The 57,671-nt window shown below is 38.1% G+C and carries 50 protein-coding genes and 2 riboswitches (1 of these 52 running past the window's edge); of the genes, 9 read left to right on the top strand and 41 right to left on the bottom strand.

The genetic code is table 11. The features are described from left to right. Both ACE198_RS15510 and ACE198_RS15505 read left to right on the top strand, forming a co-directional pair. On the top strand, positions 1 to 778 hold the 3' portion of the coding sequence (locus ACE198_RS15510) for a hypothetical protein (RefSeq protein WP_375376159.1). It extends 143 nt beyond the left edge of the window; 778 of the gene's 921 nt are visible here — the last part of the coding sequence; its start codon lies off the left edge, out of view; the stop codon is at positions 776 to 778. A 5-nt stretch (positions 779 to 783) separates the two neighbouring features. Continuing rightward, the gene (locus ACE198_RS15505) at positions 784 to 1,518 is read left to right on the top strand and encodes an SH3 domain-containing protein (protein ID WP_375376158.1); all 735 of its coding nucleotides are present in this window, start codon (positions 784 to 786) and stop codon (positions 1,516 to 1,518) included. Between the two features lie 184 nt (positions 1,519 to 1,702). On the opposite strand, the gene ACE198_RS15500 is transcribed toward ACE198_RS15505, so the two are convergent. The 20 genes from ACE198_RS15500 to ACE198_RS15405 form a co-directional block, all read right to left on the bottom strand. Further along, complete coding sequence (locus tag ACE198_RS15500) at positions 1,703 to 2,908, bottom strand: iron-containing alcohol dehydrogenase (protein WP_375376157.1); 1,206 nt, start codon at positions 2,906 to 2,908, stop codon at positions 1,703 to 1,705. Between the two features lie 13 nt (positions 2,909 to 2,921). Then, a complete protein-coding gene (locus ACE198_RS15495) occupies positions 2,922 to 4,343 on the bottom strand; it encodes an aldehyde dehydrogenase family protein (RefSeq protein ID WP_375376156.1) in 1,422 nt (473 codons plus the stop codon). Further along, entirely contained in the window at positions 4,344 to 5,753 is a 1,410-nt protein-coding gene (locus tag ACE198_RS15490) for a hypothetical protein (protein ID WP_375376155.1), read from the bottom strand. 217 nt (positions 5,754 to 5,970) lie between these two features. After that, positions 5,971 to 6,975 carry a LacI family DNA-binding transcriptional regulator gene (locus ACE198_RS15485; RefSeq protein ID WP_375376154.1) on the bottom strand — a complete coding sequence of 335 codons (1,005 nt, stop codon included), beginning with the start codon at positions 6,973 to 6,975 and terminating at the stop codon, positions 5,971 to 5,973. 492 nt (positions 6,976 to 7,467) lie between these two features. Continuing rightward, positions 7,468 to 8,334, bottom strand: a complete 867-nt coding sequence (gene purU, locus ACE198_RS15480) for a formyltetrahydrofolate deformylase (RefSeq protein ID WP_375376199.1) — start codon at positions 8,332 to 8,334, stop codon at positions 7,468 to 7,470. 69 nt (positions 8,335 to 8,403) lie between these two features. Beyond that, positions 8,404 to 9,804: a dihydrolipoyl dehydrogenase gene (gene lpdA, locus ACE198_RS15475; protein WP_375376153.1), complete on the bottom strand. Its 1,401-nt coding sequence runs from the start codon at positions 9,802 to 9,804 to the stop codon at positions 8,404 to 8,406. A gap of 80 nt (positions 9,805 to 9,884) precedes the next feature. Next, complete coding sequence (locus ACE198_RS15470) at positions 9,885 to 10,190, bottom strand: HesB/IscA family protein (RefSeq protein WP_375376152.1); 306 nt, start codon at positions 10,188 to 10,190, stop codon at positions 9,885 to 9,887. A gap of 28 nt (positions 10,191 to 10,218) precedes the next feature. After that, positions 10,219 to 11,097: a lipoyl synthase gene (gene lipA, locus ACE198_RS15465; RefSeq protein WP_375376151.1), complete on the bottom strand. Its 879-nt coding sequence runs from the start codon at positions 11,095 to 11,097 to the stop codon at positions 10,219 to 10,221. A gap of 120 nt (positions 11,098 to 11,217) precedes the next feature. Beyond that, positions 11,218 to 12,702: an aminomethyl-transferring glycine dehydrogenase subunit GcvPB gene (gene gcvPB, locus ACE198_RS15460; RefSeq protein WP_375376150.1), complete on the bottom strand. Its 1,485-nt coding sequence runs from the start codon at positions 12,700 to 12,702 to the stop codon at positions 11,218 to 11,220. After that, the gene (gene gcvPA, locus ACE198_RS15455) at positions 12,695 to 14,047 is read right to left on the bottom strand and encodes an aminomethyl-transferring glycine dehydrogenase subunit GcvPA (RefSeq protein ID WP_375376149.1); all 1,353 of its coding nucleotides are present in this window, start codon (positions 14,045 to 14,047) and stop codon (positions 12,695 to 12,697) included. Before gcvPA ends, gcvPB begins: the two co-directional genes overlap by 8 nt. A gap of 1 nt (position 14,048) precedes the next feature. Further along, a complete protein-coding gene (gene gcvH, locus ACE198_RS15450) occupies positions 14,049 to 14,441 on the bottom strand; it encodes a glycine cleavage system protein GcvH (RefSeq protein ID WP_375376148.1) in 393 nt (130 codons plus the stop codon). Between the two features lie 85 nt (positions 14,442 to 14,526). After that, positions 14,527 to 15,639: a glycine cleavage system aminomethyltransferase GcvT gene (gene gcvT / locus ACE198_RS15445; protein ID WP_375376147.1), complete on the bottom strand. Its 1,113-nt coding sequence runs from the start codon at positions 15,637 to 15,639 to the stop codon at positions 14,527 to 14,529. Further along, a complete protein-coding gene (gene sdaAA, locus ACE198_RS15440) occupies positions 15,636 to 16,535 on the bottom strand; it encodes an L-serine ammonia-lyase, iron-sulfur-dependent, subunit alpha (protein WP_375376146.1) in 900 nt (299 codons plus the stop codon). Before sdaAA ends, gcvT begins: the two co-directional genes overlap by 4 nt. Next, positions 16,535 to 17,047, bottom strand: a complete 513-nt coding sequence (locus ACE198_RS15435; RefSeq protein WP_251456023.1) for a serine dehydratase beta chain — start codon at positions 17,045 to 17,047, stop codon at positions 16,535 to 16,537. Before ACE198_RS15435 ends, sdaAA begins: the two co-directional genes overlap by 1 nt. A gap of 14 nt (positions 17,048 to 17,061) precedes the next feature. Continuing rightward, entirely contained in the window at positions 17,062 to 18,312 is a 1,251-nt protein-coding gene (gene glyA / locus ACE198_RS15430; RefSeq protein ID WP_375376145.1) for a serine hydroxymethyltransferase, read from the bottom strand. Between the two features lie 104 nt (positions 18,313 to 18,416). Next, positions 18,417 to 18,512, bottom strand: a riboswitch (glycine riboswitch). A 208-nt stretch (positions 18,513 to 18,720) separates the two neighbouring features. Then, positions 18,721 to 20,109 carry an amino acid permease gene (locus tag ACE198_RS15425; protein WP_375376144.1) on the bottom strand — a complete coding sequence of 463 codons (1,389 nt, stop codon included), beginning with the start codon at positions 20,107 to 20,109 and terminating at the stop codon, positions 18,721 to 18,723. A 341-nt stretch (positions 20,110 to 20,450) separates the two neighbouring features. Next, positions 20,451 to 20,552, bottom strand: a riboswitch (glycine riboswitch). 176 nt (positions 20,553 to 20,728) lie between these two features. Further along, a complete protein-coding gene (locus ACE198_RS15420) occupies positions 20,729 to 21,907 on the bottom strand; it encodes a GNAT family N-acetyltransferase (protein ID WP_375376143.1) in 1,179 nt (392 codons plus the stop codon). 198 nt (positions 21,908 to 22,105) lie between these two features. After that, entirely contained in the window at positions 22,106 to 23,140 is a 1,035-nt protein-coding gene (locus ACE198_RS15415; RefSeq protein ID WP_375376142.1) for an electron transfer flavoprotein subunit alpha/FixB family protein, read from the bottom strand. Further along, positions 23,141 to 23,968: an electron transfer flavoprotein subunit beta/FixA family protein gene (locus ACE198_RS15410; protein WP_375376141.1), complete on the bottom strand. Its 828-nt coding sequence runs from the start codon at positions 23,966 to 23,968 to the stop codon at positions 23,141 to 23,143. Positions 23,969 to 24,198: 230 nt separating this feature from the next. Next, positions 24,199 to 25,464 (bottom strand): MFS transporter, encoded by a 1,266-nt coding sequence (locus ACE198_RS15405; RefSeq protein WP_375376140.1) that lies wholly within the window; start codon positions 25,462 to 25,464, stop codon positions 24,199 to 24,201. 156 nt (positions 25,465 to 25,620) lie between these two features. Between ACE198_RS15405 and ACE198_RS15400 the strand changes: the two genes are divergently transcribed. The 3 genes from ACE198_RS15400 to ystJ all read left to right on the top strand — a co-directional run bounded on the left by ACE198_RS15400 (position 25,621) and on the right by ystJ (position 28,585). Then, positions 25,621 to 26,151, top strand: coding sequence for an ECF transporter S component (locus ACE198_RS15400; RefSeq protein ID WP_375376139.1), 531 nt, complete (start codon positions 25,621 to 25,623; stop codon positions 26,149 to 26,151). A 312-nt stretch (positions 26,152 to 26,463) separates the two neighbouring features. Next, positions 26,464 to 27,078, top strand: coding sequence for an RraA family protein (locus ACE198_RS15395; RefSeq protein WP_375376138.1), 615 nt, complete (start codon positions 26,464 to 26,466; stop codon positions 27,076 to 27,078). Between the two features lie 280 nt (positions 27,079 to 27,358). Then, the gene (ystJ, locus tag ACE198_RS15390; RefSeq protein WP_375376137.1) at positions 27,359 to 28,585 is read left to right on the top strand and encodes an NADP-dependent malic enzyme; all 1,227 of its coding nucleotides are present in this window, start codon (positions 27,359 to 27,361) and stop codon (positions 28,583 to 28,585) included. A gap of 167 nt (positions 28,586 to 28,752) precedes the next feature. Here ystJ and fbp read toward each other — a convergent pair whose 3' ends face one another. From fbp to ACE198_RS15360, 6 genes are all read right to left on the bottom strand, one after another. Further along, the gene (gene fbp / locus ACE198_RS15385; RefSeq protein ID WP_375376136.1) at positions 28,753 to 30,684 is read right to left on the bottom strand and encodes a fructose-1,6-bisphosphatase; all 1,932 of its coding nucleotides are present in this window, start codon (positions 30,682 to 30,684) and stop codon (positions 28,753 to 28,755) included. Positions 30,685 to 30,966: 282 nt separating this feature from the next. After that, positions 30,967 to 31,155: a hypothetical protein gene (locus ACE198_RS15380; RefSeq protein ID WP_375376135.1), complete on the bottom strand. Its 189-nt coding sequence runs from the start codon at positions 31,153 to 31,155 to the stop codon at positions 30,967 to 30,969. Between the two features lie 259 nt (positions 31,156 to 31,414). Continuing rightward, positions 31,415 to 32,122 (bottom strand): hypothetical protein, encoded by a 708-nt coding sequence (locus ACE198_RS15375; protein WP_375376134.1) that lies wholly within the window; start codon positions 32,120 to 32,122, stop codon positions 31,415 to 31,417. Positions 32,123 to 32,139: 17 nt separating this feature from the next. Next, a complete protein-coding gene (locus tag ACE198_RS15370) occupies positions 32,140 to 33,294 on the bottom strand; it encodes an Alp7A family actin-like protein (protein WP_375376133.1) in 1,155 nt (384 codons plus the stop codon). Between the two features lie 220 nt (positions 33,295 to 33,514). Continuing rightward, positions 33,515 to 33,697 carry a Fur-regulated basic protein FbpA gene (locus tag ACE198_RS15365; RefSeq protein WP_375376132.1) on the bottom strand — a complete coding sequence of 61 codons (183 nt, stop codon included), beginning with the start codon at positions 33,695 to 33,697 and terminating at the stop codon, positions 33,515 to 33,517. 227 nt (positions 33,698 to 33,924) lie between these two features. Continuing rightward, positions 33,925 to 34,674 (bottom strand): DeoR/GlpR family DNA-binding transcription regulator, encoded by a 750-nt coding sequence (locus tag ACE198_RS15360; RefSeq protein WP_375376131.1) that lies wholly within the window; start codon positions 34,672 to 34,674, stop codon positions 33,925 to 33,927. Positions 34,675 to 34,911: 237 nt separating this feature from the next. Between ACE198_RS15360 and tkt the strand changes: the two genes are divergently transcribed. Beyond that, positions 34,912 to 36,900 carry a transketolase gene (gene tkt, locus ACE198_RS15355; RefSeq protein ID WP_375376130.1) on the top strand — a complete coding sequence of 663 codons (1,989 nt, stop codon included), beginning with the start codon at positions 34,912 to 34,914 and terminating at the stop codon, positions 36,898 to 36,900. 23 nt (positions 36,901 to 36,923) lie between these two features. Continuing rightward, entirely contained in the window at positions 36,924 to 37,592 is a 669-nt protein-coding gene (fsa, locus tag ACE198_RS15350) for a fructose-6-phosphate aldolase (protein ID WP_375376129.1), read from the top strand. 259 nt (positions 37,593 to 37,851) lie between these two features. On the opposite strand, the gene ACE198_RS15345 is transcribed toward fsa, so the two are convergent. The 12 genes from ACE198_RS15345 to ACE198_RS15290 all read right to left on the bottom strand — a co-directional run bounded on the left by ACE198_RS15345 (position 37,852) and on the right by ACE198_RS15290 (position 50,895). Continuing rightward, on the bottom strand, positions 37,852 to 39,195 hold the full coding sequence (locus ACE198_RS15345) for a gluconate:H+ symporter (RefSeq protein WP_375376198.1): 1,344 nt from the start codon (positions 39,193 to 39,195) through the stop codon (positions 37,852 to 37,854). 139 nt (positions 39,196 to 39,334) lie between these two features. Continuing rightward, positions 39,335 to 39,985, bottom strand: coding sequence for a CoA transferase subunit B (locus tag ACE198_RS15340; protein ID WP_375376128.1), 651 nt, complete (start codon positions 39,983 to 39,985; stop codon positions 39,335 to 39,337). A 14-nt stretch (positions 39,986 to 39,999) separates the two neighbouring features. Further along, complete coding sequence (locus ACE198_RS15335) at positions 40,000 to 40,704, bottom strand: CoA transferase subunit A (RefSeq protein ID WP_375376127.1); 705 nt, start codon at positions 40,702 to 40,704, stop codon at positions 40,000 to 40,002. Between the two features lie 48 nt (positions 40,705 to 40,752). After that, complete coding sequence (locus ACE198_RS15330; RefSeq protein WP_375376126.1) at positions 40,753 to 41,730, bottom strand: 3-hydroxyacyl-CoA dehydrogenase family protein; 978 nt, start codon at positions 41,728 to 41,730, stop codon at positions 40,753 to 40,755. Then, on the bottom strand, positions 41,723 to 42,769 hold the full coding sequence (locus tag ACE198_RS15325) for a ketopantoate reductase family protein (protein WP_375376125.1): 1,047 nt from the start codon (positions 42,767 to 42,769) through the stop codon (positions 41,723 to 41,725). The genes ACE198_RS15330 and ACE198_RS15325 overlap by 8 nt, the downstream gene beginning before the upstream one ends. A gap of 57 nt (positions 42,770 to 42,826) precedes the next feature. Continuing rightward, positions 42,827 to 43,687 carry a beta-keto acid cleavage family enzyme gene (locus tag ACE198_RS15320; protein WP_375376124.1) on the bottom strand — a complete coding sequence of 287 codons (861 nt, stop codon included), beginning with the start codon at positions 43,685 to 43,687 and terminating at the stop codon, positions 42,827 to 42,829. 370 nt (positions 43,688 to 44,057) lie between these two features. Then, complete coding sequence (locus ACE198_RS15315) at positions 44,058 to 45,089, bottom strand: LacI family DNA-binding transcriptional regulator (RefSeq protein ID WP_375376123.1); 1,032 nt, start codon at positions 45,087 to 45,089, stop codon at positions 44,058 to 44,060. Positions 45,090 to 45,375: 286 nt separating this feature from the next. Further along, positions 45,376 to 46,137, bottom strand: a complete 762-nt coding sequence (locus ACE198_RS15310; protein WP_375376122.1) for an SDR family NAD(P)-dependent oxidoreductase — start codon at positions 46,135 to 46,137, stop codon at positions 45,376 to 45,378. Positions 46,138 to 46,162: 25 nt separating this feature from the next. Continuing rightward, positions 46,163 to 47,545 carry a dihydrolipoyl dehydrogenase gene (gene lpdA / locus ACE198_RS15305; RefSeq protein WP_375376121.1) on the bottom strand — a complete coding sequence of 461 codons (1,383 nt, stop codon included), beginning with the start codon at positions 47,543 to 47,545 and terminating at the stop codon, positions 46,163 to 46,165. A gap of 12 nt (positions 47,546 to 47,557) precedes the next feature. Beyond that, the gene (locus tag ACE198_RS15300) at positions 47,558 to 48,895 is read right to left on the bottom strand and encodes a dihydrolipoamide acetyltransferase family protein (RefSeq protein ID WP_375376120.1); all 1,338 of its coding nucleotides are present in this window, start codon (positions 48,893 to 48,895) and stop codon (positions 47,558 to 47,560) included. Between the two features lie 12 nt (positions 48,896 to 48,907). Beyond that, positions 48,908 to 49,888: an alpha-ketoacid dehydrogenase subunit beta gene (locus ACE198_RS15295; RefSeq protein ID WP_375376119.1), complete on the bottom strand. Its 981-nt coding sequence runs from the start codon at positions 49,886 to 49,888 to the stop codon at positions 48,908 to 48,910. A 17-nt stretch (positions 49,889 to 49,905) separates the two neighbouring features. After that, positions 49,906 to 50,895: a thiamine pyrophosphate-dependent dehydrogenase E1 component subunit alpha gene (locus ACE198_RS15290; RefSeq protein ID WP_375376118.1), complete on the bottom strand. Its 990-nt coding sequence runs from the start codon at positions 50,893 to 50,895 to the stop codon at positions 49,906 to 49,908. 187 nt (positions 50,896 to 51,082) lie between these two features. Between ACE198_RS15290 and ACE198_RS15285 the strand changes: the two genes are divergently transcribed. After that, on the top strand, positions 51,083 to 52,741 hold the full coding sequence (locus ACE198_RS15285; protein ID WP_375376117.1) for a sigma-54 interaction domain-containing protein: 1,659 nt from the start codon (positions 51,083 to 51,085) through the stop codon (positions 52,739 to 52,741). A 226-nt stretch (positions 52,742 to 52,967) separates the two neighbouring features. Here ACE198_RS15285 and ACE198_RS15280 read toward each other — a convergent pair whose 3' ends face one another. From ACE198_RS15280 to ACE198_RS15270, 3 genes are all read right to left on the bottom strand, one after another. After that, positions 52,968 to 53,780 (bottom strand): VOC family protein, encoded by an 813-nt coding sequence (locus ACE198_RS15280; protein ID WP_375376116.1) that lies wholly within the window; start codon positions 53,778 to 53,780, stop codon positions 52,968 to 52,970. Between the two features lie 80 nt (positions 53,781 to 53,860). Beyond that, positions 53,861 to 55,063 carry an aminotransferase-like domain-containing protein gene (locus ACE198_RS15275; protein ID WP_375376115.1) on the bottom strand — a complete coding sequence of 401 codons (1,203 nt, stop codon included), beginning with the start codon at positions 55,061 to 55,063 and terminating at the stop codon, positions 53,861 to 53,863. A gap of 151 nt (positions 55,064 to 55,214) precedes the next feature. Then, on the bottom strand, positions 55,215 to 56,603 hold the full coding sequence (locus ACE198_RS15270) for an aminotransferase-like domain-containing protein (protein WP_375376114.1): 1,389 nt from the start codon (positions 56,601 to 56,603) through the stop codon (positions 55,215 to 55,217). Positions 56,604 to 56,845: 242 nt separating this feature from the next. Here ACE198_RS15270 and ACE198_RS15265 point away from each other — a divergent pair, with 242 nt between their 5' ends. After that, positions 56,846 to 56,992 carry a hypothetical protein gene (locus ACE198_RS15265; RefSeq protein ID WP_375376113.1) on the top strand — a complete coding sequence of 49 codons (147 nt, stop codon included), beginning with the start codon at positions 56,846 to 56,848 and terminating at the stop codon, positions 56,990 to 56,992. The last annotated feature ends 679 nt before the right edge of the window (positions 56,993 to 57,671 follow it).

Genomic DNA, 57,671 nt, shown 5'->3' with positions numbered 1-57,671 from the left:
TGAATTGCGGATTGGCAAATATAATAGGGTTTATACAGTCAATATGCAGCAGCAAACTATCGCCTACAAGGAGGAAGTCCCTTCGGCAACAAGAGGTAGAAGGTTTTCTGTCAATTTATTTATCGATATTGCTGTTGAACACCCCGATAGGTTAGTTCAACAAAATGCAGGAGAAATTGGCAACATTTTCAACAATAATCTGCCCTTCTGGGTGGAGTCGGAAGCAAGATTTTTTCCTATTGAAGAGGATCTGAGTTTTGCCAGACATATTGAAGAATTTTTTCAAACCTCGCGATTGGTCAAGGTGTTAAGAGAGGCTGGTATTGTGGTTCGAAATGTTCGTGTTTTGATCCGGCAAGGTATTCGGGACCAGCGCCATGATGAGGCGATCGCCGATTTAGACCGGAATGCAGAACTATCAGCCTATCAAGAAGCTCTGGACTTGGAGGAAGCGCGCCGGATTTCGGCCTCGATTAAAGAAGCCCTTCAAGCAGGTGATTTTATCACTGCAGGGAAGCTTGGAGAAAAGAATGAAATGGCAAAGCGGTTAGTAGAATCGGAGTTTAGCCAAAATCAAGCCTTCAAATATGAGGTAAACAAACAACTTTTAAACTTGATCAACGATCACACTATTAACCAGTTTGAGGCAGAACAAAGATTGGCCAAGCTTAAAAAACTATTCCCCTATCTCCCCGTCAATTTGGAAAACATCAATAGAAAAAAACAGATTGAAGGTCCAAGGAGAGAACTTTCATCCTATTTATATAAAGGAGATTAGCGATTGTGGAATCCATTTTAAATCAGCTGTTTTGGATCTGGTCACTTATTTCTGTACTTCCGGAATGGTTGCGTATTTTTTTGGTTCTCTTTGTGTTCCTGCAACTCGCAAGGCTGATTTTGTTGTACATGGTTCCTCCCTTCTTAAACTTGTTGTGCCGTTTGTTGAAAAAAATGCTTTATCCCATTTCTTACCCAATCATGGCACTTCTTTGCACGATGCAAAGAAGCCGGAGAGAAGCAGGAAAAGCTGGCATATCTGTTTGGATTGATATCATTGAAGGAATGTTTGCCTTGTTCGAAAGTTTTTTCAACAAAATCATTCAGCTTTCCATGAAACGGAAAAGGAATAAGACAAGAATTAAAAGATGGACCTTCTATTCTGTCATAACTCTAGTGATCTTGCTTACTGCAGCAATCATCAACAATCCAAATGAGTGGTATACACAAAAATGGAAGAAAGCTGAGGTATGGTTAAACCAAGAACATGTGCACATACAAGCATCCGTGGCTTCACCTGAACGAAAAGAATTAATTTTAAATAAGAAATATGAAGAAGGCGGAAATATTCGTAATGCTCCCACACTAACCTCGCCCCATCTATACACTATTACAAATGGTGAAATAATGCACTTTTTAAATGAAGAACAAGTAGACTCCAAAGGAATAAAGTGGCTAAAAGTTCAAACCCCAAACGGAATTGAAGGCTGGATTTCAGCCCTGATTGTCAGGGAAAAATAAATTGAGTGAGATATTTACCATCTTAGTGTCGGATTGAATGAAAAAATTCCTAAGATTTAATGCACCTTTTTCCAGTTCATAGAACAACCTAAATAGGGTGAGCGGACTCCAATGGGTTAAGTCATAACTGTTTTCATAAAAACTAGCAGTGCGAATTGAACCGCACTGCTAGTTTCATAAAACTTCAATTTTGAACTGCAAACTTACAATCTCTCGATTTTTCTACTACTACTCCGTCGAATGCAGCTTTATAAATGGTGTAGATATCTTCTTTTAATAAAGGCATTGGACTACGTGCTAAAATACGTTTTTGCTTAACCCCATCATTCGTTAAGCTTTCAAGGGCATCCTCTGGAATATTAAATCCTTTTAAAGAAGATGGGATTTTTACATCTTCTACCAATCTTTTTAACTCTGCTACACATTTATATGATGCTTCTTCTTGTGATAAATTTACAGAGCTAAAGCCCATGGCATCATAAATATCTTTCATCCGTTTTTCACAACTTTGGCGAATATAGCCAAATACATATGGAAGCAAGACGGCATTGGAGTCACCGTGTGCAATGTGGAATTGGCCTCCGAGAGGGTAAGCTAGCGCATGAACACCAGCAACTCCGGCGTTAAAAAAGGCAAGTCCAGCAAGGTAACTTCCGTAACTTAAATCAGTACGAGCTTGTTTGTCTTGACCATTCGAAACAGCTGTGCGAATCGAGTTACTGATTAGGCGGATAGCTTGCAATGCTAATGCGTCAGAGACGACACTCGCATTTTTAGAAACATAAGCTTCTACTGCATGTGTAAGTGCATCAACGCCTGTAGCAGCTGTTACTTTTGGAGGTAATGAAATCGTTAACGCAGGATCCACAATCGCAACATCCGCTAATAAGTAGTCATGCGTTACGACATCTTTAGTCGTTTCTAAAGATAGAACGGAAATATTCGTTACCTCTGAACCTGTCCCTGAAGTGGTAGGAATTAAGATTTTAGGAAGACCTTTGTTCGTAATCTTTTTCGTACCGGTTAAGTTTAGGTAGTCCTCTACTTTACCCTCATGTGACGCTAATACCCCTGCAAGCTTTGTTAAATCTAATGCACTTCCCCCCCCCACTCCAATGACCATTTCGAATTGATTATCACGGGTGTAGGCAACCAATTTTTCTCCGATAGCCAGCGGTGGTTCAGGTACAACATCTGTATAAATTTCAGTTACATAACCTGCTTCTTCAAGCGGATCTGTAACTTTATTTGTTAATCCAATATCATATAAGAACGGGTCTGTTATGACTAGAATCTTTTTCACATCAAAGCGGTTTACTTCTTCTAAAAGGTGAGCTAAAGAATCCCATCCGGTATAGCTAAGTGGTGTAAAGGTAATTTTTTCAGACAATTTTGGTCACTCCTTAATTATGATTCCAAACGACAAGTTTTGTTTCTGTCATTTCATGGATTGCATATTTTAATCCTTCTTTACCTGTTCCGCTTTCTTTTACGCCTCCGTACGGCATTTGATCTACACGGTAAGTTGGAATATCGTTAATCATGACACCGCCTACTTCAAACTCTTTTGAAGCTTTGAATGCAGTTTGAATGTCATTTGTAAATATTCCTGCCTGCAGGCCATAATTGGAATCATTAATAGCTGCAATTCCTTCTTCAACAGAAGAAATGCGATTGACAACTACAATAGGGGCAAAAACTTCCTGGCATGATACGTTTAAAGTAGGGGCTACATTCGTTAATATCGTTGGCAAGAAGACTCCATTCTCAATTTTCCCGCCAATCACGATTTCAGCGCCGTTCTGGGCAGCTTCCTGTACCCAGCTAAGAGCCCGGTCTTGTTCTTCAGGATTGATCATGGCAGAAATATCAGTTGTTTCTTCTAGTGGGCTTCCGATGACTAACTGCTTAGTAGCTGCTGCAAATTGTTCGATAAATTCATCAAATAATTCATCCATTACAAAGGTACGTTGTAATGAGATACAAATCTGTCCTTGATTTGAAAAAGCACCAGTAACACATTTAGGAACGATTTGTGATAAATCAACATTCTTGTCAATAATTAAACCAGCGTTCGAACCTAGTTCTAGAGCAACTTTTTTGAGTCCAGCTTTGTTCCTAATACCGATGCCCACAGAAGGACTGCCAGTAAAAGTAATCATTTTGACTTTTTCGCTGGTCACCAATGTATCACCAACGGTTCGGCCACTACCGGTTATCACATTAAATGCACCTTTAGGCAAAGCCGTTTGATCAATTAATTCAGCTAGAAACAGTGCTGAAAGAGGTGTTTGTGATGCCGGCTTAAGAATAATAGTATTTCCGGCCGCAATCGCAGGTCCCACTTTATGTGCGACTAGGTTTTGCGGGAAGTTAAATGGTGTGATTGCCCCAATGACTCCAATTGGCTGCTCAATGGTGTAACCAAAACGATTTGCTCCATTTTTCGCAGCATCCATTGGAATCATTTCTCCCGTTAATCGTTTGGCTTCTTCAGCGGCAAATTTATAGGTTTCAACCGTACGATCGATTTCCCCTAATGCGATTTTCATTGGCTTTGCTGCTTCTAACGAGATAATTTCAGCCGCCTTTTGTCGATTTTCAATGAATAGCTGTGCAATATGTTCTAAAATTGCAGCACGCTCATAGGCAGTCAATTCTTCCATTTGTTTTCTAGTGTTGTAAGCAATGTCAATAACTTGTTTTACTTCCTCACGTTTTGCTTGTGGAATTTGAGCGATTACTTCTTTAGAGTAAGGTGAGTGGAGATCTGCAAATTTCTCTGCAGTCTTCCATTCACCGTTAACGTAATATTGCTTTTTCATTTAACTTACCTCTTTCATTTCTTCATTTTTAGATGATTTCAAGGAATCTTTGACAAATGTATGATCAACTTCTCCTTTGAAGAAGTCTTTACCATAAATTAAGAAGCAAAGCAGGATTCCTACTGCAAATGCCCATGAAGCACCTTTGATGACAAGGAGGGCAGCCACAATTCCAGCTATTCCTAAATCACGCTGGCTCCGTGCCTGCATGATCCCAATCCGGACACTTACGTAACCTTGGACAAGCAATGTCAAAGCTAAAGCGACGCCTAGAATCGGTTGAACTAAGCTTACGATTGGCAATAATAATAGGGCTGTATTTGTACCCCAACGGAAGGATCCAATTCCTCCAAAAAAGGAATTCATCGCTTTTTTTCCTTCTTTAAATCGTTCAATGGTAACAACCTGCATCGCAGCCCACAATGGGCCACACATGGTAATATCAGGACCAATCATACTCATCAGTGTGTTTCTTCCACCAAAAATTAAATGAGCCCGGTTTGGATTGTAATCCACTTTTTCATCGGTTCTTACGGCATCGGATTCAGTAAGCAATGCTTTCGTTTTAAGAACATCACCGAACACAACTAGGTATGTAGCTAACACAGCAGGGATTGCTTTTAGAAAAAAAGCAACAGCCGGAAATCCTAATCCGAATACAGTGTACTCTGCAAACAGGGTCGCAAAATCTGGTTTACTAAATCCCCATTGAATATCTGGCCAGTTTGCTTCTCCAAATATCGGAGCTACAAAAACGGCGAGAAAAATAGCGGGTAGAATGCCAAGATTACCTAATAGAGTAAATAAGAATCCTTTATTATTTTTTCTAATCCGTTCAAATGACTTTGAAAAAGTAAGGAAAAAAGCAAATCCAATACAAATCGAAATGGTGAACGGGAATTTTTCAAATTGTCCGCCTACTCCAAAAACGGAAGTGACTGCTCCAATACCAGCCCCTAGGATGATCCCTGTTTTAATGGCATTTGGAACCATATGAACCACTTTACTTGCTAAGCCGGTAATACCCAGAATAATCGATAAAATACCTAATGTTAACTGAAAGGCGACAAGCGCATAAACCCGATCAGGCCCTTCATCAAATTGAGTAACAAACAAGACAATCAGCGGAATGGCCGGTGTAATCCATCCTGGAATAACGGGATCACCTAAAATATGGTGAAATAAATAAAGTAGCCCGTTCAATACAACCACCGCTAAAGCCACCTCAAATGGCATGTGTAAATGTTGACCTAATAGAGTAATAGCCCCCAAGTCTACTGCACACATTAATAAACCTTGAACATAGTCTGGCCATTCAACCCGGTAATGAATAAAAGGCAGCCTAATTTTAAAAGGACCAGCTGGCATGTATGGTGATTCTTCACCATGTGGACGATTTTTCCATTTCATAAAATAATTTCTCCCCCTTTTTCGGTTATAACCCCTTACATCCCACCGAATATACATCCCCTATGTACATTCAGTTTTATGAATACGTAACCATTTTTGAGAAAAACAAAAAAATCTGGTATTTTATTCCTGTAAAGGTAAGATTGAAATAAAGTTAAAGCAATGATTCAGAAATGGTTACGTATTCATTTTTCGGTAAAATAAGAAATAAACAACATTATTGTTTATTTTCTATTTTTCTAGTTGTTCTTCTGTTAAATATTTTAACAGGTTCAGTTATTTGAATGCAATAATTTTTTTTATTTTCTATCATTTCAATCAATTTAGTGATTGCTAAGAGTCCTAGATTTTGCTGTGAGATACTGCCTACTGTTGTTAATTGGATCAAGCCATGCTGACTAATGTCTACGTTATCAATCCCTATAATACTTAAATCATCCGGTACTCTCAAATCCTCACTGATGGCATCGTCTATTAAGCTTAATGCCAGAGAATCCGCACCAGCACAAATGGCGGTCGGACGATGCTCCAGTTTCATTAAGCGTTGAAAAGCAACTGAAATCTCTTGTTTAGAAGTATCAGTGTTGAAGATATAGGGTTCGGATAATTGTAATTTATAATCGTTTATTGCTTGAAGGAATCCGGAATAACGGTTGTTAAATGTGCTGACAGTCATAGGTCCGCCAACCCATGCAATTGTTTTATGTCCTTGCTCAATCATATGTTTTGCCGATAAATATCCAGCTTCAAAATTGTCAATTTCAACAAAGTTTTCATTTTTTTTATGCTTACGATTGTATGTTATGAATGGAATATCCATTTGTTTGAGCTTATCGAATATCTGATCATCAATCAAAATACACGATAGAATGATGCCATCCACTTTATTTTCAAAAGCAGCGCCATAGGCTTCCGGCAGTTTTTCATCGTTTACGTACTGGACGTTTACACGATACCCCCTCTCATTAGCGTAAGTGATAATGGCGGATGTGGTATCGACAAAAAAAGGGTTGTGTAATGGTCCAGATAAGAGGGCTATTGTATTTGTTTTATTTTGCACAAGTGATCGTGCTTGTGCATTCGGTATATAATTTAAATCGTTAATGGCATTCATTACTTTATCAAAAGTAGGTTTTTTAACTAATTCTGGCGTATTCAATACACGTGAGACCGTTGTTTGGGATACGCCTGCATGTTTTGCGACGTCTTTCGATGATACCAAGGCGTTACCTCCTTTTTTTACTCATTTTACAATTTTAAAAATTATTTTTCTTTGCTATTACTTTACATATTGTTTGATGTTGATAATACAACAAATTAAACAATTGTGCTATAAGGTTTAGTTTTTTTTTGCAATTTCTCGCGCGTTCAGGCGGTTTATCTACTTCACCCTTTTCTTTTGCTCTAAAAAATAAAAATCCCACCTTCCATAATAGAAAGTGAGATTTTCACCAATAAATCCTCAAATTTTAGCTTGATAAAAAACTATTTAAATCCATCTACTTTTAACTCTGTCCTATCAACTATTAATTGCTTGATAAAGTGAATTGAGCAATATCCCCACTGCAAGTACGAACAAAAAAACATGTGCGTGGTTTATCGTACGCTTTCGTTTATTTTGAAGAAAAATCCATATCCAAAGTATAGCTAAAAGGATATTAATCATGTCCCCTACAAGTTCATTTCCTGGCAATGGCACCCTCTCCTTATAGTCTTAAGCAAATACGATCGTTTTATTACCGTGAACAAGTACCTTATCCTCTACGTGCCAGGAAACGGCCTCAGCAAGAACCCTTCTCTCCACATGACGTCCGGCGGTCTTTAAATCCTCTGCAGTATAGCGTTGGTTAATTCGCTGTACATCCTGTTCAATAATTGGTCCTTCATCAAGATCATTCGTAACGTAATGTGCAGTTGCACCGATTAACTTTACACCACGGTTAAATGCTCTCACGTATGGATTTGCGCCAACAAATGCCGGCAAGAATGAATGATGGATGTTAATGATTTGATTAGGATACTTAGAAATAAAATTAGGGGAAAGAATCTGCATATATCTAGCAAGGACAATTAAGTCCACCTTCCCTTTCATCAATTCTAATGCTTTCTGTTCTGCATCTTCTTTCGTTTCGTGAGACATTGGAATATGATAAAAATGAATGCCATAACTTTCAACTACATCTTTTAAACTAGTATGATTACTAATTACCATTGGGATATCTACTGAAATTTCATTGGATTTCCAGCGCCAAAGAAGTTCGTTTAGACAATGATCAGTTTTCGAAACAAAGATAGCCATCCTCTTTCTTTTTTCATTACTGCTCAACTGCCAATCTAAGGCATGATCCTGCGCAAACTCATGTAAATCTTCTTCAAGCTTTTTAATAGAAGATTCAAATTCTTCCAACTCGAACTCGATTCTCATAAAAAACATACCTGCTCTTGGATCTGTTGTATGTTGGTCAAAATGGACAATATTGGCTTTGTGTTCTAATAAAAAATTCGTGACAGTCGAGATAATACCCGGCTTTTCCCGACATGAAATTAGTAATTTTGCCCGGTTGGGCTTCGATGTTGTGATCACCGCTTATACACCATCCTTAAGATTATTAATTATGTATTATAGAAGGACGAATACCCTCGTAATGAGTTAGGCATGAATTTCCTGTCCATACACAGCAAGGGCAGCTTCACCAATAGCTTCGGCTAATGTAGGATGCGGATGAATTGTATGGGCAATATCCATTGCTGTTGCATTCAATACACATGCTAGCCCGGCCTCAGTAATCATATCCGTTACATGAGGACCTACCATATGTGCTCCTAAAAGCTTATTCGTTCCCTCTTCAACAACCAGTTTGACAAATCCGTCAGATTCACCAAAAACCAATGCCTTTCCAATCGCACGGAAGGAGAATTTACCAACCTTCACCAGATAGCCCTTTTCCTTTGCAGCTTCCTCTGTGAGCCCGACACTCGCTACTTCTGGACTGCAATAGATACATCTGGCAATAAGGTTTGAATCAAGTAGTTTTGGCGTTTTACCTGCCATATGTTCAATAGCAATGATTCCTTCATGTGAAGCAGCATGGGCAAGCTGTAAGCCGCCAATGACATCACCAATGGCGTAAATGTTCGGTTCATTTGTTTGGTAGAACTCATTTGTTTGAATAAAAAACGGATTTAGTTCAACGGCCGTTTTTTCAAGGCCAAAACCTTCTGTATTTGGAGAGCGCCCTACAGATACCAAAAGTTTGTCTGCAGAAAATGGTGTTTCTTTACCTTTATGCTCCGCTTTAATGGAAACACCCTCACCTTTTTCCAGCGTTTCTGGAAGAACTTTTGCTCCTGTAACGATTTTTACTCCTTTTTTCTTCATTAAACGCTGTACTTCCTTTGAAATATCTGTATCTTCTGTTGGTAAAATGCGCTCGGCATATTCAATTACGGTAACTTGGATGCCGAAGTCAGAAAGCATAGATGCCCATTCGATTCCTATTACCCCGCCGCCAACGATAATGATAGAACTCGGAAGCTTCTTCATTTTTAGCGCTTCATCCGAAGTCATCACATACTTCTCATCCACTTCAAGGCCTGGAATTGTTCTTGGACGGGATCCTGTAGCAATTAAAATATTTTTAGGGCTTAAAATGACTTCCCCTTCACCATTATTCAATTCGACTAACACATCTTTTGTCTGTGTAATACTTCCCTTTCCATCAAAAACATCGATCTTTCCTTTTTTCATTAAATGTTGGACACCTTTATATAGGCGGTCCGTAATTTCTTCTTTCCGGGCCTGTACTTTTGAAAAATTAAGACCCACTACAGGGGCAATTACACCATACTTATCTGCATGCTTTGTTTGAGCGAATACTTCTGCACTTCTTAATAGGGCCTTACTCGGAATACAACCGGCGTGAAGGCATGTTCCACCAATTTTTCCTTTTTCAATAACCGCCGCTCTTAAACCTAATTGTGAAGCGCGAATGGCAGCTACGTACCCACCCGTGCCACCACCGATAATTACGACATCATATTCTTTTGTCATGTGTGTTATCTCCTCTTAACATTATATCTGTCGGAAAACTGCTGAATCTTTCCTATATAGTTATAAGCTTCTCTACCCGATTAATCGATTGGAATGGCACATACACTAGAGGCAAAGCTATCCCCAACTACAAATCCTTGTTCTGTGCTATAGTCAATATGCGTTTCCTCATCTAAATAGCGTTTTGTAAAACGGTCTATTTGAATTTGGATCCCTTCTATTTCCATACATAAATCGTTTCGCCGAGGTTCATCAAATAGAATTGAAAACCTAACAGACATTCCGCATCCTCCGCTAACTTCGGCATCAATCCGAGGATTATGATTTTCATTCGCCATCATTTCTTTTAGTTTATTGGTGGCCGCTTCTGTCATGTTTATCATCATAGACTTTCTTCTCCTAACACCTATTTCATTACACAATTACATTTGCGGCATTGACCTGTTCGTCCGCATGATAAGAGGAGCGAACAAGAGGACCTGCCTCGCAGTGACTAAATCCTTTTGACATGGCGATCGTTTTTAGTTCCTCAAACTCTTGTGGACTCCAATACTTTTGAACTTTTAAATGATGTTTGGTAGGCTGCAAATATTGACCAATTGTCATAATATCCACATGGTTCGCTCGAAGATCGTCCATCGTTTCGATAATTTCTTCCTTTGTTTCTCCAAGTCCAATCATAATACTTGATTTGGTTGGAATACTGGCATTCATTTCTTTAGCCCGGCGCAAAAACTCTAAGGAACGTTCATACGTTGCCCGTGCCCGAATACTTGGTGATAACCGTTTAACTGTTTCAATATTGTGATTTAATATATCAGGCCTTGCATCCATTAATGTTTTTATGTTTTCATATTCACCTTTCATGTCGGACGGAAGGACCTCAATGCTGCAAAATGGATTTCGGCGTCTTACAGCTCTGATCGTTTCTGAAAACACCCCCGCTCCGCCATCTTTTAAATCATCTCGAGCAACAGCGGTAATCACGACATGTTTTAAGCCCATTTTTTCCACTGAATCTGCAACACGCTCTGGCTCTTCCCAATCAAGTTCTGTCGGCAGGCCAGTTTGAACCGCACAAAACCGGCAGGCTCGCGTACAAATACTTCCTAATATCATAAAAGTCGCTGTTTTCCGTTCAGCCCAGCATTCATGAATATTTGGACATTTTGCTTCTTCACAGACGGTATGAAGGTTTTTTTCACGCATCATTTTTTTTAGGCCTGTATATTGTTCATTTGTATTTAGTTTTATTTTTAACCACTCTGGTTTTCGAACATAATTTGTAGACATGTCTATCACTCCTAAAAACAGACATTAGATTTTTAGTATTTAATAAACCACCAAGAATGAGATCATAAGAAGGTTAATTATCTTCATTTCTTCATTCCTAGTGGTTCAATCATCATTCGTTTAAGATTTTACTGTTACTTTCTGATCAGTTTCTTCTATTATATAGCGTAAGATTGGTTGTCTCGCCGCTTGTACTTCATCCAACCGGCCGATGACTGTCGTGTGTGGTGCCTCTAACACAATCTCTGGGTTTTCTTCTACTTCTTTTGCAATTTTTATCATCACATCTGCAAAGGCATCCATTGTTTCCTTTGACTCCGTTTCTGTAGGTTCAATCATCAAACACTCCTCAACATTTAGCGGGAAGTAGATGGTCGGTGGATGATAGCCAAAATCAAGGAGCCGTTTTGCCATATCAAGAGTTCTTACACCCAGTTTTTTCTGTCTAGAACCGGATAATACAAATTCATGTTTACACACTTGGGAATACGGAGCATCAAAATATGGTTCAAGTTTTTTACGGAGGTAGTTCGCATGAAGCACTGCCCCCTCAGAAACTTGACGTAATCCTACAGGTCCCATCGTACGAATATAGGTATAAGCACGAACCAAAATTCCAAAGTTTCCATAATATCCTTTTACACGGCCAATTGATAGCGGATGATTCGAGTTCAGTACATATTTCTCACCATCTTTTTCAATACGTGGGACAGGTAAGTACGGAATAAGTTTCTTTTTCACACCGACTGGACCAGCTCCTGGGCCGCCACCGCCATGTGGAGTCGTGAACGTCTTATGAAGATTTAAATGCACAATATCAAATCCCATATGACCCGGTGTTGTTTTTCCTAGAATGGCGTTGGCATTTGCTCCATCGTAGTATAATAAGCCGCCTGCTTCATGAACAACTTTGGCAATTTCCAAAATTTCTTTCTCAAACAATCCAAGAGTATTAGGATTTGTCAGCATCAATGCAGCTGTATCCTGATCCACATGCTTTTTTAATTCTTCTAAGTCGACCAATCCATTTTCATTGGAAGGAATGGTGACTGTTTTAAACCCGGCAACCGTTGCACTGGCAGGGTTTGTACCATGCGCGGAGTCCGGAACAAGGACCTTTGTTCTTTTTTCTCCTTTTTGTTCAAGATAGGCTTTTACCATCATTAAGCCAGTCCATTCTCCCTGTGCTCCTGCAGAAGGCTGTAACGTTACTGAATCCATGCCGGTGATCTCTGCTAATTCTTCCTGCAAATTATATAAAAGCTCTAAAGCGCCCTGAACCGTTTCTGCTGGCTGATAAGGGTGAATGCGGCTAAAGCCATCAAAACGGGCAACATCTTCGTTAATTTTCGGGTTGTATTTCATCGTACAAGAACCTAATGGATAGAACCCATTATCAATTCCGTGGTTTCGGTTGGAAAGCGCTGTGTAATGACGGACAAGCTGAAGCTCTGATACTTCCGGGAGCTCGGCTGGTACATCACGAATCAAATGCTTCGGGTATTTCGTGTTTAAATCAATACGATTCACGTCAGTTTCCGGCAGGCTTGAACCCATACGACCTTCACGACTAATTTCAAAGATTAGCTCATTATATTCAATCATTTACGACTTCCTCCAATACTTTTACAAATTGGTCAATCTCTTCTTTTGTTCTCTGCTCTGTCACGGCAATAAGCATTTGATTGTCATAGCCGTATGCACTTTCCAAGTCAAATCCTCCGATGATTCCCGCTTCAAGCAGTTTGTTGTTGACCTCTTTGACCGGACGAGGAAGTTCCACCACAAATTCATTAAAAAATGGTGATTGATTGATAATGATAAAGCCTGCCTTTTGCAGACACTTTGCCATATAGTCAGCTTTCTCAATGTTTAGCTGGGCCATTTGTCGAATTCCTTGCTTTCCAAGTGCAGACATGCATATAGAGGATGCAAGCGCATTTAATGCCTGATTGGAACAAATATTAGAAGACGCTTTATCACGTCGAATATGCTGTTCACGTGCTTGCAGTGTTAACACAAATCCACGTTTTCCTTGCTCATCCCTTGTTTGTCCTACAATCCGCCCTGGTACTTTACGCATAAATTTTTTGTGAACTGCGAAATAACCGCAGTGTGGGCCTCCAAAGGCCATCGGTATTCCTAATGGCTGCATATCACCCACCACAATATCTGCCCCGAGTTTACCTGGTGACTGCAGAAGCGCCAGTGCCAATGGATTAGCACTTACAATGAGTAATGCTCCTTGTGTATCCGCAATTTTTTTAATTTCTGCCAAATCTTCAATCGATCCGAAGAAATTCGGGTATTGAACAATAACGGCGGCAATGCTCTTATCCATTTGTTCTTTTAATCCTCTTAAATCGGTGACATCATCAACAAGATTGACTTCTTCTACTGCATATTCTTGGCCGCATGCTACTGTATTTAATATTGCTCGTGATTCAGGATGAACCGCTTTTGAAACAAGCACTTTTGAACGCCTTGTTGATGAAATAGCAAGTGAGGCAGCTTCTGCAAGTGATGTAAAGCCATCGTACATGGAAGAGTTGGCCACATCCATTCCTGTTAACTCACAAACCATTGTCTGGAATTCAAAAATGGCTTGCAACTCACCTTGACTGATTTCTGGTTGGTATGGTGTATAAGCTGTGTAAAATTCTGAACGTGAAATCATATGATTTACTACGCTTGGAATGAAGTGATCATATGTACCTGCACCAAGAAAGGTTGGATAGTTATTTGCACTTTTATTTTTGGAAGCAAGCTGTTGCATTTTTTTCAACAGAAGCGGCTCTGGAACCGCTTCTGGAATGTTTAACTCTCCCTCTAAACGTATTTCTTTTGGAATGTCCTCAAATAAATCATCGATTGAAGACATGTTTAAAAATGTGAGCATCTCCTCTTGATCTTGTTTCGTATCAGGAAGGTACCTAAATGTGTTGGTCATCTTATTCCCCTCCCTCAATATACGCCTGATACTCATCTTCATTTAATAGGGAGTTTAACTCCTCTGGATTAGATAGTTCCACTTCTACTAACCACCCTGCATCATATGGCTGTTCATTGATTGTCTCAGGACTATCGTTTAAATCCTCGTTTACACAAACAACTGTGCCTGATACTGGAGCGTAAATTTCAGAAACGGCTTTAACCGATTCGATTGTGCCCATCGATTCCTCCACTGTAACTTCATCATCTACCTCCGGAGTTTCAACAAACACGATATCCCCTAATTGTTTTTGTGCAAAATGAGAAATTCCAATTCGTACCCGATTTCCGTCTAGTTGTAATACCCATTCGTGTTCCTTGCTATATAGTAAACTTGCAGTTGCGTTTGTCATAATTTTACTTCCCTTCATTTTTGTATTTGAATTTGACCATCTATCATGTAATTAAGTACTGTGGGTATCGAATTCTATGATTTTATTAACCCATTTTATAAAACGGTGTCTTAATTACTACTGCATCAATTTGTTTATTACGGATTTCTACTTTTATTTGTGTGTCAACTTGTGCATACTCCGCTGATATAAGAGCAAGACCAATACTTTTCTTTAGAGTGGGTGATTGTGTTCCCGATGTAACGACACCAATTTCCTCTCCACTCTCTGAAACTACTTTATAACCGTGACGGGGAATCCCACGACCAGTGACTTCAATTCCTACTAATTTGCGTTTTAATCCCTCTTCTTTTTGTCTTAAAAGTGCCTCTTTTCCAATAAAATCACTTTCTTTATTGGTTTTCACCGCGAAGCCGATTCCTGCTTCAAGGGGACTAATATCGCTTAACAGTTCTTGACCATAAAGTGCAAGACGTGCCTCTAAACGAAGGGTGTCACGTGCACCCAATCCGCATGGCTTTAAGCCATCTTCACACCCTGCTTCTATCAGTTTTTCCCATAGTGCTTCCGCCTGACCAGCTGCTAAATAAAGTTCAAAACCATTTTCACCTGTATAACCTGTACGTGATACGAGGATATCTGTTATTCCGGAAACATTAACATGTTGTGCAAATTTAAATGAACCAATTTCAGATAGATTGGTTTCCGTTAGTTTTTGCAAAATACGTTCAGCCTCTGGTCCTTGAATGGCTAGCTGCGCAATTTCATTGGAGATATTTTTGAGTGTTACCTCTCCTTTTACATGTTGCTTCATCCATTCAAAGTCTTTATCAATGTTGGCCGCATTGATGACGAGTAAATATATATCATGCGTTAATTTATAAACTAGTAAATCATCGACCGTTCCGCCGTTCTGGTAGCACATTGCAGTATACTGTGCCTGATTGATACTGAGCTTCGTCACATCGTTTGTGACCAGATAGTTTATGTAGCTTTCTGCATCTTTTCCCTCTACCACTACTTCACCCATATGAGAGACATCAAAAAGTCCTGCTCGGTTACGAACTGACTCATGCTCTTCTAAAATACTTGAAAACTGTACCGGAAGCTCCCAGCCGCCAAAATCGATGACCTTTGCGCCATGTTTTTTATATGTTTCAAATAAGGGTGTCCGTTTTAACAATGTATTAGTAGTCATTGTGTTACCTCCGATTTAGATTTCCGACAAAATAACTGTTCTTTTACCTTTTTACCTGTTTCGGTCATCGCCAGCCCGCCAAGTGCGGTTTCCCTTAGTGTCCTTGGCATTTCCTTTCCAACCTTATACATCGCTTCTATGACTTCGTCACATGGAATCCGGCTTTCCACTCCAGCAAGTGATAGATCGGCAGCAGAAAAGGCAATCGAGGTACCAATGACATTTCGCTTAATACAAGGTACTTCAACAAGTCCTGCAACCGGATCACACACCAAGCCTAATAATGATTTCATAGCAATGGCGGTTGCATTTACAGCTTGTTGTGGTGTACCGCCTTTTAACTCTACGATTGTCCCCGCAGCCATTGCCGTTGCGGATCCCACTTCTGCTTGGCAGCCTCCTGCTGCTCCTGAAATAAAGGAACGGTTAGCAATCACGTAACCTAGCATACTTGCAGTAAATAAGCCCATGACTAAATCTTTATATGAATAGGTGTCATTTTTATAAAGTGAAAACAATACACCAGGTAAAATTCCAGCTGCTCCCGCAGTTGGTGTAGCAACAATAATCCCCATACGTGCATTGCTTTCAGATGTAGCTAATGAAAACGTCATGGCATTACTAATGTAATTTCCTGACAAGGCATTGCCCTGAGTCATATAGTTAAACATTTTCACCGCATCACCGCCGGAGATACCACTTGGTGCTGTTGAGCCGTCTTTAATTCCGCTATCGACGGCCTCCTTCATTTTGATCAATCGTTCTTCCATCATGCTGATAATGGTTTCTTCGTCTCTTCCCGACTTTTTCGCTTCCAACATCAACATGATTTGACCAATGGTTTTTTGTTCTCTTTCACAAGCTTCAATCAGTTCTTCCATGGACTTAATTTCCATTAAATTGCCTCCATAAATACTTTCTCGTTTGGTTGGAAATGACTAGCAAGGGACGTAAAATCATCGCCTGAACTTAACCGAATATCCACTTTTCTTCCGTTAATCATAAAGATTTTGGATAAACCTCCGCCAAGGGATACCCCTCCAACTTTTACAGCCCGATTATTGCATTTGGCTGTCACAATCGTTGTATTGGGATGGTTATAAAAAGTACATTTGTCTTCAAACTCGAAATGGTACTGCATACCTTCCTCTTTTGCCCACTCCAACGAATTTTTTATTCGTGAATCGTCGGTATTCATACCAAGCAATCCGCCGATAAGCGCTTTATCTGTTCCATGTCCTTGGTACGTTTCAGCAAAGGAATCGTAAAATACGATTTTTGTCTCTTCTGGACAACGACCTAATAGTTCAAATATAAATTTTCCGATTGACACAACACCTGCTGTATGTGAACTCGAGGGCCCAACCATAATCGGGCCGATTATATCAAAGCAACTTTGAAATTCCATGGAATGTCTCCTTCTTAAACAGTAATTAACTGTTGAAATAGTGGATAGTTACCACAAATATTTTTAGTCGTTTCTTTTGCTTGTTTAAGAACTTCAAGATTACCTTTATTCTTCAGAACAGCAGCGATTACTTTACCGATCTTCTCCATATCATCCTGCTTCATTCCGCGAGTTGTTAAAGCAGCAGTTCCCATACGGATTCCACTTGTGACAAATGGGCTTGCAGGGTCAAAAGGAATCGTGTTTTTGTTAACAGTAATTCCTGCTTCTTCTAACAATTTCTCTGCTTCTTTTCCTGTTAAGTTCCACGGGCGAACATCTAAAAGAACAATGTGATTGTCTGTACCTCCAGAGACAAGGGTTGCTCCTTCTTCCTTTAACGTATCCGCAAGTGCTGCTGCATTATCAATGATTTGTTTCGCATAATCCCTAAAGCTTGGTTGTAAAGCCTCATTGAAAGCAACTGCTTTAGCTGCAATGATGTGCATAAGGGGCCCGCCTTGAATTCCTGGGAACACAGATTTATTAATCGCTTTAATAATCCCTTCATCGTTTGATAAAACGATACCGCCTCGAGGTCCTCTCAACGTTTTATGCGTGGTGCTTGTCACAACATCTGCGTATGGAACTGGCGATGGATGAAGACCAGCAGCAACGAGTCCTGCAATATGCGCCATGTCCACCATGAATTTTGCACCCACTTGATCTGCAATTTGTCTAAAGCGTGCAAAATCAATTGTTCTTGGGTAAGCACTTGCCCCTGCAATAATCAATTTTGGCTGTTCTTTTTTCGCGATTTCCTCCAGCTCATCATAATCAATCAAATGAGTGTCTTCTTTGACGCCATAAGACACAACCTCAAACCATTTTCCTGAAACACTAACAGGACTTCCATGCGTTAAATGTCCACCTTGTGAAAGGTTCATTCCCATGATTTTATCGCCAGGCTGAAGAAGTGCGAAAAAAACAGCAAAGTTAGCTTGTGCACCTGAGTGAGGTTGAACGTTTGCATATTTAGCACCAAACAGCTTTGTTAAACGATCAATTGCTGCTTGTTCTGCCACATCGACAAATTCACATCCGCCATAGTAACGCTTTCCTGGATAGCCTTCTGCATATTTATTGGTCATCACGCTTCCCATTGCTTCTAGGACATCTTGGCTAACGAAGTTTTCCGATGCAATCAACTCCAATGTTTGATGCTGACGATCCTGCTCCTTTTTAATCGCTTCAAAAATGGTTTGATCATTCTGTTGTAAACTCATGATAACTCCTCCTTGAAATATTTTTCAGGCTCCCCTTTATGCTTCAAATATCTGCTTTTTTGCACGCAAAAAAGGACAGAAGAAGGGGAAGCATGTAGCTTCATATTCCCTTCTCTGTCCTTTTTACCTGAGAGTTTAGTTCTGTTACGAACATTCCCCTTTGGTGGCATAACTTTAATGCGCTCTCCAGAGTTGCGTCCCGCTGTGGTTCCATCTACCTGAGAGATTAATTCCAAGGGTTTTTTTTGGAACTTGCTCCTTCGGTGGCGTGTAAAAATTGCACTCTCCCACAACCGTCATCCGCTCTATTTTTTTATTATTTTCAGAATAATTGTTACTGGAAGCCAAGTCAAGCTTTTTTTGAAAACGGTATCAAAAATGGATCCTAAGACATTTTTGAGTTAGGTATTAATTTTCTGCTATCTTTTCCTGATTGACTTGATCTGCATAGTTTGCCTTCATATTCCGCATCTTATAGATGGCAATTAGTAAAATAAACCAAACTGGAGTTACAAACAAGGCCACGCGAGTATCTTCTGCAAGTGCAAGCACAACCAGAACAAATGCTAGAAAAGCTAGGATCAAGTAATTAGAAAATGGATAAAACGGCAATTTAAATTTGTTTATTTTTGCTAGATCTGGTCTTGTTTTTCGGTATTTCAAATGGCTGATAATTGTAATACCCCAAATAAAGATGAAACATACGGTAGAAATACTTGTTATTAGGGTAAATACTCCTTCTGGCATAACATAGTTCAACACAACGGCAATTAAAATGACCACAGTTGAAAAGAGCAATGCATTTGAAGGTACTTTACGGGAAGTAAGTTTTGTAAATGGTACAGGTGCATTTTTATCTCTGGCAAGTGAGTATACCATCCGGCTTGTACTGAAGATGGCACTGTTACATGCCGAAGCCGCGGACGTTAGAACGACAAAATTGACAATACCAGCAGCTGCAGCGATTCCAACCGCCACGAAGACTTGAACAAATGGGCTTTTCGCAGGATTTATCGCGTTCCATGGATAAATACTCATGATGACAATAAGGGCTCCAACGTAGAAAATCAAAACTCGAATAGGAATATTATTGATGGCCTTTGGAATTACTTTTTCTGGGTTTTCTGTTTCACCTGCTGTAAGTCCTACCAGTTCAATGCCAACAAACGCAAACACAACCATCTGGAATGAAAGAATAAACCCATTTATGCCATTTGGAAACCAGCCGTCATGGCTCCATAAGTTCGTGAAACTGGATGCTCCTGCATTGGTGGAAAAGCCTTTAATAATCATGAACACACCGATGACAATGAGTGCCAGTATCGCGATAACTTTTATTAATGCGAACCAGAATTCCATTTCGCCGAAAAGCTTGACAGTAGCGAGGTTCATACCTAGCAAGATGACAAGCGCAATTAATCCTGGCATCCACTGTGGTACAGAGGGAAACCAATATTGAGTATAAAGACCAACTGCTGTTAAGTCTGCCATTGCAATAGATATCCAGCAAAACCAGTAGGTCCATCCCGTGATAAAAGCTGCCATATTACCTAAATAGTCTCTTACAAAGTCAACAAAAGAATGATAGTTCAAATTGGTTAAGAGCAGTTCCCCAAGTGCCCGCATGATCAAAAAGCAAATGACACCTGTAATTAAGTAAGCAAATAATATTGATGGACCAGCTAAATGTATAGATTTTCCGGCACCTAGAAATAATCCTGTTCCGATTGCTCCTCCAATAGCGATTAGTTGTACGTGCCTATTTTTTAGGCCTCTATCCAATTTCTGTTCCTGCATATGAATTCCCACCCTCTACTTTTTTATTTTGAAAAAGGTCAGTCCCATCCGATTAAAATTATTTCTCCTCCTTATTTTAAAAATGAGTTAATTCCTTAATCAGTAGAAAAAAGTTATAAAAAAGCCATTTAAGAAGTGTTTTTGATGGTCTTCACTTTATATGGCTATTGCTAATGTAGGGTTTAGTAGTGATTAATAATTATTTTGTTAATTTTTGCAACAAAAAAAGGACAGAAGAAGGCAATGTTTCACCTTCTCTGTCCTTTTACCTGAAAGTTTGTTTCGCATATAAGCGAATCCCCTTTGGTGGCATATCCAGAAATATGCACTCTCCAGAGCTACGTCATGTAGTGGTTCTTTTTACCTGAGAGATTAATTCCAAGGATTTTATGGAACTTGCTCCGTCGGCGGCGACATTCGTCACTCTCTCCCAATACAATCAATCGTAAAATATTAAATTATCTAAAAATTGAAAGCGTATTCACAATGCTATATTCTCATAGACATATTCCTTTGTCAATCAAATAATAAATAAAATTTAGAATTTTCCTTTTTTTAATAACAAAAAATAGCCCTAACAAAAAGTAGGGCCTGAATGAATATTTTTATTGGCGTTAAGTTAAAAGAAATCAAAAAATGACGATTTTATCGCTGGAATCTTTTTTTCGAAAAGATCTATCTCAGTCTTGGAACCTTTCAAATATCCCATTTCAAAAAGTTCCATCGGTCTCTTGTACCCGAATAGAATCGCTGAAAGGGAGTTAATATTTAATTGAATCCCTTTTTTGGGAGGATGAACACACTGACTTCCCGTTTTATCTTTAAACACCCTGATTTCTCCCTTTCCTAGCAGATAACTCCCATTATTCCATGGTGCATGTGTATCTTCAAGATGGAGGAACAGTGACTCATTTTCTTGTATAAACGGAAATTTCAGTAAACATGCTTCAGCGTCGACAACCCTTGCCATAAAATAGGGAGCTAACTCATTTTTCACCTTTGGCTGCGGCAGAAAATAAGGAAATGGATCGTGAGTTGCAAGAGTCATAGTAACTGTTTCAACCATGGAGTCATGCTGGCAGATAAAATTCCATAGCCCTTTTCTCGCATCGTGGTCAAGAGCAACCAGCTCCTCCACCTCCATTTTTCTATCCTTCACCTGGTACAGAAGATAGCCCTTTGCCTCGTTCGAGGAATGGTAATAAACAGCAAGCTGTGAATCCTCATTATAAACGTGTTTTTTCCACCAATTTGTATCGCGTTTTAACATTCCAGTATGTTGCGTGGAAAATTGCTGGTAAATCATTTCAATCTCCTCATTATGGGACTCTCTGGAATATCTCTTTATAAAACCTGTCTGCGTTTCAAGGAACTTAAGGTTTGCTTTTTCAAACGTTAATTTCTTCTGTTCACTTAAAACCTCCCATCCATATTTCCGATAAAAAGAGATATCAAATGGGTGTAAAAGCGATACAATCATATTACTATTTCGCATGTGTTTCAAAGATTCGATAATGAGTGCGTTTACATAACCGTTTCGTCTAAACTCTGGGTATGAAGCAACTCCAGCGATTCCACCCATTTTCCATTCGGCATCCTTCATGAAAATGGTGAGTGGCATAATATGCAGTTTCGCAGCCAGATTGTCGTCTTCATCCCATATTCCTAGAATAGTATGATTTTTCAATGATTCTTTTCTAGCCGGTATATCAACTTCCGGGATCTTATATTGAAAAGCATACATTGATAGTTTCATTGCTTCTAAGTATTCATTCTCGGTAATTTCTCTAACCTGCACTAAGTCCAATTCCTTTCTTTTCTCAACGTAAAATATCTATGATATTAATCATAAAACAATGTGCTTATTTTTCCAACAATATTTGGAAATCAAATACGATCTTTACTTCAACTATAAAAATCAATTTCTTCTAAAAAAGCCTCGTTTGCTTATTGGGTTTCCCAATATAACAAACGAGGCGGCCCTAACAATATTAGTTTAAACCTCTCTGGTATGGCTTACCTTTTCTCTAGTTAAAGCATTTTTAAACTGCTCGATTAGAATAGGAACGATTTCAAAGGCATCGCCAACAATTCCATAATGGCAATTCTGAAAAATGGGAGCCTCTTTGTCCTTATTTATGGCAATAATTAACCCGGAGTTTTTCATTCCCACAATATGTTGAATTGCTCCGGAGATTCCAATTGCAAAATATATTTTTGGCGTGACCGTTACACCGGTTTGCCCCACTTGATGAGCATGGTCGATCCAACCCGCTTCTACTACATCTCTGCTGGCACCAACCGCTCCTCCAAGCGTTTCAGCCAATTGGTGGATGATCTGAAATCCTTCGAAGCTCCCTAATCCTTTCCCACCTGCAACAATAATGTCCGCTTCGTCGATTCGTACTTTCTTTACTGTTTCCTTTACAATTTCCAAGACCTTTGTCCGAATATCTTCTTCCTTTAGGGGTATAGTTTCTTCAACAATCTTGCCGCTTCTCCCCGGCTCCGGGTCCAGTGCCTTCATGACTTTTGCGCGTACTGTCGCCATTTGCGGCCGGTATTTTTTACATAAAATAGTCGCCATTATATTTCCGCCAAAAGCCGGTCTGCTCGCCAGTAGTAAACCTGTTTCCTCTTCCACATCAAGTTCCGTTGTATCCGCTGTCAAACCTGTCGGAAGATCGGTGGCAACAGCACTTGCCAGGTCTTTTCCTGTTGAGGTGGCACCGTAGAGAATAATTTCTGGTTTATATTTGTCAGCACACTCCAGCAGCGCCTTCATGAAAGTTTCAGTCCGATAATGTTTAAAGATAGGTTGATCATATACATACACAGTATCGGCTCCATATTCAAAAACGGTCTTTGTTAATTGTTTAACATTTTCCCCGATTAGAATACCGGCCAATTCCACTCCCCGCTTGTCTGCCAACTTCCTACCGGCACCCAGTAGTTCTAGGGATACGGAAGCAACTACACCATCCTTTTGTTCAATAAATACCCAAACACCTTTGTAATCTTTGAAATCCAATTACACTCCCTCCTTTGTTTCAAACAACTCTTTCTTTTCTAGCAGGACAGAGAGCAATTGCTCAACTTGTGCGGAGGGGCTACCTTCAAGGAACGTGCCCCCTGCCGGTTTCTGCGGAGCCCATACTTTGGAAACAATCGTTGGAGATCCCTTCAATCCAAGCTGTTTAATATCTACCTCTTCCAAGTCATCGACAGACCAGATGTGAGGATTATATCTGGCTGCTTTCAGCATGTTTGGCAGCGGAGAATAGGGTACTTCATTAATTGTTTTTTCAACAGAAAACAGACATGGCAATGTGGACCTTACGACTTCATAACCTTCCTCAAACTTGCGATGAACAATAGCATATCCTTCCTCTTGATTGACTTCCGTTACTTTATTCACAGACGTAAGGGGTGGAATATCGAGACGTCGAGCAATTCCGGGTCCGACTTGCCCGGTATCTCCATCAATGGACATTTTCCCGCAAATGATTAAATCAACGGGTTTCGTTTTTGCAATTTTTTCAATCGCCTTTGTTACGGCATAGCTCGTTGCCAATGTATCCGCACCTGCAAACCGGCGGTCCGTGATTAAATATCCCTCATCGGCACCTATCTCAATACACTTTTTAATAGCGGTAACCGCTGGAGGCGGCCCCATTGTTACAACAGATACGATTCCTCCATACCTATTCTTTAGACGAACCGCCTCTTCAACAGCATGAGCATCATACGGATTCAAGATCGCGGGCGCTGTCCTGCGGTCCATCGTGTTTGTTTTTGGATTCATCTTAATAATTTTGGTGTCAGGCACTTGCTTGATACAGGCTACAATATGCAGCATTTAACCCCCCCCTTTATTAAAAACACTTAGTTACATTTGTTAAAATAATATAAAACTAGCCGGCTGTTCTCTGGTTAAGAAGCCTTTTTACTCCCGTTACATTTACTTTATTAGAAGAGATGTCCATACATTCGAACTTTCTAACAATATCTATGTAAATGTTGCAAATGACAGAAGTTTTGAACTTCTTGTTTGTTAGCCAAATATAGAATAAAAAAACACGACTCTTATTAATTTTGAGTCATGTTTTTCATCTGGCGCTTTTCCTTAATACAAATCACGCCTATCACACCAATCATAGAGAAGATAACTGGAGTAATGAAACCGTAGTAGTATCCATTACCTACACTACCTGAAGCTGTCAGAAAATGATCCAAAATATATCCAAAAATGCTTGGCAGCAATACCGCACTTAGAAATCCGCCTGTATTCGCAAACCCCGATACAATGCCGGATTCTATCATCGGAAAAGATTGGCGAACGACAGCAAAAGTTAAGGCACTTGCCCCGTAACCAAAGCCAATGATAAAGAAAAGCAGAACGAGCATGGAAAAGGGTGGATTCCCCTTAAATAAAAGAAAGAAGGACCAACTCAATAAAATCATAGTATGAACAATAACATAAGGTCGTTTAATTGTGTCTAATCGACTTGAAATCCAACTAGTTAGAGGAGCACCAATAAGTGCTCCAATCAGTCCAATCATAATAAGTTGACTTGCATCTGAACGAGTCATTCCATAGACATCCATCCCATAAGGCACTGCCCACGAACCGATAAATCCCACATATGCACCTACAATCCCAAAGTGACAAAAAAATAAAGCCCACGCTTGTCGATTCGAGAATATTCTTCGTAGTATCGTAAACGTTTTTTCACGTGGTATCACTTCTTTAACAGCGGCCGATTTGGTAAGAAAGATTTGTTTTGGTTTTTTTATAAGAACAAAATAAAGAAGGATTCCACAAAGACATAAAAGGAGTCCTGCTGAAAAAAATGCCCCCCTCCAACCAAGTAAGTTAATTAATATGGAGAACGGGACTGTTGCAAAAAGAAAACCTAGACTTCCCGTCATTCCCGCCAAACCAATTAATCGAACAAATTCCTTTACTTTAAACCATTGGCCCAAAATTAACACCATATTTACCCAAATGGTCGCATCCCCCGTCCCCGTCAGTATTCTGGCCAAAAAAAGGACAATTTCATCGGTACCAAGACTATACATGATTGTACCTATGCCAGTAAGTATGGCACCTATCACGAGGAAAAAATTGGGTCCAAACCGATCTGCCAAAATACCCATTGGGATTTGCAATCCTGTGTATACAAAAAATTGTATACTTGTAAGTAAACCAATCGTTGTAGCAGTTACATTAAAATCCTTCATCACTTGTTCTGTAATCAACCCCGGTGCAGTTCGTTGGCTCGCCATCAATAAATAAGTAAACATGACAGAAGCAAATACAATCCATCTAAATCTGCTATTTTGTTTGTCCAATGATTTCTACTCCTATTTTCTTTTACTCCTATTTATATGGATTTTCTTTATCGGTAGATGTGGAAAATTACCTTAAAATCTAATAAATGTTTCAAAATTCCATTTATTAAATATTATTTGTATGATATTATTTTTAAAAAAAGAAGGGGTTAACATATGGAATCCACATTCTCACCACCAAAAACAACATCTAAGACAAAAGTCATTGTCATCAATGCATTATTCATTGCCCTAACTCTTTTAGCTACGATGTTCATTAACATTAAGCTCCCAATTATGGGTAACGGCGGGCTTATTCATCTGGGCAACGTTCCACTTTTTATTGCTGCCCTGGTTTACGGCAAGAAAACAGGAGCCATAGCTGGAGCTTTCGGTATGGGGTTCTTCGATCTAATCTCAGGCTGGGCTATTTGGTCCCCATTCACATTTATCATCGTAGGTGCTATGGGCTTTGTAGTCGGACTTATTTCCGAAAAAGTACCTGGCAATAAAATGTTTGTTCACACTCTAGCAATTGCCACCGCATTAATAATTAAGGTTGTTGGCTATTATTTTGCAGAAGTGATCCTTTATAGTAATTGGATACAGCCATTCGGCTCCATCCCTGGTAACATCATGCAGGTCGTAATAGCAGGTATCATTGTAGTACCTTTAGCAGAACGCTTAAAGAGTAGAGCCTTTAGATAACTAAATATAAAGTGCAGAGTCTATTTTTTAGTTTATTCACGGAGAGAGGATATTTCCTCTCTTTTTTTAATAGGTTTACGGAAATCCATTTCATCTTACACCTTTGTCCCCCCTCCCCTATCTTCAAAAATGTAAACTCTCTCATAATTACCTATCTAATTGAATAGGATTAATGGTGACATGAAATTTTACACCCCTTTTTCAGATTCCTTTTGGTTTTATTCATCCATTATTTTTTACTATTATTAAAAGTCCAATGTTTTTAGTAGTATAGATTAACTTTCTATTACAATATTAAAGGAGGGCAACTCAATGAGCGAGTTTGTTTCAGCATTTCATGGGATTCCAACCACATGCATTTCTGACACAATGCAAGGATTAAATAACATGGATCCATTAATTAAACCATTAAAAGAGGAATACAGGATAGCAGGTCGTGCCTATACTGTAAAAATGCCTGTTGGTGATAATCAATGCGTGTTACGTGCGATTCGTGAAGCCAAGCCAGGAGATATTCTCGTAGTGGATGCCAAAGGTGATAGCTATCGTACCATTGCAGGGGATTTTATCCTTGGACTTGCACAAACATTAGGAATTGCAGGGATCGTAACCGATGGGGTTATTCGTGACATCCTTGGTGTAAAAAAGCTTAATTTTCCAGTCTTCTGCAAAGGTACGACTGTTGCATCAAGTGCTAAGGGTGGTTGGGGAGAAGTAAACGTGCCGATTTCTTGCGGGGGAACCTCAGTAAGCCCCGGAGATATCATTGTAGCGGATGCTGATGGGGTTGTAGTCGTTCCGAAAGCTATTGAGGAAAAAGTATTAAGGAAAGCAAAAGAAAAGCTAGTTAAAGATCAAGAACGGGATGAGAAAGTTTCCGGAAAACCAATTGAAGTAATCCGCTATTTAGATAGTATGTTGAAATAAATAGATACCAAAAGAAGGGAAACGCGATAGTGACGTTTCTCTTCTCTTTTTTTCATTTTATTAGAAAAGAGAAAAGTACTTTAATGGGCTGCAATCTAGGATGATCACTCTATAATAAAATCCTTTTTTTTCCATATAAAAATTTCTTATAGATAAGTATAATTTTTATCAATTTTTATTATTCTGAAAATTATATTATTATCATCCGTATAGTAACTTATATTTTTTTAATAAAGTCGCAATACAAATAATGATTAATAAATGGGAGAGAAAAAAATTTATGTCAATTTTACATGAAGAAGCATTAAGGATACATAAGGAAAAGCAAGGAAAACTTGGCGTTATGTCAAAGGTCCCCTTGCGTGATGCAAAGGATTTAAGCCTTGCTTATTCTCCTGGGGTTGCTGAGCCGTGTATGGAAATTTATAAAGATGAAAACAAAGTGTATGACTATACAATAAAAGGAAACCTCGTTGCTGTTGTCTCCAATGGCACAGCTGTATTAGGGCTTGGAAATATTGGACCTAAAGCCGCTATGCCAGTCATGGAGGGGAAAGCCTTATTATTCAAATCATTTGCAGATGTTGATGCATTCCCAATTTGCTTAGATACATCAGATCCAGACAAGATTGTCGAGGTCGTTAAATTATTAGAGCCGACTTTTGGTGGTGTGAATTTGGAAGATATTGCTGCACCGCAATGCTTCGAAATCGAAGACAGATTGAGAAAAATTTGTAATATTCCAATTTTCCATGATGATCAGCATGGCACAGCCATTGTAACCGCTGCAGGGTTAATTAATGCGTTGAAACTCGTTGACAAAAAATTAGAAGATATTCGTGTTGTTGCAAACGGCGCAGGTGCTGCAGGGGTAGCGATCGTTAAGCTACTGCTTAATATGGGTGTAAAAGATGTTATTTTATGTGATACAAAAGGAATCATTTATGAAGGTCGTCCAGATGGGATGAATCGTTTTAAGGAGGAACTGGCACGCATCACTAATAAAGAACAAAAGCAAGGTACACTGGCAGATGCTCTTGTTGGGGCGGATGTATTTGTTGGAGTATCAGCAGCTGGTGCTGTTACAAAAGAAATGGTTTGTTCCATGAATCGTGATTCTATTATATTTGCAATGGCAAATCCGATTCCGGAAATCATGCCGGAAGAAGCAAAGGAAGCTGGAGCATTTGTTGTCGGGACAGGCCGTTCGGACTTTCCAAATCAAGTCAATAACGTATTAGCATTCCCTGGCATTTTCCGCGGTGCTTTAGACGTTAGTGCAAAAGAAATCAACGAAGAAATGAAACTAGCAGCTGTTTATGCGATTGCTGGGTTAATTGAGGATGAAGAGCTTACCCCGGATTATGTTATTCCTGATCCATTTGATCCTAGAGTAGCTGCACATGTTGCCGCTGCAGTAGCTAAGGCTGCAATGGAAACAGGAGTTTCACAAAGGACTATTAATATAAACGAGATCGAAGAACGTTTATTGGTATTAAAGGACTAACCTGTCATAGCCTAAATTCTAAATTGCAATATATAAAAACAATATAATTAAGGAGAGAGGACACCAATGTCCCCTCTCCTTATTTTTTCTCTCCCCATTTATCAAACCTTGATTTTTTATATGCAAAAAAACTGGGGCAGTGTTCCTGCCCCATGTCATAATTATTGTCAATCCATATAGCGATGTTCTCTCAGATTATTCAAAATAGAGATTTCCTGTAATAATTTCTCTCCAATATTTGTTTCTCTTACCTTTTTTCTCTTTAATTCTTTATCTACCAATCTTTTTATTGATAAAACATCAGTACCGTTTAGCAGGACGTCTTCTTTTGAATTAAAATGCTTATGTGCGACGAGCTGCATACCATAGGAATTATAGAGTAATGTATATCCAGCAATACCTGTTGTTGATTGATAAGCTTTAGAGAAACCGCCATCGATGACAATCATCTTACCATTTGCTTTAATTGGATTTTCTCCCTCAATTTCTTTCACTGGTGTATGTCCATTTATAATATGCCCCTGGTCAGGATTCAGATCAAATTCAGTTAGAATTCTGCGGCAAAAATCTTCATTTTCACGTAAATGATAGTATGGATTCTTCCCCTCTCTATGAGTGGACTTATCCTTAATAAAGTACCTCTCAAAAGTTGTCATTTCTTTTTTTCCAAAGAGTGAGGAATATTCTCCTGTCCATAAATACCAGACCATATCTGTCGCAAGATCATCTGTCTCTTCAGGATGTGCAAAAGAATGGCGCAAATAATGTTCAAAAACATCCAGTAAATCACGACCTGAATAGGTTTTATTTTCAATCACCATTTTTCCCATATTCCCTTCTTCATCAAGAGGAATACAACCATGTATTAATAGGTTCCCATTATATTTTAAATACAGACTCCCTTTCTTCATTAAGAAATTCATATGTCTAGCAAGCTTTTCTGAATGCTGGATAGAAAATAATAATTTTTCCATAACCTGCTTTTCTTCTTCTAATAATTGATCAGGCTGCTCCGGATTTATGGTTGCAAAGCAAGTATTTTCTAGAGGGTAGGTCCTCCCGTTAATCGTTATTTCGCTCTTGTCATAATCAATTTTCTCAAGCAATAGCCTTTCTGACATATTAAAATTCGGGCGTCTCTTTATAATAGGCATTTCGAGTTTAAACTGAATCATCGCAATTGCTTGATGAATTTTCGTTATTTGTAATTTTTCATGGTCCGATAATTTCTTTTCCGAATGTAGCTTAGGCCTGAAAGCTGGACTGTCCTCGTAGTATTTCTCCGCAAGATTCAGCAGGGGCCTAAGATTGATTCCATATACATCTTCAATAATATCCAAATTGTCGTATCTCGCACAGATCCGTATGATATTAGCGAGACAAACCATTGAACCAGCAAATGCACCCAGCCATAGTACATCATGGTTTCCCCATTGAATATCAACGGAATGATAATTGATCAAAGTATCCATGATTTTATCAGGTTCAGGTCCACGATCATAAATATCCCCCACTACATGAAGATGATCGACAACTAATCTCTGTGTGGTATAGGCAAGCCCTGTTATGAGTTTATCTGCCTGACCTAAGGAGATAATCTGTTGGACTATTTCCGTATAATATTGTTCTTTATTTGTAGATTGATATGTTTTGTATAGCAGCTCTTCTATAATAAACACAAACTGACTCGGTAATGCTTTTCTTAATTTCGAACGTGTATATTTAGAGGATGCATGAGAAATAAGCCTTATCATCCGCTCAATGATTACAATGTACCATTGGTTTAATTCTTCTTCATTACTAAAATGATTTTTAATTATTTGTAATTTTTCTTCAGGATAATAAACTAATGCCGCAAATTCATTTATTTCTTTTTCAAATAAAACATCTTGAAACAAGTCCCTGATTTTCTCTTTTACATTCCCTGAACCATTTCTTAACACATGTTGAAAAGCCTGATATTCCCCATGTAAATCACTGACAAAATGTTCTGTTCCCTTTGGTAAATTAAGAATGGCTTCCAGATTAATAATTTCAGTTACTACTTTTTCTTCACAATCATATTTTTGGACAAGTAAGTCTAGGTACTTTGAGTTCAAAATTATGTATCCCCTTTCAAAATTCATCATTTATTTTCTATGTATTCGATTGAGATATATTATTTATATTATCAGATAAACTTAAATTATAGTTAAATTACCATTAAGAATCTCTATGTCAACTAGATTTTTTAACAATTACCAAAAAAAAAAGGTTTGGGCCTTTAGCACATTGGGGTGCAAGAAACCCAAACCTCTTATAAACTTAATAATCTGGCAGTCTTCAAAAATGGTGACCTTGCAATGCTACAGAGACACAATTAAAGTCAACGATATCATATTCTAAGTAATTCGAATTCTACCAACTCTTCTATTTCGATTAGGATGTTTATTACTCATTGCTCCTTGAGATTTAGGAATACCTGGAAGTGATATGAGGCCAGCCTTAAACAGGGTATACCCGATAAATGTAGCATAGATCGTGCTTCCGATCAGAAACCAGATAAGTCTTCTGCCAACATCGCGTAACATATTTTCACCTCTTTAACCTCTAATTGGTGATAAATATGATGAAATCATCTTTTTTATGTCGTCTTATTCAACTCTGCCATCCTTATTCACTTCCGAGAATTCCAGGAAATTACTTAAACTTAATAATTAGGATGAGGGAGGAGACTTTTACTTTTCCCCACCAAATCGAAGCTTCAATAAAAAACCATACATAAACAGGGAAACCATAATACCCATCATTTAAAAAAAGTAGTGGAACATCGTCCCGCTACTTCATATTTTAAAAATCCATATCTATAATCTCTTTAATTGTCCCTGTAACTCGATCACTTTCGAGCAATTGACCTTCTTTCAAATCGTTCACTTCATTAGCTTGTTCCACAACGGCCGTTGTGTTACTTGGATTTGCAGGATCAACTGGACGAACAATAAGTTCACTTTTAAGTCTATTAATTTCATTTAATAACTCGCTGCGAAGGGATTTTAACAACGTTTGGAATTGATCCTTATCTAACTTTTGCTCACCAAGTTTTGTTACAAAATCCTGTAACTCGTTTGTTTGAACGGACCCGACCCCAGTTCTGCCAACATCGAAACGGGAGGCAAATTCTTGTTTAAGTTGGTTGATCTTAGCTAAAAACTCTTCACGAAGTGTATCTATTGTCTCTTCTTTTTCAAATTTATTCATATCCTTCTCAACAAGCTTTGTTAGATAATCCTCCAGTTCATTTGCTTGGGCTTTTTGCTCAAGAAATGAATACACTTTTGGAGAGATTTTCGAAGTTTTTAATGTCAACCCTACATGTTCGTTTTTACTTACTGACTCCATCTTCATTAATCTGAACACATCCGTTTGGAGATTAGCAGCCGTTAAAAAAAAGTTTGAGAGAGCGTAAAATGGTGCAAACATCTGTGCACCCAGATGGGAATCCCTATTGTTTACTCCGGAAGCGGACTTATCACCAAGAAGATGATCTTTGTTGCTCATACGTTCTTCTCCCCTTCTTATGCGAAAACAGCGTTTGTTTCATGCCTGCTTAGAATTTCTAGTCCATACAAATTTAACTTTCTTGAATCAGGTAGGAATAGATGATTTTGCTCTCTAATTTCGACGCCATACCTTGTATCAATCGATTCCTCGATGAAGCGTTTAAGAATCCCTGCGATTCCACCTATATAAACATATTTATAAACTTTATCTTTAGGAGATGGGAAAGTGTTTTCAATTTTCGTTAATAATATTTGCGTGTACTCTCTTAATGACTCATGGATTTGCTCTGTAAGATCAACTTTTTTACCACTATTTCCATCCTGTTGCTCCATTTTTGTTTTCTCGATTGTTTTAATAATGAATTCTTCTAGCGAGCGAACATCCTCAAAGTACTCGAGTAACTTTTCACTTCTCAGTTTATCGATATGTTTTAGATACGAAATATCAGCAAAGCAGTTCAATGAATCCCTGCTCTTAGGAGCTTGAAGTCCTGCTTGAAGTAAAGCAAGATCAACAGTCCCTCCCCCTAAATCGACAATTAGGGTTTCATAATTATTAAATGAATTGGCTTCCTCACGATCTTGCAAATCAAAATCTTTTTTAATTGCCCAACGAGCAACTTCGCTTTCAATCCGGCATTTGCTAGTTTCGACGTGAATGGAAATAACTCTTTCAAATCCTGGAGTTAAAATCGCTACTTGGTGCTCCCCTTCAAATCGGCCGGCCATTTTATTTTGCATATCGCTGAACTTGTTCGTTTTCTTAAGTAACCAAATTGGAAGCATGGTTGAAAAATAATTAATGTTCACTCTATTATCTTCTTGACCATTCCCTTTTAATACATTGTAATAGGCCACTGAAGCCAGGAACATCACGTAAGGAATCTCAGATTCTGTTTTATCATGAAGCTTGTTGATATGAATATTTCCTAACACCTGCTTTTCCGCTGAATCGCCCACCAGATAATATTTCTCTACACCGTCTATCTTAGTTGAAATGAGCATATTTTGAAGAAGGTATTGGGGATCATTAAAAGTAGACGGATAGTGGCCGTCTGCCTTTTCCTTCGTTATTTCTACGACATTTGTAGGAACCTCAAAATAATAACCATCTACAAGGGTTTGAAAGATAGAATTACCAAAATCGACATTTTGACGTTTTATATCCATTATTTCTCCTCTTTTCATGCTTTTTCCTGATATTAAGTATATATTCTTCTCTTCAATTTGTCTAAATATGTTAATAGTTTTTTAGATTTTGAAAATTTAATATGGATGCGTTTGTGATGGTTTTAATCTCTTGCCTTGAATAAATATAAAAAAGACTGCAGGTGCGGAAACACCATACAGTCTTAGACAATTAACATTCCTTCATACAAGCAAGACTATTTTAAACCCATTGAATTGAGCCGAACTCACCATGTGGATGGTTTTGTAATTTAAATTTCCTATACTCATATTCTAATTTCGATAATGGAAATTTATAAAGCTGTTGATCATCTTTATTATATACGTTTAAAAAAATTAGTTTATTGATAAGTTTGTTCCGCTTTTTTTCATCATTTTTTCCCATCATAAACACTCCTTCTGTATTCAAGAAACTTCCCTTGCTTACATCAACTTTAAATTCAGTCTGGTTAAATTTTTTATTAGATTAATAATATTATAAACCCAATAATTCCTATCTGTAAAGTATGAATTAAAAAAATAATGAAGGCACTATCATCTTGACAGTACCTAGGGTATTTCCATTTATTTGAGGCAGGGGTCAATTTGTAAATTGGTTGGCTTAAACTAAAGTCAAATGATTTCAATATCGAATTCCATGTATTTATTTAAATTATGACTTAATGGACCGTCTTCCGTAATTAAGTAATCAAGTTCTGAAACGGGACCAACCAAGTAATTGGAAATCGTATTAAGTTTACTTCTTGTAACCAGGGTTGCGATCTTATTTGAACTTTTAATCATCTGACGTTTAGCATAAGACTCTTCTATATGAGGAATGCTGATACCAAAGTCAGGGTGCAAGGAATACACTCCTAAAAAACAGAGATCGGCTCTAATATTTTTAAGCACTTCAATAACATCTAATCCTACAGTCACAAAAGATTCTTTAAAAAAGGTTCCTCCTAAAAGGATGATATCAATATTTGGATGTTTGGATAATGCCAAACTAATTGAGGGACTATTCGTAATAACGGTCCCCTTAAACTCCATTGGAATTTCTTGAGCCAGAAAAAGATTGGTTGTACTTCCATCAATTAAAAGAACTTGTCCATCTTTAATAATTTTCACTGCTTTTAAGGCTAATTCTTTTTTTGCATCTATATTTTCTTCCGTTCTTTCAGAAAATGTTAAAGCGCTCGCAGATGCAGGAAATGCCCCGCCGTGTACTCTCTTGAGAAGACCTAATGAATCCATTTCCCTTAAATCTCGTCTAATTGTGTCCTCGGATACATCCCATTTCATGCTTAATTCTTTAGCAACGACTTTCCCTTCTTTTTCAAGTATTTGTAAAATCATGCTTTGTCGTTCTTTTCTCAGCATAACAATGATCAGCCTCCGTGTTTTTGCATGTTTTTTCTTATATTATATTATTTTTTCTTGAATTCACAAATTTTTTTTTAAAAACAGGCAAAGTTATTCTTGTTTTTTCTTGTTTTTAAAGATAGAATATTCACGAATAAGAAAAAACTTGCGTTAAAATGCAAAAGCAAGAAATTCTTTGAGGCAAGTAAACAAACCAATTATTTAAAATCATATGAATAAAGAGGAGGAAAAATGATGAATAATAGTCTCGAAACACTAGCTGTAAATACGATTCGCACCTTATCCATTGACGCGATCAATAGTGCTAATTCTGGTCATCCAGGCCTGCCTATGGGGGCTGCTCCAATGGCCTATGCACTTTGGGCGAATCATCTAAATCATAATTCTGCAAATGCAAAATGGTTTAATCGAGATCGTTTTATTCTTTCTGCCGGACACGGCTCTAGCTTGTTGTATAGTTTGCTTCATTTAGCTGGGTACAATGTATCTTTAGAAGATTTAAAAAGTTTTAGAAAGCTTAATAGCAAAACACCTGGTCATCCCGAATTTGGTCACACAGATGGTGTTGAAGCAACAACTGGGCCTTTAGGGCAAGGGATTGCAAATGCAGTAGGAATGGCGATGGCTGAAGCGCATTTAGCTGCAAAATTCAATCAAGATGGATATCCTGTCATTGACCATTATACATATGCTTTAGTGGGCGATGGAGATTTAATGGAAGGCGTCTCTTATGAGGCCATGTCAATGGCTGGCCATATGAAACTAGGAAAATTAATTGCCTTATATGACTCCAATGATATTTCTTTGGACGGTGAATTAAACCTTTCCTTTTCAGAAGACATTCAAAAGAGAACAGAATCGGCTCATTGGCAATATTTACGAGTAGAAGATGGCAATGATGTAGCAGAAATCTCAAAAGCTATTACATTAGCTAAACAAAATTTAAACCAACCAACCTTGATCGAAATTAGAACTACGATTGGTTTTGGAAGTCCCAAAGTGGCAGGATCAAACAAGGCACATGGAAATCCACTTGGAGCAGAAGAAGCTCGTGCAACAAAAGAAGTATATGGCTGGCACTATGAAGAGGATTTCTTTGTACCAGAAGAGGTTAAAGCCCATTTTGAAGAGCTAAAACAAAGAGGAATGGGTCAAGAAGAACAATGGAATGCATTATTCCAGTCTTATCAAGAGACATATCCTGAATTAGCAAAAGAACTGCAACAAGCCATCACGGGAGATGTTTTAATCAATGCAGAAGACATCCTGACATTTGAAACAGGTAAAACCATCTCCACTCGTGTAGCCAGCGGAGAAGCTATTAACCATTTTGTCAAATCAGTTCCTTCTATTTTTGGAGGAAGTGCAGATCTTTCTCATTCCACAATGACAGATATAAAGGAAAACGCAGCATTCGCGGTAGAATCATTTAGCGGACGGAATATCTATTTTGGTGTCCGAGAACACGCAATGGGAGCGGCTGGCAATGGTTTGGCTCTTCATGGCGGAGTAAAGCCATTTGTAAGCACATTCTTTGTTTTCAATGATTATCTCAGACCATCCATACGTCTGGCAGCCTTGCAAAAGCTTCCAGTCACTTATGTATTTACTCATGATTCGATTGCGGTTGGTGAGGATGGTCCAACTCATGAGCCAGTTGAGCAGCTAGCTTCTCTTCGTGCCATCCCAGGGCTAACCGTGATTCGCCCATCCGATGCGAACGAAACAGCAAGTGCTTGGGCATATGCACTAAAACAAACAGACGGTCCTGTTGCAATGGTCCTGAGTCGTCAAAACCTCCCTGTGCTCCAAGAAACACAAGCGGGTTTAGACAACCTTTCAAAGGGAGCTTACGTATTAACGCAAACAAATGACCAACCAGAGGTTATCTTGATCGCAACTGGTTCGGAAGTGTCATTAGCCATTAACGCGAAAGCTGAACTTGAAAAAGAAAATGTATCAGTTCGTGTTGTCGCTATGCCAAGCTGGGAACTATTTGATCGTCAACCGAAAGAGTATAAAGAGCTTGTCCTCCCTGCTTCTATCAAAAAGCGTGTGGCACTCGAAATGGGTATCTCTCTTGGCTGGGAACGCTATGTAGGATTAGAGGGGAAAGTATTATCTATTGAAACTTTCGGTGCTTCAGGAACAGGCGCTGCTGTCATGGAGCTATTTGGATTTACGACTGAGAATGTTGTTCAAACTGCAAAAAGTCTACTATAATCTTAAAATGGAGGAAATATACGATGAAATTATTTATTGATACTGCTAATCTTGTTGATATTAAAAAGGCATATAAAATTGGTGTTTTATCAGGTGTTACAACTAATCCTTCCCTAGTTGCAAAAGAAGGTGTAAAATTCGAAGACCGGATTGCTGAAATCTGCCAGGCAGTTCCACAGGTTGAATCTGTTTCCGCTGAAGTAACTCCAGATGCCGTTACAGCTGAAGAAATGATTGCTCAAGCTGAGGAACTTATTAAAATTAACGGCGGAGATGAGAAAGTTACAATCAAGCTTCCTATGACTTTAGACGGTTTAGAGGCTTGCCGTTATCTTGCCGATAAAGGTGTTAAAACAAATGTCACACTTATCTTTACAGTTAACCAAGCACTATTAGCTGCTCGTGCAGGTGCAACTTATGTATCTCCATTTTTAGGCCGCTTAGATGATATTTCCGAAGACGGCGTACAATTAGTAACAAAAATAGCTGAACTGTTCCGCATTCATAATTTCGACTCACAAATTATTGCCGCATCTGTTCGTCACCCGGATCATGTTACTCGTGTAGCAATGGCAGGTGCACATATTGCAACGATTCCGTTTTCAGTCATTGAGCAAATTTCAAAACATCCACTTACTAATCAAGGGATGGAAAAATTTGCTGCAGATTGGGAAAATACTCTTAAAAACTAAGTTATAGAAAAAACGACAGGTTAATGGCCTGTCGTTTTTTTAATTCTATTTTGTAATTTAAGATTTTCAATTGCAGCTCTTATAAATTGCAAGTCCCATAGTATAATGGAAGCAATCTCTGTGGATTTGAACGAAAAAAATGAAAAACCCGAATAACGGACTTTATTGATAATGTCCATTATTCGGGTTATAGTTTAAAATTGAAGTGAGTTTTTTTTATGGGACTCAATTATTAATTAAGACATTTAACTTCAAAAAATTACCCAAATATCATGTTCAGTGCTAATACCCCCAGTAGTCCATAAATAGCAACAAGGGTATACATGAAACACACAGTTTTAACTGTTTGTCCAACAGTCAAGTTTAAATATTCCTTTGACATCCAGAAGGATACATCACTAGGCGGCGCCCAAGCTATGGAAGCACTTCCAATTGCTAATACCATCAATTCAGGACTAACACCAGTTGACTGGACAATTGGCAGCATAATTCCTGCCGTGGTTAAAACTGTTACAGTTGCAGACCCAACGGCGATACGAATAATAGCAGCAACAATCCATGCTAATAAAAATGGTGAGATATCCCATCCACTGGTAAAATCGGCAATGTATTTTGCCATTCCACTATCAAGAATGACCTGTTTAAATGCACCGCCACCGCCGAGAATGAAAATGATTCCTCCCATAGAGATCAGTGCTTCCTCTACAGTTTTCATTAGTTGAGGCATCGTTTTTCTTTTTTTATGCAATCCAAATACGTATACGGCGATAAGGAGCGCGATCAGCAAAGCCATATCCGCATTTCCGATAAAGGTTAAAATTTTCCTAATGACAGATGTTTCAGGTAATGAAAATTCTGCAATAACCCCAATTAAAATCAAAAGAACTGGTGACAAAGTGGTAAAAAGCGATGTCGCAAAGGATGGGACTTCATCCAAATTAAATTCTTTCTTTGAAACTAAATGCATCGGAATTTCGACATCCCAATTTTTATATAACTTCGTAAATAGCGGTCCAAAAATAACTGCAGCTGGAATTGCTAGAATCAAGCCATACCCCAGAACGACCCCTAAATTTGCTCCTAAAGCAGCTGAGATAGCAGTTGGTCCTGGATGTGGAGGTAAGAAGACATGTGTGATCGATATTGCGGCTAGAAACGGAATTCCCACTTTCAACAGCTTTACTTTTGCTTCAATCGCAACTGTATATACAATTGGAATGATGAGAATGTAACTAACTTCATAGAATAAGATGATTCCCATAAGGAATGATGCAATACAAATGGCCCAGTCCACTCTTTTTTCGCCAAAAACATTAATTAGAGTCGTTGCGATTCTGTTGGCTCCTCCACCCTCAGATATTATTTTCCCGAAAATGGCACCCAACCCAATAATGATGGCCAAATGTCCGAGTGTACCGCCTAGTCCCGTTTCAATGGATTTGATAATTGCTAATGGTTCCATTCCGATGATTAGTCCTACAGAAATAGCCGAAAACATTAGAGACAAAAAAGCATTTAGTTTAAAAACTATGACTAAAATAAATAAGATTACGATCCCTAAAGCCAATGCTACTAGTGGCATATAAACACTCCATTCGCTAATTAATTAAAGTTTTTCATCTCAACTTCCTTGCTTAAAATTTAGTCTTGCATGGAAAACCTGGGTAAAATTTAATATAAAATAAAAATATAATTCACAAATATTAAATCTTTTTCAAACTATTCGTCTTAATAGTGATTCATTATACTCCAACCAGTTCTGACGTAATCTTAAATTGTGCTTCTGTTTTTTCTTTTACTTCATCTAAGGTAACACCCTCCATTGTTTCAACAAGGATCATTCCTTCATCGGTAAAATCAAAAACCGCAAGATCTGTAATTAATCGATGGACGACTCTTTTACCTGTCAGTGGTAACGTACATTCACGCTTAATTTTTGATTCCCCATGTTTATTTACGTGTTCCATCACGACGATGACCCGTTTTGCTCCATTAACAAGGTCCATCGCTCCTCCCATACCCTTTACCATTTTTCCAGGTATCATCCAGTTCGCCAAATCTCCATTTTCAGCTACTTCCATACCACCTAAAATAGCTAGATCGATATGACCTCCGCGAATCATGGCAAATGACATGGCGCTATCAAAGAATGAAGAACCCGGTACACAAGTAACTGTTTCTTTTCCGGCGTTAATAAGATCTGGATCTTCATTTCCCTCGACTGGAAAAGGACCAATCCCAAGCAATCCATTTTCTGACTGTAAAAAGACGTTAAAATCCGATGGAATCTCATTTGCGATGAGCGTAGGCATACCAATCCCTAGATTAACATTCATGCCATCCTCAATTTCCTTTACAGCACGTTTTATAATCGTCATACGTGTATCTATCATCTCGATTTACTCCTTTATCGCGCAGCCACTACAGTCCGGCGCTCGATTCGTTTTTGATAATCGGTACCCACAAGTAAACGCTGTACAAAAATTCCCGGTGTATGAATTTCATCCGGATCCAGTTCACCCAGCTCAACAATTTCCTCCACTTCTGCGATCGTGATTTTCCCTGCCATCGCGGCAAGTGGATTAAAATTTCGAGATGTTTTCCTGAAAACCAGATTTCCATATGGATCGGCTTTCCACGCTTTTACAAGTGCAAAATCCCCTTGAATCCCCTCTTCAAGTAAGTAGGTTTTTCCGTTAAACACTTTCGTTTCTTTTCCTTCAGCAATTGGTGTCCCAACTCCCGTGGCAGTATAAAATCCTGGTATACCTGCACCACCAGCACGAATCCGTTCTGCAAGGGTTCCTTGTGGGGTCAATTCAACTTCCAATTCTCCACTTAAAAATTGTTGTTCAAAAATTTTATTTTCCCCTACATAGGAAGACACCATTTTTTTTATTTGACGATTTGCCAGCAAAAGGCCGAGACCCCAGTCATCGACTCCGCAATTGTTGCTGACAACTGTCAAATCTTTTGTCCCTTGCTCTACGAGCGCCTGAATCGTTAACTCTGGAATTCCACATAGGCCGAATCCTCCGACGATTAAGGTTGAACCGTCTTTAATATCCTTAACTGCTTCTTGAAACGAATTCATCAATTTTGTATTTTTCATAGAAATCACATCCTTAAGTTTTCACTATCCTTGCAGCATAATAGTTTATTAATTTGGCACTTTTTCATTGTTTGACGACTTGTCGATATAAAATTCAGATGCTTTAAGTTGATGGATCAGTTTTTCAGCAAACCGTTTCTTAACCTCAGATAGTTCATCTTTTTTATAATCGAAAAATCCTTCTCCTGATTTCATGCCTAATTTTCCTTCAGCTACTTTTTGTCTTAGCATCTCATTGGCATGTTGAGAATTATCCATAACCTTCAACAAGTTATCACCAACAGTACACCATATATCCAGACCACCTAGATCAGCAATCTCTAATTGTCCCGTTGTCGCATATCTGAATGCTGGACCAAACTTTAGTGCTTTATCAATATCCTCTGGGGTTGCGGCACCCATTTCAATGAGAGAGAAAACCTCCCGTGCAATGCCTTGTTGAATTCTGTTAGCAATAAGTCCTGGTATGTCCTGCAAAACTTTAACTGTTTGCTTTTTTATGGACTGATATAATTCTTCAACTTCCTTAAAAAGATGATCAGGCATATTCCCAAAATACGATAGTTCTACAAGGGGCATTAAGTGTCCTGGATTATACCAATGATTTACAATCATTTGCTCTTTTCGTTTTGCACTGATCAGTTCCATCATACCGGTTAAAGGTAAGCTCGATGTATTACTGGCAAATATCGTATGGGATGGACAATATTCATCCAATTGCTTAAAAAGATTCTGTTTAAGCTCTAAAATCTCTGGGACCGCTTCAATGACGTAATTGCGATCTGCAACCGCTTTCTTTAAATCTGTTAATAAAGTGATCCGCTCGATTGTTAACCCCACTGACTGTGACTCGATAAGGTTTGCTTGAACTAACATTTCTAGTTCTTCTTCAATTTCTTTTAAAGCATCCTTTAATCTATTTTCGTCCGTATCGTACAGATTAACATCATATCCGTACATTGCGAAAGCTTCAGCTATCCCATGCCCCATGGTACCTGCACCTAAAACAGCAATTTTTTTAATCATGGGCTATTACCTTACTTAATACACTTGGATCAAAATGTTTGATATTACAAGTGAACTCCGGAGCACATCCTTTATTCTCGGATTCTTTTACTAATTTGACAACGAGATCATTGTAAGGGGTTTTTATGCCAGCTTCCCTTCCCTTTTTACAAACGAAACCGTTGATATAGTCAATTTCTGACTTTCTATTCTTCTCCAAATCTTGCAGCATGCTCGCTTTTGTATTGCTGTGTGGGCCCCATACTTCTTGATAAAAATCCATTTTATTTGGTATATCATTTTCGTCTTGGAGTTCAAGAAATTCCATATCTTTTCCTTGCATCACTTCTAATTTAATTCCGTGTGCTCGTGCAACCTTGATAGTTTCATCCGCAATATGGGCTAAACTGAACATCGCCATTTCACTGGATAGAACTTCACCAAATTTACAGCCTAATGCAGCGGACATGCCACTAAATGTTGCATTCATTAATAGTTTTGACCATTTTATTCCCATGATGTTATCTGAGATATGGCAATGACCAACTAAATCCAATACCGATTTTACCTCCTTGAGACGAGGAGTCATCGATCCATCCAGTTCACCTATATCAAATGCGTAATTTTTTACAGTATGTGCTTCAGTGGCGAGTTCCGAAACACCCGGCTCTATCCATGTAGCCCCAAATCCAACTACGCCCCCAATGGTTCTTTCACGTCCGATATAGGAAGAAACAAAATCCTCAGGTATACCATTTTGCAGCGTACAAACGATACTATCAGGATGAAGATGAGGCTGTAATTGTTCTAAAGAGGTTTGGTTATATACCTGTTTCGTCAGTAAAAATACCAAATCATACTTCCCAGTCATTTCATTGGGCAACAATGCTTTTACAGGGACACAAAGGTCCATAAAACCAGTAATTTTTGCACCAGAATGATTGAGTGCCTCTACGTGTTCCTTATTGATATCAATTAAATCTACTTCTTTTCCCCCTGCAGTAATCAAGGCCCCTATTATAGTCCCTAAAGAACCCGCACCCATTATGGCAATTCTCATATGTATTCCTCCTCTTTTGAAGTGATTGATAGGTTAGTAAGTTCTCAACCTTCCAGATTATTTAACGACACCAGTCACGTTATTCAGCGTTTTTATTTTTCTTAATGGGTCCAAACCTAGAATTTGTCTAGCCTCGTTTGGTGTAGCAATTTCTCTTCCTAACGTTTTTGATAAATCTACAATTCTCTCAACAAATTGAGCATTGGTTTTAGCTAATTCACCTCGTCGATAATAAACACTGTCCTCCATACCCACTCGGACATGTCCCCCCAGGAGAATACTCATGGTATTAATCGTTAATTGATCTTTACTCGCTCCAATTGCTGACCATGTTGAACCGGATGGAATACTTTCCGCTAAAAACATTAAATTTTTAGGTGTAGCCGGCATTCCACCATGTATTCCTAGTACAAATTGGAAATGAAAGGGAGGTTCAATCAGGCCCTTCTTGATAATTCGCATCGTATTTTCAATCATGCCAACATCGAATATTTCAATTTCAGGTTTTACATGATGTTCTTTCAATTTAATGGCCAGTCGCTCTAAAAAATTAGGGGTATTGTAAAATACACTAGATCCAAAATTCATTGTACCAGCATCAAAGGTTGCCATCTCAGGGGCCAATTCACATACTCGAAGCCGATCTTCATCGTTCATATCGACTCCTCCAGCAGTCGTTAAGTTGATAATAATATCACATTTATCCTGAATACGATTAACGACATCAATATAAGTATCTAAGTTAAGAGTATTGTCACCGTTTTCATCTCTCACGTGAATATGGGCAATGGATGCTCCTGCTTGCCAAGCCTCATAAACGGAATCTGCAATCTCCTTCGGTGAAAGCGGCACATAAGGGGTATGTTTGCGAGTAGTCTGAGCTCCTGTTGGAGCTACTGTAATAATCAATTTTTCCATCATAATCCCTCCATTTAGTTATCATTTTACATTTACAACGAAACGTTTCGCCGGAAATCAAAAAATAAAAGGCTTTCATAATATTAGAAACTTTTTACTCCTATTTGATTACAACACCGGGTTTCCTATGTATTAAATATCTATTCTATATAAAATATTAATAGACTCTTTTATGTTGAAAATAGAAAACCATAATAATGAAACCGCTTAACAATCTTTTAATTATCGAAACGTTTCGCTATCTGTTTTTTAGTATAAATAGAATTGATTTTAAAATCAATAGATTTTTTCGAATATTGTAAAAGTGTTTTTTTAATAAAATTTCTATAACTTCCACAAAATAAAAAAGGAGGTAAAACCTTCCTCCATACTACAAAATTGATCCATTATTGTTCTTATCTCTTGTATAACCACAACTTTCACGAACAACCAAAGATGGAGTAAGTGTTATTTGTCTAGAAACAATTTCATTCTTTTCTTTAATCAGCTGTAGAAGCAGCTCCATAGATAATTTGCCCATTTCATATGTGGAGTGATCAACACTAGATAAAGGAACAAGAAAATTTTCGGAAAAAGCACTATTATCATTTCCGATCACTGCAATATCCTCTGGAACACGAATCCCAGAATCTCTTAGTCCCTTGATTACCCCAAAAGCTACTATATCACTTACCGCACATATAGCTTCCGGCAATTTTTCCACTTGTTCGAGCATCTTTTTAGCATTGGTATATCCCGATTCCAAGGTGTATTCTCCATCAAAGACTAGCATCGGATCCACCTCTAAACCATGAAGAGCCATGCAGCTAATAAATCCAGCTTTTCTTTCTCTTGCCGTGTTTATCTCCAAATTACCTCCAAAATAGGCAATCCTTCTGTATCCCTGCCTCACTAAATGATTAACAGCTAATTCAGAACTGAGCGGATTATTAACTCCAACAAAATGTTTATCATAGAATGGGGGCTTTCTATTAATCAAAACATATTTTAATCCTGTTTTTTCAATTTTGTTTAAATCCTCCGACGTAGCAATATTAGCTAAAAGGAGACCGTCAACTTGTTGTTCCAGCATTAGTTCTAGATATGTCAAGATTCTGTTATGTTCATTTGATGTATTACAAAGGATTACATTGAAATTATGATTAAATGCCACATCCTCAATACCTTTGATCATTGGCGGATAGAAGGGGTTTAAAATATCTGTCACTATGAAACCAATGGTGTTGGTACTCTTCTTTTTCAAACTACGTGCTACTGCATTTGGTCTATAATTTAGTTCCTCGATTGCCTGCATTACTCTTTTTGTAAGTTCCGGACTGACATAGGCCGAACGATTAATTACAGCTGAAACAGTAGAAAGTGAAACATTAGCTTTTTTTGATATATCTTTCATCGTTGCCATTTAAATAACCTCCAGGAAAACGTTTCGATATCTGTAATCTATAATAATTTTGGAACGGATGCAATTCAATGACCTTATCTTTTGGAAAACTCTTCTTCAAATAATTAATCAGGCTACTCGGGGTTTACAATTAATAATTGTAAATTTGAGTCTTTGCTAAAACTGACACAAACTGAACAAAAAAATAAAATCCCTTAAGCAAATAGGTCATAGACCTTGACTTAAAGGATAGAAAAGGATTGAAAGTTCTGCGATGAACAGTGAGAAAAGCAAAGCTATATAAGAATTATCTGGCTACTGCTCCACCATCTACTGAAATTAACGTACCTGTCACATAATCAGAGGCCGGTGCAGCTAAGAATAAAGCAACACCCACAACATCTTCAGGTGTACCCCATCTTTTAGCAGGAATCCTTCCGTCTACTTGCGGTTTTCTTATGGGATCGTTAGCAAGGTCAGTGTTCATAGCTGTTAACATAAAGCCGGGTGCCATTGCATTCACTTGGATACCATACTGGGCCCACTCATTTGATAAGGATTTAGTTAATTGTACAATGGCCCCTTTACTAGTCGAGTAAGCTGCTGCATTAAATCCACCTAATATAGATACGATAGATCCCATATTAATGATTTTTCCGGATCCTTGCTTCTTCATTTCTGCTGCTGCTAATCTGGATAATTCAAAAACAGAAGTAACATTAAGGCCAAAAATCCGATTCCAGGTTTCAAGTGAACACTCAAAAGCAGGTTTCCTATCAATGATGCCGGCACTATTGATTAATATATCAACAGTGCCCCCTAGTTTATCTAATGCCTCATTGAAAGCCTGTCTTAAACTATCAATATTTAATAAGTCCCCTTTTATAGGATGAATTTCACCATCTTTTGCTCCTAGTTTAGTTGATATATTAAATATTTCATCTGAAATATCGATAACAGCAACTTCGACACCTGATTTATAGAAAGCCTCTACCATTGAAAAGCCTAATCCCTGTGCTCCGCCCGTAATAATTGCTTTTTTACCTTTTATATCAAATAAATTAAACATAAATTCACCTTCATTGTTTAATATACTAAGAATGAATTCCTTTTCCAATTAGTGTATTTGCAGATTCCATCAAAACTTCAGAAAGCGATGGATGCGGCTGCACCATTTTCGCAAACTCATCCACTGTTCCTTCCAAATACAGATAAGCAGAAGATTGACTAATCATTTCAGTAACATGGGCACCTACCATGACGACACCTAGGATTTCACCATATTTCTCATCAATCATTACTTTTGAGAATCCTTCTGTTTCACCTGCTGCCAGGGCCTTTCCATTACCTGAAAAGTTGTACTTATTAACTCTATACTTAATACCTTTTTCTTTCAGTTCCGCTTCACTCATACCAACACTAGCAACTTGTGGGTTTGTGTAAATACACCGAGGCATCACTTTGTAGTTCATCTTTTCTTTATTACCATCTAAATTTTCAACAGCTGTTAATCCTTCAGCGCTTGCAACATGTGCCAACTGCAGTCCACCAATCACATCCCCCACTGCAAAATAGTCTTTTTTGCTAGTTTCCAGATAATCATTTACTGCAACATGTCTTCCTGTCATTTTGAGATCCAGTTCCGAAATAGCTGAAACATTAGGCTTACGGCCAACAGCCAACAATATTTCATCAACTGTTAGGAACTCTACCTTCCCTTTATCGGAAGTAATCATTAAGGTCTTCTTTGGGTTGCTTTCTTCAATAGAAGACACCTGGTAATTTGTTAAAACTTTAACACCTTTTTTCTTTAGATTTTTGAGCAAAACTTGGGAAGCATCTTCATCTTCCGTTGGTATGATTCGATCACCGAGTTCAACAATCGTAACCTCTGTTTTTAAACTAGCAAAAATATTTGCGAACTCTACTCCAATAACCCCTCCCCCAACAATCACAATGGATTGAGGGATCTCTGTGATGTCAAAAATAGTATCTGTTGTGTGATAATTAACTGAATTCAGGCCATAAATTGGCGGTACAGCAGGCTGGCTGCCCGTCGCAATAATAATTTTTTCACCGCTAATTTGATAGGACTCATTTCCGATCACAACCGTAACCCTTTTATCATCATGGATGGTGCCGAAGCCGTTATAAACATCTATTTTTCCAGCGTTCAATAAATGTTCAATGCCACTTCTAAGGGCAGCAATTACTTGGTCCTTACGTGCAAACATTTCTTTCAATGAAAAACTCAAGTTTTCTGTTTTAATTCCCCAGTTTTTCGCTTTCTCAATACCTTCAATAATTTCAGCATGTCTTAATAGAGTTTTAGAAGGAATACACCCCCTGTTCAGGCATGTCCCTCCTAAATAATCTACTTCTACAAGCGCCGTCTTTTTACCATTTTTAGCAGCTCTAAGGGCAGCAACATACCCGCCCGGGCCGCCACCGACAACAACTACATCATAGGCCGTCATACTGTTACCACCTTATATGATTAATCTGAAAGGATTTTCTAATGTTTCTTTTAATTCCGTTAAGAACGCAGCTGCAGGGGCACCGTCAATAATACGATGATCAAAAGATAAACTTAAGGTCATCATCGAGCGGATCGCCAGCTCTCCATTGACCGCCACTGGTTTCTCCTGAATTCTGCCTACACCCAGAATCGCTGACTCGGGTTGATTAATGATCGGTGTAAATCCATCCACTGCGTACATTCCTAAATTACTTATGGTGAACGTGCCATTTTGCATTTGTTCAGGCAATAATTTTCCATCCCTTGCAAGTTTGCCCATTGACTTACATTCTTCCGTAATAGCAGCAAGACCTAATTTTTCAGCATTTTTTATTACCGGAACAACCAATCCATTTGGCACCGCTACTGCCATCCCTACGTTTACATTTGAACGATAAACGATTTCATCCTTTTCAAGGGATACATTGATATCAGGATGGTTTTGCAAGGCATGTGCTGTTGCTTTTAGAATCACTTCGTTATATGAAAGCCGGTATCCATTTACCTTCTCTATCACAGGAAGCAACTCTTCTCGGAGTCTTACACTATTGGTCATATCGACTTGGCTAGTCAATGTAACATGCGGTGCGGTAAATGCACTTTGTGACATCCGATCAGCAATAACTTTACGAATGCCTTTAAATGGAATCCTTTTTTCGGATGGAGTGGACTTCTGAATTTCAACCTTTTCATTTATTGAATTTGATGAATCAAGGTCTGCTTTAACGATTTTTCCATTCAAACCTGATCCTGCAATATTCTTATAATCGATGCCATGATCATCGGCAATTTTCTTCGCTAATGGCGTGATTTTCTTAGCATTTTCCGCTAAAAAGTTTACAACGTCTATTTTTTGAATACACCCGAGAGGCCCTGTTCCTGTAATATTCCTCAAATCAATTTGATTCTCCTCAGCCAATTTTCTCGCAGCTGGTGTTCTTCTGATTTTGTTTCCTCTTTCTGCTGGTGCTTCTAGGACAGCTGCAACTTTTCCAAAAGTCTGATTTTGCGCTACTATGGGCTGAGACTCGTCACCAGATGATTTGTTTTCTAAGCCTTCTACACGTTCACCTTCATCACCCAGATATGCAACCACTTCTTGTACCTTTACGATTGAACCTTCATCGTATAACGTTTTTAACAAGACACCCGTTGTTTCTGCTTCAATCTCTAGGACAATTTTATCTGTCTGAACTTCAGCAATCGCGTCTCCTTCCTCGACTACCTCTCCAACCTGAACTAACCAAGAAATAATTGTCCCTTCTTCCATCGTTGCCCCAAGTTTTGGCATAACTACTTCAGTTGCCATGATGACACCTCCTTACTTGTTCATTAACTTTCTGCACTCTTCAATAATGTTATTCACTTGTGGAACAGCTGCTTTTTCTAATTCCGGATTATATGGAATAGGTGTCTCTACGCCGCCTAATCTTCTAATCGGAGCATCAAGGTAATCAAAGGCGTCGCTTTCTGCAATCATGCTGGCAATTTCTGCCCCGTACCCGCTTCTTTTTACAGCTTCATAGACTACTAACACCCTGCTGGTTTTCTTTACGGATTCTAAAATTGTTTCTGTATCTAAAGGCACTAATGTGCGCGGGTCAACCACTTCGACACTGATGCCTTCTTTTTCTAGTTCTGCCGCCGCTTCCAGTGCTTTATTAACCATGATTGCTGTCGCTACGATTGTAATATCTTTTCCCTCTTTTTTAATGTCTGCTTTACCTAATGGAATCTCATAATCTTCCTCTGGAACTTCTCCTTTAACAGGGTATAGAAGCTTATGCTCATAAAATAATACTGGATTATCGTCTTTAATCGCTGCTTTCATTAACCCTTTCGCATCATAAGCATTTGAAGGCTGGACTACTTTTAATCCAGGAACATGTGTCATCCATGCCTCTAAGCTTTGTGAATGCTGTGCAGCAAAACCAGCACCGGAGCCTGCTGGAAGTCTAACCACAACCGGAACTTTTGCCTTTCCTCCAAACATATATCGATTTTTTGCAGCTTGGTTCACGATATTATCCAAAGCAATCATAATGAAATCCGAAAACTGAATTTCTAATATAGGCCTCATGCCTGTCATTGCCGCACCGACAGCACACCCGCTAATTGCAGCTTCAGAAATAGGAGTAATTCTTACCCGTTCTGGCCCGAATTCTTCAATCATCCCACTTGTAATTCCGAATGCACCACCATAAACCCCGATGTCTTCACCCATAATAAAAACATCTTGATCATTTTGCATCGTTTGACTCATTGCTTCCCTAATTGCCTCTGAATATGATATTTCTCTCATTTTAGTTCCCGCCTTCCTTAAGCATAAATATCGGTAGTTAATGTCTCTAAACCTGGCGCCTTGCTGTTTTCAGCAAATTCTACTGCTTCATTCATAATAGCCTGAACTTTTTTCTCCAACTGGATATATTCTTCTTCTGATAAAATATTTTCTTTGATTAATTGTTGCTTAAATAAGTCGATTGGATCTCTTTGTATCTTCCATTCTTTTTCTTCTTCTCTAGTTCTATATTTTCTGGCATCACTACGTGAATGACCTTCCCATCTATAAGTATGTGCCTCTATTAAAGTAGGACCTTCACCATTTCTTGCTCTTTCCACTGCTCTTTCGGTGGCTTCCACTACTGTTAATATTTCATTCCCGTTAATGGTTTCACTTGGAATACCGTATGCAGTACCACGGTCTGAAATATTTTCAATGTTTGTCATTTCCTTAATTGATCCTGACATACCGTACAAATTATTTTCACAAAAGAAAATAATAGGTAATTTCCAAACAGATGCTAGATTCAAAGATTCATGAAAAGCTCCTTCATTTGATGCACCATCTCCGAAAAAGCATAAAACAACATAACCTAAATTTTTCATTTTTGATGTTAAAGCTGCACCTGTTCCGAGAGGCAAACCTGCCGCTACAATACCGTTCGCACCAAGATTACCCACATCTAAGTCGGCGATATGCATGGATCCTCCTTTGCCCTTGCAGGTACCTGTTTCTTTTCCAAGTAATTCAGCCATCATCTTCTTAACATCTGTTCCTTTTGCAATACTATGCCCATGACCCCGGTGGGTACTTGTAATTTTATCTTCATTTGTTAATGGTACACATGCCCCTACTGCAGTTGCTTCTTGTCCAATACATAAATGCATCGTCCCATGAATCTTCCCTTGTTGATATAACCTCTTTAAGGTTTCTTCGAAACTTCTAATGAGCATCATGTCATATAACATCGTTTTTAATTTTTCCGGTGAAAAAGAAGAGTTCTTAACTTGAATTAAATTAGACATAAATTTCCTCCTATATTCTCTTTGAAAACCCTATCAATTAATTATTAATGCAATTTCCATGCCAATTAATAAATACTAATTTTCTTATAATTTCAATTTTTATATTTTTAATAGTGATGTATAATTGAGTATACTGATGCAAAATATCATCGTTTTTCCCAAAAGAATCATGCAAGGAGACAGAGTTATGAATAACATACTATCTAATATCAACATCGTTGGTATCCTGGTTATAAATAAACAAGGGGATATATTGTTTTCAAATTCACTAGCACAAAAATATACGTACTATTATGACTCTATTATTGAGTCATCTTTAACACATTCCCAATCCTTCTGCCTGGTACCTTTTCCAGCAGAAATGACAACTTTTACAAACAATGACCAAATTGTGGTGGTAATTAATCCAATAGATGAATTAGTGAGATTAAAGAAAGAAAAAGAATCATTACAAAGTCTAAGAAATGAATTAAATGAAGTGATTAATTCATCTTTTGACGGTATCGTTATTTCCGATAAAGATGGGATTATCATTCATCAAAATCCATCATATGAAAAAATTACAGGGCTATCAGCAAAGGATTGTATTGGCAGAAGTCTAAAAGAGCTTGAAAATGAAGGCGTTATTAATGCTTCAGCTTCTTTAAAAGCATTAAATGAAAATAGGGAAGTAACGATTGTTCAAAAAATTAATACAGGAGCCACTGTTCTCGTTTCAGCAGCTCCTATTCGAAATAAAAATGGAGAAATTCAAAAGGTGGTCAATAACGTAAGGGATTTAACTCGTTTAAATGCCCTTGAGTCAGAAATAAAACAATTAGAAAAGCAAAACAAACAAATTCACGAAGAATTAGAGTTGCTAAAGGAACAAAATGATCCTAAACTTTCCATTATTGCTCAATCAGATGTAATGAAAGACGTATTAGACAGGGCATTAAGAGTAGCACAAATAGATTCTGGTGTTCTCATTCAAGGTGCTTCAGGGGTAGGTAAGGAAAAAATTGTAGAATTAATTCATCGCCATAGTGTTAGAAAAGGTTATCCATTAATTAAAATAAATTGTGGTGCAATACCAGAATCATTGCTTGAGTCAGAGCTTTTCGGCTATGAATCCGGCTCTTTCACAGGAGCCAATCAAAAAGGAAAAGCCGGATTATTTGAAGCAGCTAATCATGGTACCATCTTTTTAGACGAAATTGGTGAAATGCCGCTTCCATTACAAGTTAAATTATTACGTGTCTTACAAGAGCATGAAATTACACGTGTCGGTGGAACAAAACCAATCCCAGTTAATATTAGAATTATTGCTGCAACGCACCGGAACTTATCAGGAATGATAACAAGCGGCCAATTTAGAGAGGATTTATATTATCGCCTAAACATCATTCCAATCAAGATACCTCCATTGAAGGAAAGAAAAGATGATATTATTCCACTGATTTACCATTTCTTAAATAGGATTAACCAGAAATATGGCATTAATAGAAAATTTTCTAACGCCGCAATAAATGCCTTTACACGTTATGATTGGCCAGGAAATGTACGTGAATTACAAAATTTAGTAGAGAGAATTGCTCTGATGAGTTTGAATCCCGAGATAGATATTAAAGATTTACAAAAAGAATTAGATTTTAATAATGATATGGAATTTAATGTGAAAACATCACCGTCAATGTCACCTATTTCTAAATTAGAGCCATTAAAGGATCAAATAGAGTCATTTGAAAAAGAGATAATAAGAGAAGCTGTTACCGTATTCCCAAGTATCAGGAAAGCTGCAACTGCTTTAAAAGTTGACCAATCAACACTGGTAAGGAAAATGCAAAAATATAAGATTGGAAAATAAAAAAACAAGCATCGACAGTCATGGCCGATGCTTGTTAATATTTTTATTCGTTTGGAAATAATAATGTTTTATAACCCACTTTTTTCTCAGCTAACTCAATAGCTTCTCGCCAATCATTAATTTGAAGTTTATTAGAAATCAAAGGAGAAACATCGACATGCTTGTATTCTAAATGATGCATTTTATCATCAACTATAAGTTTAGGTAACTTTTTCTGAATATCTCTTTACTGGAACCTCCAAAAACCATTTAACATTTCAAAAAAGTGACTTTGATTCGTGTCAGTCAGGTTCACTAAAAAAGGAGTCTCCCCTTTTTCTTTTAATACCTTCGCAGCCGGACCATCTCCAATTGGTGTACAAAATAATAAATTAGTTCCGTTCAACTCTAAAATTCTACAACGTGCATTGGTTTGCGTATCAATATACTCCTTGCCTTGTCTAAGACAAAACAATTTCTTCCAAATTTCTACTGTTTGATCCAAATCATTTACGACAAAACCAACACTTTCCAATTTTGGCTGGCCTAATATGTGTGACCCTATCAGTCTTTGTTCCTCTAATTCCGAATACCTTTCTTCATCTGATTTCTCCCATTGAATAAAAAATGGTAAAGAAATCTTGTTTTCTGCGTATTCAGGGAATAACAATGACCACCTGATTACTTGACCATCAGCACGAACTCTCTCCCCAGAAAGTGGCCCATATACAGTAAGTCCTTCTGCTTTAAGTTTGATTGCTAGTTCTTCAATATGATTTGTTCGAATCGCTACTTTTGCAGGACCTTCCCGACTTTCTTTTGCTAGCTGTCGAACGATTTGCGTAATCAATCGATTTTCATCATGTTTTTCAGCTATTGATAAATTCTCAATTCCTAAAAATTCAATATAACTTAATCCAAAATAGGTTAGGGTATTATATGTTCCCCAAGATTCATGACGCCCACCCTTCACAACAAGAAGTCCTCTTTGGTTTAACGGAGAAATGGCTTCCTCTGGTTTCTTAAAGAACCAAACTAGGTGATCAAAGAAAAATTGCATTATAGAACTCCTCTACAAATAAAATAAACTTCAAAAATTGAATCATAAAGGCTTGTTATTTAATGCCGCCAACCTCTGAATCATATAAGAATTGATTCTTTTTCTAATTCACGATGGAGTACTTCTCCCATTCGCTTCATACCTTCCCTAATTTTCTCTATAGGCATATTCGAATAATTTAAACGTAAAGCATTGTTCTCTGTTCCATTCGGAAAAAATGGTGAGCCAGGAACAAACGCAACATTATTTGCCAAGCATTCAGCGAATAATCCCCTAGAATCAACTGACTTAGGAAGCTCAACCCAAATAAATAATCCACCTTCTGGCTTACTATAGGACAAATTCTTTGGAAAAAATTCCTCAATGCAAGATAACATAACTGTACATCTTTCTTTATAAACCGCTTTGATTTTATTAATGTGCTCTTCGATATTGTAAAGTTCCAAATATTTTGCTGTAATTCTTTGAGCAAAGCTATCAGTATGTAAATCAGCTGTTTGCTTAAAAGCAACATACTTTTCAATAAAAGTTTCATCTGCACAAATCCACCCGAGTCGAAGACCGGGAGTAAAAATCTTAGAAAAGGTGCTGATATAAATTACTCTGCCCTCTGTGTCAAAATATTTTACAGGCGGGAGTGTCTCCCCAGCAAATCTAATCGCTCCATAAGGATTATCCTCTACAATCAGTACATCATATTGATTTGCAAGCTCTATCATTTTCTTTCGTCTTTCTAGCTTTAATGTACGACCTGTAGGGTTTTGGAAATCTGGAATTGTATAGATAAATTTCGTATTAGGATGCTCTTTCAGCTTTTTCTCTAGCTCTTTCATAACCATCCCATCATCATCCATAACTACTTCAACAAATTTGGGTTTGTATGACTTGAATGCATTTATTGCTGCAAGGTAGGTTGGGCTTTCACAAATAATCGTATCTCCCTCATTGATAAATATTCTTCCAGTAAGATCGATTGCTTGCTGGGATCCTGATGTGATCAGAATTTTATCAATAGTAGAGTTGATTTTCATACCTTTCATTCTTTGATTAATAGCTTCTCTTAAAGGAATATATCCTTCAGTCGTACTATATTGAAGAGAAGCCGCACCTTCTTCATTCAATACTGCATTGCATGAATTCTTAAGAGCTTCTACAGGGAACAACTCTGGAGCTGGCAAGCCTCCTGCAAAAGAGATAACCTCTGGTCTTTCGGTTACTTTTAATATTTCACGTGTCTCAGAAGGTTTTACTAAATTAGTTCTATCAGCAAATTTATTTTCCACTTTTCATCATTCCTTTTTAATAATAACTAACTTCACGTTAGAATACGCTGAATTTTCAGTTACTTTTTCAGAACATCTTAACACACACAAAAAAACCATACAACAATATAATTGTATGGCAAACAATATTATGAATGTACAGCAAATTCAATTAGGTATAATCGTTTAGTAAACCTTTGAGAATGATCAATCCTTGCTCAAGCTCTTCGAGTGTTTCTGTTGCACTTACTGCAATTCTTACAGCACGCTCTGGACAACTCTTTCCAACTACAAAACGTTCCGCCGCAAACACTTGTACCCCATGCTGGGCAGCTACCTTTTCAAATTCCGCACCTGTGATTTTACCTGGTAATAATAACCAACGAAAAATGCCTGTTTCAGTACCTAAACAGGTATAGTCTGACAAATATTGATTTACGACTTGGTTTCTACGAATCGTTTGTTCCCGATGACTCTTAATGATGTTATCAAATTGATTCGATACCATCGTACGTGCCGACAGTTCTGCTAATAATGGGGAAACCGATATATTAAGATTATAAAGTGCCTTTGAAATTGGCTTCTTGAATCGACTCGGCACGGCTACATAGGCTAGGCGTAACCCCGGTGCTATTGATTTCGATAAACTCGCAATATAGATAACCTGTTCTGGAGCAAATGCTGCTACTGCTGGAATTGGATTTTCGTTGAGGAGTTGATAGGTCCCATCTTCGAGAATGAACTGATTATACTTTTTGGCAATTGCTGCAATCGTTTTTCGGTTCTCGACAGACAAACAGGAAGCTGTTGGATTATGATAATCTGGAATCAAATATATGCCTTTAATATGGTCATTTTTACAGGCATATTCAAAGGCATTTGGACTCATTTCATCATTCTCTGACTTTATCGGGACTATTTGCACACTAAGCATCGCGGCAATCGTTTTTAAGCCAGGGTAGGTATGGTGGTCAGCACCAATGCGGTCCCCAGGCTTACAAAGACTTGCTAATGTAGCAGCAATCGCATTTTGACCACCATTTGCAAATAAAATGTGATCAACGGTTGTTTCAAATCCACCTCTTCGGATTAGCTTTTGTGCTGCAACCTTTTGCCAGAGGCTTTCCCCTGCTCGACCATACCCAAACCATTTTGCATAATCAGGCTCTTGAAGCATATTTTTCAGTTGGAGTAGTAGAGGCTCGTATGAAACATTATCTGGTAGTGTCGCTCCCATTTCAATTAAATGCTTCGGCTTTGTATCTTCAAGTAAATACGAATTCGATAACGCATCAAATGATACAAATGTGCCACTTCCCACAGAGGCACTTATCAATCCCTTTAACTCACACACTTTTAATGCTTTTGAAATGGTACTCAAATTTAAATCTAAATAATCGGCCAATTCACGCTGTGGGGGAAGCTTTGTTCCGGGTAATAAAACACCGTTTAAAATATCTTGTTCCAATTGCCCTGCAAGTGTTTGATAAATTGGCTTTTTTGTTTTATCAATCGATGGCTTCCAGCTCATCGGATAGTTTTCAAACGAATTAATCGGCATGATACGCATCCTTTTTCATACAATTATATGATTGTGTGGTTTATAAAACAATTGCAGGCTCATATAGCTAAATCAATAACCTTATTCCTCTCACAAAGTATTTCAACAAGAAAAAAGGACCGTCTCTGCAACCTCTTATTGACAGACACTCATTGGTTTCGTTAAGGCCTCTCCGATTATGGCCCCTTGCTGTTGATTAATTGGATACGTTTCGGACACTCTAGAAATAGGAGGTGCTCTTCATGTATTCTTGGATATACTCTCATTTTATAAACACAGGCTGGTTTGTCATCACTGTGTTCTCGATTCCTTTAGTTTTATTAGCTTTTTTATTATACTTTGAGGTAAAACAGCATATGCAAAATAATGACGGTGGTCAAAATCAATAGCGTTATTTCTTCCATATCTCGCACCATTACCCGCACATATCCTAAATTACCGCGTTCATTCTATTATATTCCCCCGGTAGGTATATTCGTAATATCCTCAATAATTCCGACAAATAAATGATTTTAAAAAGGATAACGCTTACAACTTAGCGAATATATACATTGAGTTACTAATAAAATACACGGAGGGATGTCTTTTGTTGAACTGCAAAAAATGTGAAAAAGAGTTTTATTTCCAAGTTACGGAAATGAATGTCCCTGGAGGCAAAGTGCGTGAGAATATAAATTGCCCACATTGCGGTGAAACAAATGGCTCAGTTCTAACGAGCGGTGTCGTGTATATTCATAAAATTGAGGAAAACTCTAAGAATTAATTAACTATCGATACTTTACACGACAAATGGGCCCTTGTATATAGGGCTTTCTTTAATTTTTGTACAAATAAAAACGCCACCCACGAGTGAAGAAATGACAAAATCGATTCCAGATCATTTATTGAAGCCAGTCTTGTTCTATACTCCTTTTTCATTACTTTACCCCCTAGATTTTTATCGTATTGTCAAAACTTTTATATTAAAAAAGTTAATAATCCTTGATTTAAAGGGATTTAAATGCAAAAAACTTGCCACCCCCGTGAAATTAGGTTAAAAGTGAGGTTACCACACCGAACACCTAATCC

Source organism: Neobacillus sp. KR4-4, assembly GCF_042136325.1.
Classification (GTDB): Bacteria; Bacillota; Bacilli; order Bacillales; family Cytobacillaceae; genus Neobacillus.
This window is presented reverse-complemented; position numbering and strand designations above follow the sequence as displayed.

Coding starts and splice junctions, on each gene's coding strand:
- ACE198_RS15295 (WP_375376119.1), bottom strand. CDS start 49,888: ATGAGAGAAATATCATATTCAGAGGCAATTAGGGAAGCAATGAGTCAA.
- ACE198_RS15325 (WP_375376125.1), bottom strand. CDS start 42,769: ATGAGAATTGCCATAATGGGTGCGGGTTCTTTAGGGACTATAATAGGG.
- gcvT (WP_375376147.1), bottom strand. CDS start 15,639: ATGACTACTAATACATTGTTAAAACGGACACCCTTATTTGAAACATAT.
- ACE198_RS15425 (WP_375376144.1), bottom strand. CDS start 20,109: ATGCAGGAACAGAAATTGGATAGAGGCCTAAAAAATAGGCACGTACAA.
- ACE198_RS15370 (WP_375376133.1), bottom strand. CDS start 33,294: ATGGATATAAAACGTCAAAATGTCGATTTTGGTAATTCTATCTTTCAA.
- lpdA (WP_375376153.1), bottom strand. CDS start 9,804: ATGACAAAAGAATATGATGTCGTAATTATCGGTGGTGGCACGGGTGGG.
- ystJ (WP_375376137.1), top strand. CDS start 27,359: ATGTCAATTTTACATGAAGAAGCATTAAGGATACATAAGGAAAAGCAA.
- ACE198_RS15280 (WP_375376116.1), bottom strand. CDS start 53,780: ATGCAATTTTTCTTTGATCACCTAGTTTGGTTCTTTAAGAAACCAGAG.
- ACE198_RS15320 (WP_375376124.1), bottom strand. CDS start 43,687: ATGGAAAAATTGATTATTACAGTAGCTCCAACAGGAGCTCAGACTACT.
- ACE198_RS15335 (WP_375376127.1), bottom strand. CDS start 40,704: ATGAAAAATACAAAATTGATGAATTCGTTTCAAGAAGCAGTTAAGGAT.
- ACE198_RS15365 (WP_375376132.1), bottom strand. CDS start 33,697: ATGGGAAAAAATGATGAAAAAAAGCGGAACAAACTTATCAATAAACTA.
- lipA (WP_375376151.1), bottom strand. CDS start 11,097: ATGTCTACAAATTATGTTCGAAAACCAGAGTGGTTAAAAATAAAACTA.
- gcvPB (WP_375376150.1), bottom strand. CDS start 12,702: ATGATTGAATATAATGAGCTAATCTTTGAAATTAGTCGTGAAGGTCGT.
- ACE198_RS15495 (WP_375376156.1), bottom strand. CDS start 4,343: ATGAAAAAGCAATATTACGTTAACGGTGAATGGAAGACTGCAGAGAAA.
- ACE198_RS15300 (WP_375376120.1), bottom strand. CDS start 48,895: ATGGCAACTGAAGTAGTTATGCCAAAACTTGGGGCAACGATGGAAGAA.
- ACE198_RS15435 (WP_251456023.1), bottom strand. CDS start 17,047: ATGGAATTTCAAAGTTGCTTTGATATAATCGGCCCGATTATGGTTGGG.
- gcvH (WP_375376148.1), bottom strand. CDS start 14,441: ATGACAAACGCAACTGCAAGTTTACTATATAGCAAGGAACACGAATGG.
- ACE198_RS15410 (WP_375376141.1), bottom strand. CDS start 23,968: ATGCTGCATATTGTAGCCTGTATCAAGCAAGTGCCTGACACCAAAATT.
- ACE198_RS15375 (WP_375376134.1), bottom strand. CDS start 32,122: ATGAGCAACAAAGATCATCTTCTTGGTGATAAGTCCGCTTCCGGAGTA.
- ACE198_RS15400 (WP_375376139.1), top strand. CDS start 25,621: ATGGAATCCACATTCTCACCACCAAAAACAACATCTAAGACAAAAGTC.
- ACE198_RS15265 (WP_375376113.1), top strand. CDS start 56,846: ATGTATTCTTGGATATACTCTCATTTTATAAACACAGGCTGGTTTGTC.
- ACE198_RS15490 (WP_375376155.1), bottom strand. CDS start 5,753: ATGAAATGGAAAAATCGTCCACATGGTGAAGAATCACCATACATGCCA.
- ACE198_RS15395 (WP_375376138.1), top strand. CDS start 26,464: ATGAGCGAGTTTGTTTCAGCATTTCATGGGATTCCAACCACATGCATT.
- lpdA (WP_375376121.1), bottom strand. CDS start 47,545: ATGACGGCCTATGATGTAGTTGTTGTCGGTGGCGGCCCGGGCGGGTAT.
- ACE198_RS15380 (WP_375376135.1), bottom strand. CDS start 31,155: ATGTTACGCGATGTTGGCAGAAGACTTATCTGGTTTCTGATCGGAAGC.
- ACE198_RS15360 (WP_375376131.1), bottom strand. CDS start 34,674: ATGCTGAGAAAAGAACGACAAAGCATGATTTTACAAATACTTGAAAAA.
- ACE198_RS15310 (WP_375376122.1), bottom strand. CDS start 46,137: ATGTTTAATTTATTTGATATAAAAGGTAAAAAAGCAATTATTACGGGC.
- ACE198_RS15285 (WP_375376117.1), top strand. CDS start 51,083: ATGAATAACATACTATCTAATATCAACATCGTTGGTATCCTGGTTATA.
- tkt (WP_375376130.1), top strand. CDS start 34,912: ATGAATAATAGTCTCGAAACACTAGCTGTAAATACGATTCGCACCTTA.
- ACE198_RS15315 (WP_375376123.1), bottom strand. CDS start 45,089: ATGGCAACGATGAAAGATATATCAAAAAAAGCTAATGTTTCACTTTCT.
- ACE198_RS15270 (WP_375376114.1), bottom strand. CDS start 56,603: ATGCCGATTAATTCGTTTGAAAACTATCCGATGAGCTGGAAGCCATCG.
- glyA (WP_375376145.1), bottom strand. CDS start 18,312: ATGAGTTTACAACAGAATGATCAAACCATTTTTGAAGCGATTAAAAAG.
- sdaAA (WP_375376146.1), bottom strand. CDS start 16,535: ATGGAAATTAAGTCCATGGAAGAACTGATTGAAGCTTGTGAAAGAGAA.
- ACE198_RS15340 (WP_375376128.1), bottom strand. CDS start 39,985: ATGATAGATACACGTATGACGATTATAAAACGTGCTGTAAAGGAAATT.
- gcvPA (WP_375376149.1), bottom strand. CDS start 14,047: ATGACCAACACATTTAGGTACCTTCCTGATACGAAACAAGATCAAGAG.
- ACE198_RS15290 (WP_375376118.1), bottom strand. CDS start 50,895: ATGTCTAATTTAATTCAAGTTAAGAACTCTTCTTTTTCACCGGAAAAA.
- ACE198_RS15330 (WP_375376126.1), bottom strand. CDS start 41,730: ATGATTAAAAAAATTGCTGTTTTAGGTGCAGGTACCATGGGGCATGGG.
- fsa (WP_375376129.1), top strand. CDS start 36,924: ATGAAATTATTTATTGATACTGCTAATCTTGTTGATATTAAAAAGGCA.
- ACE198_RS15470 (WP_375376152.1), bottom strand. CDS start 10,190: ATGATGATAAACATGACAGAAGCGGCCACCAATAAACTAAAAGAAATG.